This window comes from Enterobacter cloacae complex sp. 394F7 (assembly GCF_057320385.1).
In genome coordinates this window covers 339,858-397,528 of sequence record NZ_JBXWCS010000001.1, presented here as the reverse complement: position 1 = coordinate 397,528, position 57,671 = coordinate 339,858, and the positions used below count along the sequence as shown (strand labels likewise).

The following is a 57,671-nucleotide window of genomic DNA, read 5'->3' as shown; positions in this document are numbered from 1 at the left end:
ACCGGTAATATTCAGCGGTGCGCCAATACGCACCTGCGTATGGAACACACGCTGCGCACAGGCCGCAAGACCTTCAATTTGCGCTGCACCGCCGGTTAATACAATCCCCGCCGCAAGATGATGTTTTACGCCCTGCTGGCGAAGCTGTTCCTGTAATTGCAAAATCTCTTCGTTGACCAGGTTGAGCAGCTCGGTATAGCGCGGCTCAATCACCTCTGCCAACGTCTGGCGCTGCAGGCTACGCGGCGGACGGCCGCCCACGCTTGGCACTTCAACGCTCTCATCTTTGCCAACGATAGACCCCAGCGCACAACCGTGGCGCACTTTAATCGCTTCTGCATCGCTTGGCGGCGTACCAAACGCGTAGGCAATATCGCTGGTAACCACGTTCCCCGCGTAAGGGATCACTTTGGTGTGGCGCAGGGCACCGCCGGTATACACGGCCATATCCATTGTACCACCACCAATATCGACCACACAGACGCCCAGTTCACGTTCATCTTCGGTCAGCACGGAATAGCTTGCCGCCAGACCGGCGAAAATAAGTTGGTCAACTTTCAGGCCACAACGTTCAACGGCTTTTACGATGTTCTTCGCCATATCGTTATGACATGTGATCAGGTGCACTTTTGCCTGCATACGCACGCCAGACAGACCAACCGGGTTCTTGATCCCTTCCTGGTAGTCGATCGCATATTCCTGCGGGATCACGTGCAGCACGCGATGCTCATCGCGCACGCGCACGGACTTCGCCGTATGCACAACGTTTTCAACGTCTTCCTGCGTCACTTCTTCTTCAGAAATGGGCACCATGCCGATTTCGTTCTGGCAGCTGATATGCTTACCAGAGAGGGCCAGATAGACAGAGGAAATCTGGCAATCTGCCATTAATTCAGCCTGATCGATGGCTCGCTGCACGCATTTCACCACCGACTCAAGATCGTTTACCCCACCTTTATCCATACCACGGGACGGGCAACTGCCCACGCCAATGATATTGACCATACCGTCGGGCAGAACTTCCCCTACTAAAGCGGCAACCTTCGCGGTGCCAATCTCCAGTCCAACTACCAGTTTTCTGTCCGTCGCCTTGATCATTGTTGTTCTGCCTGTACCTGTGCCTGATTCTGTTGCTGATTAGGTTCCTCGACCGGAGCCGGTACCCAACCGACTGCTGCGCCTGAGTCATAGCGCAAATCAACGTAGCTTATCCGTTTGCCGTCAGTCTGTGCCTGCTGCTGTAAAACCGGGTAAAGTTCTACAAAACGCGCCAGACGCTTCATCGTGTCGCCGCGGCCAAGGTTGAGCTTAATGCCATTCGTTAAGGTGAGCTGCCACGAACGGCGCGCCGTCATCGCAGCTTCTTTTAACGTAAACCTGTCCTTCGCCAGCACTTGCCCCATCTCGCGAAAACCCTGTAATACTTCGTTTTCGCTGCCTTCAGGACCATACAACATCGGTAAATTTTGCTTGTTGACACGATCGGCCGGGACGCTGAAGGAATTTCCGTCTACGTCAACCATGTGCTGATCATTCCAACGCGCAATGGGCACATATTCAACCAGATGAATCTTCAATTCATCAGGCCATTGCTTTCTTACACTCGCCTGTTTTATCCAGGGCAGACGTTCAATCTGACTCTGAATAATGTTGACATCCTGCGTCATAAAAGTGCCAGGCGACCCCAGTGCCAGAATCGACTGGCGAATATCATCGTTACGCGTGTAGTGGCGTTCACCGGTGACCACCAGCTTCGACAGCGGCAACCGCTGCGCATCTTCCATCCAGCCCAGTACCATCCAGCCGCTGATAAACACGGTGCACAGCACCCCGAGCAGGAAAATAATCCCTGCAAGACGCGTTCCATTACTCCGGCGTAAAGAAGAATATTCTTCCTCGTCATCGCGGTTGCGCGTGTTCAATGCAGCCTGAGACATATCAGCCCGCCTGGTCCAGAATACGTACGACTAACTGCGAGAAGCTCATCCCCGCCTGACGCGCGGCCATCGGCACAAGGCTGTGGCTGGTCATGCCTGGAGAAGTATTCGCTTCCAGCAAATAAAATTGCCCATCGCTGTCGAGCATCACATCAATGCGTCCCCAGCCACTGCAACCAAGAATATGCCAGGCTTTAAGCACCAGGGACTGTAAATCCGCTTCACGTTCTGCTTCAAGACCTGCTGGGCAGAAATATTGCGTCTCGTCAGAGAGATACTTCGCCTCATAATCATAGAAGACGCCAGCAGGTTGGATGCGAATCGACGGTAAAATTTCTTCACCAAGCATTGCCACGGTAAATTCCGGTCCGCTGAGCCATTTTTCAATCAGAACTTCTTCATCGTGTTGAAATGCCAGCGCTAAAGCAGACGATAAATCGTCAGCTTTATCAACTTTGGACATCCCAACGCTCGACCCTTCACGGCTGGGCTTTACAATAATCGGTAAGCCCAGCTCAGCAATGCGTGCATTAACGCTATCCTGAAGGCCCATTTCAAATTCGCGGCGCGTCAACGCAACCCACGGCGCAACCGGCAAACCCGCCCCCTGCCACAGCAGTTTACTGCGCAGTTTATCCATTGAGAGGGCGGAGGCCATCACGCCGCTGCCGGTGTAGGGCATACCGATGAGATCCAGCAACCCTTGCAGGGTACCGTCTTCTCCCCCACGACCGTGCAGAGCAATAAAGACTTTATCGAAGCCCATTGCTTTCAGCTGCGTTACATCGACCTCTTTCGGATCGACCAGATGTGCATTAACGCCAGCCTCACGCAGGCCCGCCAGTACCGCAGCGCCTGAATTCAGGGAAACCTCGCGCTCGGCGGAGGTGCCGCCAGACAGGACAGCAATCTTATCAGCCATGATGCTCATCCTCCTGAGTTTGCGGCTTCAGTTTGATTTCAGCTAAGGTACGGGCGATTTTGCCGATATTTCCCGCGCCCTGAATCAGAATCAAATCGTTACCTGTCAGTACCGGCGCCAGAATTTCGGCGACCTGAGCAGGATCCGAAACCAAAATAGGGTCTACTTTACCGCGTCCGCGAATGGTTCGACACAGAGAACGGCTGTCCGCGCCTGGGATCGGCGTTTCGCCCGCAGAATAAACATCCAGCATCAGCAATGTGTCCACCTGGGACAGCACGCTGGCGAAATCGTCATACAGATCCCGCGTACGCGTAAAACGGTGTGGCTGGAAGATCATCACCAGGTTCTTCTCTGGCCATCCCGCACGTGCGGCCTTAATGGTCGCGTCCACTTCGGTTGGATGGTGGCCATAGTCGTCTACCAGCATGGCAGTACCCGGTTTACCGTTTACCGCATCCAGCGGGAATTCGCCAAGGAAGTCGAAACGACGCCCGGTTCCCTGGAAGCTTTCCAGCGCGCGCAGGATCGCATCGTCATCAATGCCTTCTTCTGTTGCGACGGCCACCGCCGCGGCTGCGTTCAGGGCGTTATGACGGCCTGGTGCGTTCAGCGTCACGTGCAGCAGCTCTTTGTCCTGACGCGCCAGGGTGAAATGCCCCTGCGCACCAATCTGTTTGTACTCTTCCACGCGAACATCCGCGTCTTCGCTGAAGCCATAGGTAGTGATCTGACGACCAACCCGCGGCAACAACTCGCGAATGACCGGATCGTCCACACACATTACCGCGCGTCCATAGAACGGCAGGTTATGCAGGAAGTTGATAAAGGTCTGCTTTAAGTTCTCGAAGTCGCCCTGGTAGGTATCCATGTGGTCAGCTTCGATGTTAGTGACAATCGCCACCATCGGCTGCAGATGCAGGAACGACGCATCGCTCTCATCCGCTTCCGCAATCAGATAACGGCTGTGGCCCAGACGCGCATGCACACCTGCTGCTTTTACCAGACCGCCGTTGACGAACGTCGGGTCGAGACCCGCTTCGGCATAAATACTGGAAACCATCGCCGTGGTCGTGGTTTTACCGTGCGTCCCGGCAATCGCAATCCCGTGACGGAAACGCATCAGTTCTGCCAGCATTTCCGCGCGGCGGATCACCGGAATACGCGCTTCATGCGCGGCCACGATTTCCGGGTTATCAGAGGAGATGGCGCTGGATACCACCACCACACTCGCATCGCGCACGTTTTCAGGGCGATGGTTGAAATAGATAGTCGCCCCAAGCGACGCCAGTTGCTGCGTAACAGGGTTTGGCGCCAGGTCAGACCCGCTGATCTGATAGCCTTCGTTAGCTAACACTTCGGCAATACCGCCCATGCCAGCACCACCGATGCCAACAAAGTGAATGTGCCGGACGCGACGCATCTCGGGCACGATTGAACGCAGTTTTGCCAGTTGTTGTGTATTCATTCTCTAAACGCCATCGACTACTTAAAAAATTCGTGCCGCGCTTCACGCGCTGCGAGGGTTAAGCCTGGGCTGCCAGGCTCACTTCTTTTGCCACCCGTTCCGTTGCATCAGGAATGGCTGTCGCACGTGCGCGTTGCGCCATCTCCATTAATGCTTCTCTGTTCCAGCCCGCCAGGGTGGTGGCGACCGCATCGGCGGTAAATTGTGGCTGCTCAAAAATTTTCGCGGCACCGGCTTTTTCAAGCGGCAGCGCATTCCAGTACTGCTGACGGTCTTTGTGCTGGAACGGCACAAACAGGGCCGGTAAACCTGCAGCAGCAATTTCACTCACCGTTAATGCGCCAGAGCGGCAGACCACGACATCGGCCCAGGCATACGCTGCTGCCATATCGTCGATAAACTCTGTTACTTTGTGCTGCGGCTGGCCTTCTGCCGCATAAGCCTGCTCAACGGTCTGCTGAGCGCCTTTTCCGCTTTGATGCCAGATCGTCACGGCATCACCCAGCTTTGCGGCAACCTGCGGCATCGTCTGGTTCAGGATACGTGCCCCCTGCGATCCACCGACGACCAACACACGGACCGGTCCTTCACGGCCAGCCATGCGGGCATCCGGTAACGGCAGCGCCAGTACGTCCACGCGCACCGGGTTACCCACGACGTCCGCTTTCGGGAACGCACCAGGAAACGCCTGCATCACTTTGGTGGCGATTTTCGCCAGCCATTTATTGGTCAGGCCGGCGATACCATTCTGCTCATGTAATACGACGGGAATGCCCAACGACCACGCGGCAAGTCCCCCCGGACCTGAAACGTAACCGCCCATGCCCAGCACCACATCAGGCTGAAAGCGCTTCATGATGCTGCGCGCCTGACGCCATGCGTTGAAAATGCGCACCGGCGCCAGAAGTTGGGCCTTAATACCTTTGCCACGAAGGCCAGAAATACGAATAAAGTCGATCTCAATACCGTGCTTCGGTACCAGATCGGCTTCCATGCGGTCTGCGGTTCCCAGCCAGCGTACCTGCCAGCCCTGATCCATTAAATGGTGCGCAACCGCCAGCCCCGGGAACACATGTCCACCGGTACCGCCTGCCATCACCATTAACCGCTTCGGTTGATTCATCGTGAACCTCGTGTAAACGCCTGGGCTTTTTCCAGACGCGTTTCATAATCTATACGTAACAACATCATGATGGCCGTCGACATGATCAACAGACTGGAACCACCATAACTGATCAACGGCAACGTCAGGCCCTTGGTCGGCAGCATACCCGCTGCGGCCCCGACGTTAACCAATGCCTGGAAGCTAAACCAGATACCAATTGAACAGGCTAAGAAACCTGAGAAGCGGTGATCGATCTCCAGCGCTTTCCGCCCAATCGACATGGCGCGGAAAGCGACGAAGAATACCATTAATAGCGCTAATACCACACCGATATAACCCAGTTCTTCCGCAATAATGGAGAAGATGAAGTCAGTATGCGCTTCGGGTAAATACTCCAGTTTCTGAACAGAGTTGCCCAGGCCTTGTCCCCAGACTTCACCGCGGCCAAACGCCATGAGTGACTGCGTCAGCTGATAGCCACTGCCAAACGGGTCTTCCCACGGGTTCCAGAACGAGGTCACACGGCGGATACGGTATGGTTCAGCAAGGATCAGCAGGACAACCGCTGAAATACCCATCCCGATAATGGCGATGAACTGCCACAGTTTCGCCCCCGCCAGGAACAGCATCGCCAGCGTCGTCACAAACAGAACCACCACGGTACCGAGGTCAGGCTGTGCCAGCAGTAAGACCGCCAGCACCAGAATCACGCCCATCGGTTTCAGGAAGCCGCGAAGGTTGTTACGCACTTCATCTACTTTGCGCACCAGGTAGTTCGCCAGGTAGCAGAACAGGGACAGTTTGGTAAATTCTGCAGGCTGAATACGCAGCGGACCAAAGGCGATCCAGCGCGATGCCCCGTTTACGGAACTCCCCACCACCAGCACGATCAGCAGCATGATGATCGAGGCGATCAGCATCGCGGTACTGTGTCGCTGCCAGAACGCCATTGGCAGACGTAAGGTTATCAGCGCAAGACAGAACGCCAGGATGATGTACAGACCATCTCGCTTGGCAAACAGGAAAGGATCGTTCGCCAGTCGCTGCCCGACGGGCATTGATGCTGACGTCACCATAATAAAGCCGACCGCCGCCAGCCCCAGGGTGAGCCAGAAGAGCGTGCGATCGTACATGATCAGGCTGTCGTTATCTTTCTGACGAGAGCCCATCACCCAGCCTTTCAGTGCCGCAAACAACCACACCAGGACACCAAATCCTGGGAAGCGCGGCATTTTCAGGCGAGGGAGAGATAAACGCATCAGCCTAACTCCTTCGCCAGGCGGGTAAAGAGATCACCACGCTGTTCGAAATTCTTGAATTGATCGAGGCTGGCGCATGCCGGAGAGAGCAGCACCATATCGCCCGGCTTCACGCGAGGAGCAATCAGGCGCATTGCCTGTTCCATGGTTTCGGTCTGCTCGGCGATCTCAGGACGCAGTTCTGCCAGTTCCCTGCCATCACGACCAAAGCAGTAGAGACGGATGTTATCGCCAGAAAGATACTGCTTCAGGGAGGTGAAATCGGCGGATTTACCGTCGCCACCCAGCAGCAGATGCAGAGTACCTTCCACCTGCAAACCATTCAGCGCGGCCTCTGTACTGCCTACGTTGGTGGCTTTGGAATCATTGATCCAGCGTACGCCGTTATGCTCCAGCGCCAGCTGGAAACGGTGCGCCAGTCCGGTAAAGGTGGTCAGCGCCTGCAGGCTGGAGGAGCGTGGCAAACCGACGGCATCCGCCAGCGCCAGCGCCGCCAGCGCATTGGTGTAGTTATGCTGACCGGAAAGCTTCATCTCCTTCACGTTCAACACCTTCTCACCTTTCACCCGCAGCCAGGTTTCACCCAGCTGACGGTTCAGATGATAATCACCCATGGTGATACCAAAGCTGATGCAGCGGTCATCGGCACCGCGTACCGGCATGGTCAGGGCATCATCGGCGTTAACGACGCAGACTTTGGCATTTTCATATATACGCAGTTTGGCTGCGCGATACTGCTGTAGACCAAATGGATACCTGTCCATATGATCTTCGGTCACGTTCAGGATTGTGGCCGCGGCCGCATGCAGGCTGGAGGTGGTTTCCAGCTGGAAGCTGGAGAGTTCCAGTACGTACAGCTCGCAGCCTTTGTCCAGCAGCATCAGCGCCGGCAAACCAATGTTGCCGCCAACGCCGACATTTTTGCCCGCCGCTTTCGCCATCTCACCCACCAGGGTAGTGACGGTGCTTTTTCCGTTAGAGCCGGTAATGGCGATAACAGGTGCCTGCGCTTCGCGGCAGAACAGCTCGATATCACCGACAATCTCAACGCCCGCATCCGCCGCGGCGCTCAGTGAAGGGTGCGCCAGCGCCATACCGGGGCTGGCCACAATCAGATCGGCTGCCAGCAGCCAGTCATTATTCAGACCACCAAGGTGGCGTTCAACCTGTTCCGGCAGTTTGTCCAGACCCGGCGGAGAAACACGCGTATCCATCACCCGCGGCGTCACGCCGCGCGCAAGGAAAAAGTCCACGCAGGACAGGCCAGTAAGGCCCAACCCGATGATAACGACTTTTTTGCCCTGGTAATCTGCCATGATTAACGTACCTTCAGCGTTGCCAGGCCAATCAGCACCAGCATCAGCGAAATAATCCAGAAGCGCACGATGACGCGCGGCTCTGGCCAGCCTTTCAGTTCATAGTGATGGTGAATCGGTGCCATACGGAAGATGCGCTGGCCGCGCAGCTTAAAGGAACCGACCTGCAGGATCACCGACAGGGTCTCAACCACGAATACCCCACCCATGATGACCAGCAGGAACTCCTGGCGCAGCAGCACGGCAATAATACCCAGCGCGCCGCCCAGAGCCAGTGAACCGACGTCACCCATAAAGACCTGGGCCGGATAGGTGTTGAACCACAGGAAGCCCAGCCCCGCCCCGACAATGGCCGTACAGACGATCACCAGCTCGCCCGCGTGACGCAGATAAGGAATGTGCAGATAGTTGGCAAAGTTCATGTTGCCGGTCGCCCACGCCACCAGCGCGAAACCTGCGGCCACGAAGACCGTTGGCATAATGGCCAGGCCATCCAGACCATCGGTCAGGTTCACCGCGTTACCGGTGCCCACAATCACGAAGTACGCCAGCAGAATGTAGAACAGCCCCAGTTGCGGCATGACGTCTTTAAAGAACGGCACCACCAGCTCGGTAGCGGGAGTGTCTTTTCCGGCCAGATACAGCGCGAAGGCCACGCCCAGCGCAATTACTGACATCCAGAAATATTTCCAGCGGGCGATCAGACCTTTCGTGTCTTTACGTACCACTTTGCGGTAATCATCAACAAACCCAATGATTCCGTAGCCCACCAGCACAGTCAGCACACACCAGACGTACGGGTTGGATGGATAGGCCCACAGCAGCACGGAAACCACGATCGCGGTCAGGATCATAATCCCGCCCATGGTTGGCGTACCGCGCTTGCTGAAGTGCGATTCCGGACCATCGTTACGCACAACCTGGCCGAAAGAGAGTTTTTGCAGACGGGCAATCATGCGCGGGCCCATCCACAACGAGATGAACAGCGCAGTCAGCAGGCTGACGATGGCGCGAAACGTCAGATAGGAAAAGACGTTAAAGCCTGAGTAATATTTGACCAAATGTTCGGCCAGCCAAACTAACATGTCCCGTTCTCCTGTAATGCGTGCACTACCTCTTCCATGGCGGCACTACGTGAACCTTTCACTAACACAGTCACAATTTGTTTTTCAGCAATCAACGTCTTCAGACGTTCAATCAGTGCGGCTTTATCGGCAAAATGTTCGCCAACACCGCTGGCATGGCTAATCGCCTGGCTCAGTTTTCCTGCGCTCAGTACGCAATCCAGCCCGGCCGCTTTCGCGGCTTCACCCACCTGGATATGACAGGCTTCGCTCTCATCGCCCAACTCGGCCATATCGCCAACCACCATCACGCGATAGCCTGGCATTTCGGACAACACCTGTACGGCTGCCGTCATCGAACCGACGTTCGCGTTGTAGGAGTCATCCAGCAGCAGTTTGTTTTCTGCAAGCTGGACTGGGAACAGACGTCCCGGTACGGCTTTTAAATTCGCAAGGCCAGTTTTGATCGCGTCATGTGTTGCGCCGACGGCCATCGACAGCGCCGCGGCAGCAAGCGCATTAGCGATGTTATGGCGACCCGGCAGCGGCAGCAGAACCTCAATGCCTCCCGTTGGGGTATTGAGCGTGAATTCCGTGCCATGCGAAGTCACATGGATCTGGGTCGCGGTAAAATCACTGTCTGCCGCATTAGGCGAGAAGCGCCACGTCTTACGTGAACCGATGATGCTCTGCCAGTTCAACCAGTCGTTATTATCGGCATTCATAATGGCGATACCGTTATCCGGCAGGCCGGTATAGATCTCACCTTTGGCTTTCGCCACGCCTTCAAGTGAACCGAAACCTTCCAGATGCGCGGCGGCCAGGTTGTTCACCAGCGCAGCCTCCGGACGCGTCAGGCTGACCGTCCAGGCAATTTCACCCTGGTGGTTTGCCCCTAATTCAATCACCGCAAAGTCATGCTCTTTGGTGAGGCGAAGCAATGTCATCGGCACGCCGATGTCATTATTTAGATTGCCTGCGGTGTAAAGCGTGTTACCGCACTGACTGAGGATCGCCGCCGTCATCTCTTTTACTGACGTTTTGCCCGAAGACCCCGTCAGAGCAACAACGCGAGCTGGCACCTGCTGACGAACCCATGCTGCCAGCTCACCGAAGGCAAGGCGCGTATCCTTCACCACAATCTGCGGTAAATCGATATCGAGTTTGCGGTTCACCAGCAGCGCACCCGCACCATTCTCTTTCGCCTGTTCAGCAAAATCGTGGGCGTCAAAACGTTCGCCCTTCAGTGCCACAAACAGGCACCCGGCGGTCACTTTGCGGGTATCTGTCGTCACGGCGTCGATGGTCAGATCCTGACCATGCAACGTACCCTGCAAGAGGGTTGCCGCCTTGCCGAGCGTTAAGCTGATCATGCCACCACTCCCAACAGACGCGCTGCCGTTACACGGTCCGAATAGTCCAGACGACGATTGCCAACAATCTGATAATCTTCATGGCCTTTACCCGCCAGGAGCACGACGTCGTTCTCCTGCGCCTGCATGATGGCGTTGGTCACGGCTTCCGCACGGCCTTCCACCACGCGGGCACGTCCTGCGTCCAGCATACCGGCCAGGATATCGTTGATAATGGCGCGCGGCTCTTCAGTACGCGGGTTGTCATCGGTCACAACCGGAATATCCGCGAACTGTTCGGCGATGGCACCCATCAACGGACGCTTGCCCTTGTCGCGATCGCCCCCACAGCCAAACACACACCAGAGCTTACCGGCGCAGTGCAGACGTGCCGCTTCAAGCGCTTTTTCCAGCGCATCCGGCGTGTGGGCATAATCGACAACAACGGTCGGTTTACCTGGTGCACTGAACACTTCCATACGGCCACAGACGGGCTGCAGACGCTCTGCGATGTTGAGCAGTTCGGCCATCGGATAGCCCAACGCCAGCAGCGTTGCCAGCGCCAGCAGGAGGTTGCTGACGTTAAACGCCCCCATCAGGCGGCTTTCAATTTCGCCTTCACCCCAGGAAGAGGTAAAGCGAATCGTCGCGCCACTGTCGTGATAATTAACCTCAACCGCCTTCAGCCAGCGGCCATGGCAGTTCGGATTGATATGGTCTTCCATCGACACCGCAACCGCATCCGGCAGCTTCGCAAGCCAGCGGCGCCCCACTTCGTCATCAGCGTTGATGATGGCCTGTCCATAGTGATGCGTGGAGAAGAGCAGCCATTTCGCGGCCTCGTAATGCTCCATATCACCATGATAATCAAGATGATCGCGACTCAGGTTCGTGAACACGGAGGCAGCAAATTTCAACGCCGCCACACGATGCTGTACCAGACCATGAGAGGAGACTTCCATCGCGGCAAAGGTCGCACCCTGCCCTGCCAGACCGGCAATCACATGTTGTACGTCAACCGCGGAGCCGGTGGTATTTTCCGTCGGGCTCACTTTACCCAGCAGCCCATTCCCCACGGTGCCCATTACGGCGCCGGTTTCTCCCAGCAGTTGCGCCCATTGCGCCATCAATTGGGTGGTCGTCGTTTTACCGTTAGTGCCCGTCACGCCCACCAGACGCAGCTGGTCTGAAGGCTCGTTATAAAAACGTCCCGCCAGTGCGGAGAGTCGCTCATTCAACTGGCTAAGGTAGATAACCGGCACACCGTGCATTTCACGGATTTCACCGTCGGTTGCCTCATCTTTAGCCTCAGCAATAATGGCAGCTACACCTTGCGCAATCGCCTGCGGGATATATCGACGCCCGTCCGCCTGATGACCAACTACAGCCACAAAAAGATCGCCGGAAGCAGCCACACGGCTGTCCAGTACCATCTCCCGTAGCGCTCGCTCAGGTGCGTTTGGCACCCACGGAGCGAGAAGGTCGCGCAAATTACGATCTGCCACCTGTACCCTCGCCTTGATTAATTACAAATTCACTTTTTTCGCCCGTTGCCAGCGCGTCCGGTTCAACGTTCATGGTGCGTAATACGCCGCCCATGATGGCGCCGAACACAGGCGCTGAAACGGCGCCGCCGTAGTATTTACCCGCCTGTGGATCGTTAATGACGACCACCAGCGCAAAACGCGGATTGCTTGCAGGCGCAACGCCTGCGGTATAGGCAATGTATTTGTTGATGTAGCGGCCGTCTGGCCCCACTTTTTTCGCCGTACCAGTTTTAATGGCGATGCGATAGCCTTTGATCGCCGCCTTCACGCCGCCACCGCCAGGTAGCGCCACGCTTTCCATCATATGCACAACGGTACGAACGATAGATTCCGGGAAGATACGCTCGCCCGGAACCGGTGGATCAACTTTGGTAATCGACAGTGGGCGATAGACGCCATAGCTGCCAATCGTTGCGTAGACTCGCGCTAACTGTAACGGGGTTACCATTAGCCCGTAGCCGAAAGAGAAGGTGGCCCTCTCTATGTCAGACCACCGTTGTTTTTGAGGATATAAGCCACTGCGTTCTCCGACCAACCCCAAATTGGTCGCCTTTCCTAGCCCAAAACGTGAGTAAGTCTCTACTAACGCTGAGGACGGCATCGCTAACGCCAGCTTTGAAACACCGACGTTACTCGACTTCTGTAATACCCCGGTCAGGGTCAATTCGCTGTAGCGCGCCACGTCTTTAATCTCGTGGCCGTTGATTCGGTAAGGGATCGTGTTCAGAACCGTGTTCTCATTGACGATGCCGCGTTGCAGCGCCGTCATCACCACCATCGGCTTCACCGTGGAGCCAGGTTCGAACACGTCGGTAATGGCCCGGTTACGCATTGCATCTTTTGCGGTACCGGTAAAGTTGTTCGGGTTGTAGGACGGGCTGTTGGCCATCGCCAGCACTTCGCCAGTGCTGACATCCACCAGCACGGCGCTGCCCGACTCCGCCTTGTTAAAGGCCACGGCATTGTTCAGCTCGCGATACACCAGCGCCTGCAGGCGTTCATCAATGCTCAACGCCAGGTTATGCGCGGCCTGGCTGTCTGTGGAAGAGATATCTTCAATCACGCGACCATAGCGGTCTTTACGCACGATTCGCTCACCCGGCTGACCGGTAAGCCACTTATCGAAGCTTTTTTCAACCCCTTCAATCCCCTGGCTATCGACGTTGGTAAAACCAATGAGGTGAGCGGTTACTTCGCCGGAAGGATAGTAACGGCGAGACTCTTCTCGCAGATGGATACCCGGGAGCTTCAGTTTTCTGATGTAATCGGCCATGTCAGGGTTAACCTGACGCGCCAGATAGATAAAGCGCCCTTTCGGGTTGGCATTAACGCGGGAGGCAAGCTGATCCAGCGGCATTTTCAGGGCGTCAGACAGCGCTTTCCAGCGGTTGTCGAGCGTGATACCACCGGCATCGTGCAGCTCTTTCGGATCGGCCCAGATCGCCTTCACCGGTACGCTCACCGCCAGCGGACGACCGGAACGATCGGTGATCATCCCGCGAGATGTGGAGACTTCCTGTACGCGCAGAGAGCGCATATCGCCCTGGCGCACCAGCATGTCAGGCGCGATGATTTGTAGCCACGCCACACGTCCCAGCAGGAAGCCCAGCGCGAGTAAAATGCAGCCGCAAAGCAACGCAAAACGCCAACTGATAAAGTTGGCCTGTTCTTCCTGACGTTTTGGTTTTAGCGTTTTTGCCGCTGCTCTCATGCGTCGCGTTTTCCCTTATTTTTGTACTACGATATTTTCCTGGGAAGGATCAACATGCTGCAATTGCAGCTTTTCTGTTGCGATCCGCTCGACCCGGCTGTGATCGCCGAGGGCGTTTTCTTCAAGGATCAGGTTTCGCCATTCAATATCCAGCGCATCGCGTTCCAGTACCATCTGCTCGCGTTGCGCAGTCAATAAACGTGTGTGGTGGGCTGTCGTCACCACCGTTACTGCCGTCACAATGATGCAAATGAACAAGCAGAGTGGCAGCTTCCCAAACCGCAAAAGATCGTCGCCGATCACACCAGGCAAGGCATGGCGCTCGTTGCTTCCTAACGAATCCTTAACTTTGCTTAGGGTCTCTGTCACTCTGCCGATCATGCGTTCGTCCTCTCTGCAATACGCAGCACTGAACTACGGGCGCGTGGATTCTCTGCCACCTCTTCTTCGCCCGGCATCAACTTGCCTAATGCTCGCAACTGACGGCCACCCAGCTTCCTGAGTTGTTCTTCCGTCATCGGCAGCCCTGCTGGCACCTGTGGACCGCGGCTTTGTTCACGCATAAAGCGTTTCACAATACGGTCCTCCAGCGAATGGAAGCTGATGATGGACAACCGCCCTCCCGGGGCCAACACGTCGAGCGAGCTTTTTAGCGCCAGCTCTATTTCCTCCAGTTCACTGTTTACCCAGATGCGAACCGCCTGGAAGGTACGGGTCGCGGGGTGTTTGTGTTTATCCTTCACCGGTGTTGCCGCCGCAATCACCTCGGCCAGCTCTTTCGTGCGGGTCATCGGCTCAATACGATTGCGCTCAACAATGGCGCGCGCGATGCGCTTGCCAAAACGTTCTTCGCCAAAGGTTTTAATCACCCAGGCGATATCGGCTTCATCCGCGGTCTGTAACCACTCGGCGGCAGACTGACCGCGCGTGGGATCCATGCGCATGTCCAGCGGGCCGTCACGCATAAAGGAGAAGCCGCGTTCAGCATCATCAAGTTGGGGTGAAGAGACGCCAAGATCGAGAAGAATCCCGTCGATCTTGCCCGTCAGGCCGCGCTCAGCAACGTAATCCGCCAGCGCAGAGAAAGGTCCATGCACGATGGAAAAGCGTGGGTCATCGATGGTTTGCGCAACAGCAATCGCCTGCGGATCGCGATCAATTGCCAGCAGACGTCCTTCCGCTCCAAGCTGGGAGAGGATCAAACGCGAGTGGCCACCGCGACCAAAAGTGCCATCAATGTAGATGCCGTCCGGACGAATATTCAGGCCGTTGACGGCCTCATCCAGCAACACCGTTGTATGTTTATAATTTTCCATCATATTTATAGAGACAAGTCCTGCAGCCGTTCCGACAAGGTAGCGGAATCAGACTGCTCAGCGTCGATATCTTCCTTGACCTGTTGATACCAGGTCGTTTCGTCCCACAGTTCAAACTTGTTGAACTGACCGACCAGCATCACTTCTTTGGTCAGACCGGCATGCTGCCGCAGCACAGGCGCAATCAGTAATCGCCCTGCACTATCCATCTGACACTCACTGGCATGCCCCAATAACAACCGCTGCACGCGGCGTTCCTGTGGGTTCATGCTCGACAGTCGCGACAGCTTTTGCTCAATAATTTCCCATTCAGGTAAAGGATAAAGCAGCAGGCAGGGGGAGTTGATGTCAATGGTGCAAACCAGTTGACCCGAAGCGTTCTCGATCAGCTGGTCGCGGTATCGGGTTGGTACCGATAAACGCCCCTTACTGTCGAGATTGACTAACGTTGCTCCACGTAACATGCCAGTCTCACCCCTCCTCACCACTTTAACCCACAAATTCCCACCTAAAGGAGTTTACGGAGCGAGGGAAAAGCTTGTCAAGCCAGGACTCTCTCTATACGAACCCGAAAGGGCTCTATTTACAGAGATAAACAGTCCTGGTTAATAACTGCACAACTGGCGAGGCAAAATTAACGTTATGAATATTTGTAAGAAAAAAACCGAATATGCACACTAGCGTTAAGGCTCACTCAATATCATCGCATCGAAATATAAAGTGTCAGTTTGCGACGCGGGCAGCATTTTAAGACATATTCACAGGGGATAACAGCGCCACATTCACCACAATGCGCAATGAACGAACCGGCTGGCAGGCAAGCACGCTGGAGCAGGGGAAAAACGTCTGAATATTCATCGACCGGGCAGCTTTGTAACAAAACAATACAAAGACAGGCTTTATAAATCGTATAAATGTTCTTTCAAAGGCATTTTAAAACGCCTGAAAGAATAAAAAAATAGCAGGTTCTGATTCCTAAGGAATCGTCCTAATTTTTCTCCGGGAATTATTTGACAGAATTATCCAGAAAAAAGAGGGGACAGTTTTCGCTGCCCCGTCTCATTTCATTAATGGCGGCTTAAAATTCCGCGACGGTAGAGATTACGTTTGATGCGCGTCAGCCCTGGCTTCGGTTTACGTGGTTCATCAAGGCTCGCGAGAACGATCTCCAGCACGCGCTCCGCCACATCACGATGGCGCTGCGCGACGGCCAGGACCGGACATTGCAGGAAGTCGAGCAGTTCGTTATCACCGAAGGTGGCGATAGCGAGATCGGAAGGCAGCTTACCATCCCGACGCAAAGTGACATCCATCACCCCCTGCAGCAACGCAAATGAAGTGGTGAACAGCGCCTGAGGCATCGGGTGCGTCTCCAGCCATTTCTCGAACAGCTGCGCAGCGGCTTCGCGTTCATAACTGTTGGCATAAAGGTAGTGAACCTCGCGCGGGTCGTCTTTCCACGCCGTTCTGAAGCCTTGCTCACGCAGGAAACTCACAGAGAGCTCAGGCAACGCCCCAAGATAGAGCACGGTTTCAGCCGGGAAGGTTCTCAGCTCCGCGGCCAGCATTTCCGCGTCATCCTGATCGGCACCGACGACACTGGTAAAATGCTCTCTGTCCAGGGCGCGGTCCAGTGCAACGATTGGGAACGGATCGTTCGCCCAGCGTTGATAGAAGGGATGCTCGGGTGGCAAGGAGGTCGAAACGATGATCGCATCAACCTGACGCTGGAGCAGATGCTCAATACAGCGCATTTCGTTATCAGGCTGATCTTCAGAGCAGGCAATCAGGAGCTGATAGCCACGCTGGCGAGCCTGACGTTCAAGATAGTTAGCGATGCGGGTGTAGCTGGTGTTTTCCAGATCGGGGATCACCAGACCAATCGATCGGGTGCGCCCGGCACGTAAGCCCGCTGCGACAGCATTCGGGTGGTAGTTGTGCTCACGAACCACCGCCATGACTTTCTCAACGGTTTTGTCGCTGACACGGTACTGCTTTGCTTTACCGTTAATCACATAGCTGGCCGTAGTTCGTGACACGCCGGCTAGCCGGGCGATTTCATCCAGTTTCACAATTGCCCCTTAAAAAAAGAAAAGAGTCCATGGCCCTGTCAAGGTTATGGTTAAATCTTTTAACATCTAAACGCAGAATAGCTTTCGCGGCAACCGCTTTTATCTGTGTTATCGGCGTATTACGCAAAAAAAAGCCCGGCTTTGGTGACCGGGCTGAAAGAGGCGAACCTTATTACCTGCTAACGCATGATTTTCTCGCCGCGCGAAAGACCGACAACGCCCGACCGCGCAACCTCGACAATTTTTGCCACATCCCTTACGGACGCCAGGAATGCGTCCAGCTTGTCACTCGTTCCCACCAACTGAACCGTATATAAAGAAGGAGTAACGTCAATAATCTGCCCACGGAAGATATCCGCGTTGCGTTTAACCTCTTCACGGCCGTAACCGCTGGCCTGAATTTTCACCAGCATGACCTCACGTTCGACATAGGCCCCCTGCCCCAGTTCGCTCACGCGCAGAACATCGACAAGTTTGTGTAACTGTTTCTCGATCTGCTCAAGCACCTTGGCGTCGCCGACGGTCTGAATCGTCATGCGCGACAGCGTAGGATCCTCGGTAGGGGCAACGGTCAGGCTCTCAATGTTGTAGCCGCGTTGTGCAAAGAGTCCAATAACGCGTGACAGTGCGCCAGACTCGTTTTCCAGTAATACAGATAATATCCGGCGCATATCAGGTTCTCTCCGTTTTACTTAACCACATTTCGTCCATACCACCACCGCGAATATGCATCGGATAAACGTGCTCTGTGCCATCAACAATGACATCCATGAAAACAAGGCGGTTATTTTTGACGTGTTCAAGCGCTTCAGCAAGTTTCGCTTCCAGCTCTGTCGGCTCGGTCACCCGCATCCCGACATGACCATAGGCTTCGGCCAGACGAACAAAATCCGGCAGCGATTTCATGTAGGAGTGAGAATGGCGGCCAGAGTAGATCATATCCTGCCACTGCTTCACCATACCGAGATAACCGTTATTCAGGTTCAGAACCAGAACCGGCAGTTCATATTGCAACGCGGTGGAGAGTTCCTGGATATTCATCTGAATGCTGCCGTCTCCCGTCACGCAAACGACGGTTTCATTCGGCAGCGCAAGCTTCACCCCCAGTGCGGCAGGTAACCCAAAGCCCATTGTCCCCAGACCACCAGAGTTGATCCAGTGACGTGGTTTATCAAACGGATAATAAAGCGCGGCAAACATCTGATGCTGACCTACATCAGAGGTGACATAGGCTTCACCTTTCGTCAGACGCCAGAGGGTTTCGATCACCGCCTGCGGCTTAATGTTTTCGCTTTGGGTATCGTATTTCAGACACTGACGTGCTCGCCACTGCTCGATCTGTTGCCACCAGTCGCGGATCTCATCCAACGGTTGTGAAGGGGTTTCCTGCGATAGCAGATCCAGCATTTGCTCCAGAACCTGTCGCGCATCCCCAACGATCGGCACATCCGCCGGTACCGTTTTCGAAATAGACGTAGGATCGATATCAATATGCAGCACGGTGGCGTTCGGACAGTACTTCGCCAGATTGTTGGTCGTGCGATCGTCAAAGCGCACGCCAACGGCAAAGATCACATCCGAATGATGCATCGTCATGTTGGCTTCATAGGTACCGTGCATCCCCAACATACCCAGAGCCTGGCGGTGCGTTGCCGGGAAGGCGCCCAGTCCCATCAGTGACGAGGCGACAGGAAGATTCAATTTTTCGATCAGCTCACGCAGTTGCGCTTCACAGGCTGAGTTAACCGCGCCGCCGCCGACATAGACCACCGGCTTTTTCGCAGCCAGAAGCGTGTGTAACGCACGTTTGATCTGGCCTTTGTGGCCCTGTGTCGTTGGGTTGTAGGAGCGCATGCTTACCGTTTCCGGCCAGACATACGGCAGCTTGTTTGCCGGGTTAAGAATATCTTTTGGCAGATCGACCACCACAGGACCAGGACGCCCACTGGCTGCCAGCCAGAAGGCTTTTTTCAGTACGCCGGGAATGTCTTCGGTTTGCTTCACCAGGAAACTGTGCTTCACAACGGGGCGTGAAATCCCCACCATGTCACACTCCTGAAATGCATCGTAGCCAATCAGTGACGTTGCGACCTGCCCGGATAGAATGACCAGCGGGATGGAGTCCATATAGGCTGTCGCAATGCCGGTAATTGCATTCGTCGCGCCGGGGCCGGAGGTGACCAATACCACGCCCACTTCACCCGTCGCACGCGCCAGCCCGTCAGCCATGTGCACCGCCGCCTGCTCGTGGCGCACCAAAACATGGTCAATGCCGCCTACCGTATGAAGCGCATCATAAATATCCAGAACTGCGCCTCCAGGGTAGCCGAACACCTGCTTCACGCCCTGATCGATTAACGATCGGACGACCATTTCCGCGCCAGACAACATCTCCATGCTTTGCCTCCAGGCATTTTGTTATAGACGGACTGCAGAATTCATTTCCACACCGTCTTACGATCGTGATGAACCAATCTTATATATTGCAGAGTGATCGTTACCTTAACCGCTCGTTTTGAGGCAGGCAATTAGCAAACAGGACGCGGCAAACGGGGTCAGAAGCACAAAAAGCAGCGTTACAGGGAGGATATGGTTAATTCCACTGTGATTCGTTCGTGAGGTGATAAATCATCGCTGAAAAGCGCAACCTTTCAGGAAATCATCTATTTTTGCGAGGCTGGCAGCAGCCAGAAAAAATAACAACAGCACAAAATACCGTAAAGGAAAAAATACGCAGGATAAACCACACGCGCCGATGTGATTTATCCTGACACGCTTATCGGCGGCAAATGCTAATAAGCAGCTCTTCCATCCACTGATGGCCTTTATCCCGGCCTGCGGCTTCATGCCAGGAAAGATAACAGGTCCGGCTATTGAGTTTGAGTGGCAACGGCAGGATTTGCAGATTTAAGGGTTCCGAAAACTCCTCCGCCAGCCAACGCGGGGCAATAGCGACCAGATGGGTCTGGGAAACCACATTTAAGACGCTGACCATGGCCATTCCCTGATAAGCCACGCTCGCCTGTTTATCCGCAGTGTCATACCACGGCAGACTAAATGAGGCGTATCGGTCGAGGGCAACAACAGCGTGCTGCTCGTTATAAACATCACTTTCGCGCAGCGGCATATTCATTCGTGGATGTTTTTTGCTGGCGACCAGTACCATTTCATCTTTAAACAGCGGCACACAGGAAAATTCCGGACGACGGAACTCTTCGTATCCCAGAACGAATTCTGTTTCCTGATATCGAAGCTGATGTTCTGTGTTCTGATTAAGAGAAGATTTAAATACCAGCTGAATATTGGGCGCAATTTCTTCCACTTTATTGTAGATCACGGACGTCAAATAATTATCTAACGGGCTACATACGCAAAGATGGAAAACACGCTCACTGCTTAAGGGCTCAAAACCCGATCCCGGTAGCTCATTTTGCACCAACTGTAACGCCTGGCGGATAGAGCCAAACAGCTGAAATGCACGCGCCGTGGGTTGAATCCCCCTGCCATAACGAACAAACAATTCGTCATTAAACATCACTTTAAGCCGGGATACCGCATTGCTGACGGCAGGCTGCGACATCCCCAGAGACTGCGCTGCCCGCGTGATATTCTGTTCCTGCATCACCGCGTCAAACACGGTCAACAGATTGAGATCCACGGTGCGTAACTGAGGTTTAACCCCATTATAACCCTGAGGTTGATTAATATTATTTTCTGGCACTCCTGGCTCCACTGTCACGCTAAACTCCCTTTGCCAAATTACAGTAATAATTTCGAAAAATATGATTTACCATGCAGATACTACCAGCGAAAGAGAAATGTTTAAAATTCGGAAAATATAAAGAGCGCATCATCAAAAGGGTGACTTCGCCCAGGTCATTGATGGTGAGATGAAATTCCGCATAAATGATATCAATGACATTATGGTTTGCATGAAACCATAATCAAGACAAATACACAATCGCCCTTCGGTTAATGATAACTTAAGTATTATTAAACTATTCACGTGAGCCATGCCAAACAATTAACAAACTCGCATCATTGCTCACGCTTTATTTACTGCGGTTTTATTTGTAGCACTAATAAATCAATGAAATTAAAAACAATTCTTCTCAGGGCTCATCCATTACAGACGTATGTTGAATTGATACTAATTATATTTAAATCGTTCCGGAGATGAATCTCCAGTCCAAAAATAGACTTTTCAAAAGGCATGAAAGATAAAAACCAGCACAATTAGCTAAATAAAATTCTCTGGAACATCGTGCGATCGGGGTCGTTTTTGTTGTCAGGGGTTGACATCAACCCCCATATCCAGTACCACTAAAAGCATATTGAATTTAACGGAGCACGATTCATGATTCGCACCATTCGTTTCACCGGTCTACTACTACTAAACGCATCCTCTGTGCGCGGTAGACTGGCGGGCGAAATTCAGCGTTGAATCGTCACCAGTAAGACTAAAAACCCGCGCCACTGCGCGGGTTTTTTTATGCTCGTAGCAAGGCGCCCTAAGACTGACAAGGACCTAACCCATGAGCCAGCAAGTCATTATTTTTGATACCACTTTACGTGACGGTGAACAGGCATTACAGGCGAGCCTGAGTGTGAAAGAGAAGCTGCAGATTGCGCTGGCTCTCGAACGTATGGGTGTCGACGTGATGGAGGTGGGTTTCCCGGTCTCTTCTCCGGGTGATTTCGAATCGGTTCAGACCATCGCCCGTACCATCAAAAACAGCCGCGTCTGTGGCCTGGCACGCTGCGTTGAGAAAGATATCGACGTTGCCGCCGAGTCACTGAAAGTGGCTGAAGCATTCCGTATTCATACTTTTATTGCCACCTCCCCCATGCATATTGCCACCAAGTTGCGCAGTACCCTCGACGAGGTGATTGAGCGCGCGGTCTACATGGTCAAACGCGCGCGCAACTACACGGATGATGTTGAATTCTCATGTGAAGACGCAGGCCGCACGCCAATTGAGGATCTGGCACGCGTGGTGGAAGCCGCCATTAATGCCGGGGCCAAAACCATCAACATCCCGGACACCGTCGGCTACACCATGCCGTTTGAGTTCTCCAACATCATTACTGGCTTGTATGATCGTGTGCCAAACATTGATAAGGCAATTATCTCAGTTCATACCCACGACGATTTAGGCCTGGCCGTCGGCAACGCCATCGCCGCTGTTCACGCCGGTGCCCGTCAGGTAGAAGGTGCGATGAACGGTATCGGGGAACGCGCAGGCAACTGTTCCCTGGAAGAAGTGATCATGGCGATCAAAGTGCGCAAAGACATCATGAACGTGCACACCCGAATCAATCACAATGAAATCTGGCGTACCAGCCAGACCGTCAGCCAGATTTGCAACATGCCGATCCCCGCCAACAAGGCAATTGTCGGTACCGGCGCATTCGCGCACTCTTCCGGTATCCACCAGGATGGCGTACTGAAAAACCGCGAAAACTACGAAATCATGACCCCGGAATCGATCGGTCTGAACCAGGTTCAGTTGAATCTGACCTCCCGCTCCGGCCGTGCGGCAGTGAAACATCGTATGGAAGAGATGGGTTACAAGGACAGCGATTACAACATGGATCAGTTGTACGACGCGTTCCTGAAGCTGGCCGACAAAAAAGGTCAGGTGTTCGACTATGACCTGGAAGCACTGGCCTTCATTAATAAACAGCAGGAAGAGCCAGAGCATTTCCGTCTGGATTACTTCAGCGTGCAGTCCGGCTCCAGCGACATCGCCACGGCATCCATCAAGCTGGCCTGCGGGGATGAGATAAAAGCGGAAGCGGCAAACGGCAATGGTCCTGTCGATGCTATCTACCAGGCGATTAACCGCGTCACCGAATACGACGTGGAGCTGGTCAAGTATGACCTGACGGCCAAAGGCCATGGCAAAGATGCGCTCGGTCAGGTGGATATCGTGGTCAATTATAACGGCCGTCGCTTCCACGGCGTGGGTCTGGCGACCGATATCGTCGAATCCTCTGCGAAAGCGATGGTGCATGTCCTGAACAATATCTGGCGCGCCGCTGAAGTCGAAAAAGAGTTGCAACGCAAAGCTCAGAATAAAGAGAACAACAAGGAAACCGTGTAATGTCGAAGAATTACCATATTGCTGTGTTGCCGGGTGACGGTATTGGCCCGGAAGTGATGGCACAGGCGCTGAAAGTACTGGAAGCCGTTCGCTCGCGTTTTGCGATGAAAATTACCACCAGCCACTACGACGTGGGCGGTATTGCTATCGATAATCACGGTACGCCGCTGCCAAAAGCAACGGTAGAGGGTTGCGAGAACGCCGATGCCGTCCTGTTTGGTTCCGTGGGTGGCCCGAAATGGGAACACCTGCCCCCCGCAGAGCAGCCAGAGCGCGGCGCGTTGCTGCCGCTGCGTAAACATTTCAAGCTGTTCAGTAACCTGCGTCCGGCAAAGCTGTATCAGGGTCTGGAAGAGTTCTGCCCGCTGCGCGCGGATATCGCCGCTAACGGCTTCGACATTCTGTGCGTGCGTGAGCTGACCGGCGGGATCTATTTCGGTCAGCCAAAAGGCCGTGAAGGCAGCGGCCAGCATGAAAAAGCGTTCGACACCGAGGTCTATCACCGTTTCGAAATTGAACGTATCGCCCATATCGCTTTTGAGTCAGCACGCAAACGCCGCCATAAAGTCACCTCTATCGACAAAGCGAATGTGCTGCAGTCTTCCATCTTATGGCGTGAGATCGTCAGCGAAGTTGCTAAGCATTATCCTGACGTTGAGCTGTCGCATATGTACATCGACAACGCGACAATGCAGCTGATTAAAGATCCGTCCCAGTTTGACGTACTGCTGTGCTCCAACCTGTTCGGCGATATCCTCTCGGATGAGTGCGCGATGATCACCGGCTCCATGGGCATGCTGCCGTCAGCGAGCCTGAACGAAGAAGGCTTTGGCCTGTACGAGCCTGCTGGCGGCTCCGCGCCGGATATCGCAGGTAAAAACATTGCTAACCCGATTGCGCAGATCCTCTCCCTGGCTCTGCTGCTGCGCTACAGCCTGGATGCAGGCGATGCGGCAACCGCAATTGAAAACGCCATTAATCGCGCGTTAGAAGAAGGCGTCCGTACCGGTGATTTAGCACGCGGCACGGCGGCAGTCAGTACCGATGAAATGGGCGACATCATTGCCCGCTATGTCGCTGAAGGGGTGTAATCATGGCGAAGACGTTATATGAAAAATTGTTTGATGCACACGTTGTCTATGAGGCACCAAACGAAACCCCGCTGCTCTATATCGACAGGCATCTGGTACACGAAGTGACCTCCCCACAGGCATTTGATGGGCTGCGTGCGCACAAACGCCCGGTACGTCAGCCGGGTAAAACCTTCGCGACAATGGATCACAACGTTTCCACCCAGACCAAAGATATCAATGCGTCGGGCGAAATGGCGCGTATCCAGATGCAGGAGTTGATCAAGAACTGTAACGAGTTTGGCGTCGAGCTCTACGATCTGAACCATCCGTATCAGGGTATCGTCCACGTGATGGGGCCTGAGCAGGGGATCACCCTGCCCGGCATGACCATCGTCTGCGGCGACTCCCATACCGCAACGCACGGCGCCTTTGGTGCACTGGCGTTCGGTATTGGCACCTCTGAAGTTGAGCATGTTCTGGCTACGCAGACCCTGAAACAGGGCCGAGCCAAAACCATGAAGATTGAAGTGAAAGGCAAAGCCGCGCCGGGGATCACCGCGAAAGACATCGTGCTGGCCATCATCGGTAAAACGGGCAGTGCCGGCGGCACCGGGCACGTAGTTGAGTTCTGCGGTGACGCTATTCAGGCGCTGAGCATGGAAGGTCGTATGACTCTGTGCAATATGGCCATCGAGATGGGGGCCAAAGCAGGTCTGGTGGCACCGGATGAAACCACCTTCAACTATGTAAAAGGGCGTCTGCACGCGCCAAAAGATCAGGATTACGCTGACGCCGTCGCGTACTGGAAAACCCTGAAAACCGATGATGACGCGGTTTTTGATACCGTTGTTACCCTGCAGGCGGAGGAGATTGCCCCGCAGGTGACCTGGGGAACCAATCCGGGTCAGGTCATTTCCGTGAATGACACTATTCCCGATCCGGCCTCATTTACCGATCCGGTCGAACGCGCCAGTGCCGAAAAAGCGCTGGCGTATATGGGTCTCAAACCCGGTGTGCCGTTGACCGATGTGACCATCGACAAAGTCTTTATTGGCTCCTGCACCAACTCGCGTATCGAAGATTTACGCGCTGCGGCGGAGATCGCCAAAGGCCGTAAAGTGGCACCCGGCGTGCAGGCGCTGGTTGTGCCAGGCTCCGGCCCGGTAAAAGCGCAGGCGGAAGCCGAAGGCCTGGATAAGATCTTTATCGAAGCAGGCTTCGAGTGGCGCTTGCCTGGCTGCTCCATGTGTCTGGCCATGAACAATGACCGCCTGAATCCGGGCGAACGTTGTGCCTCCACCAGTAACCGTAACTTTGAAGGTCGTCAGGGCCGCGGTGGACGCACCCATCTGGTCAGCCCGGCGATGGCCGCCGCTGCGGCAGTTACCGGCCATTTCGCCGATATTCGCAGCCTGAAATAAGGAGACAATCATGGCAGAGAAATTTACCCAACATACAGGCCGGGTTGTCCCTCTGGACGCCGCTAACGTCGATACTGATGCGATCATACCGAAGCAATTTTTGCAGAAGGTCACCCGCACCGGATTTGGTGCTCATCTGTTTAACGACTGGCGTTTTCTGGATGATAAAGGCCAGGTACCTGACCCGGAATTTGTGCTGAATTTCCCGGAATATAAAGGCGCCTCCATTCTGCTGGCACGGGAAAACTTTGGCTGCGGCTCCTCACGTGAGCACGCACCATGGGCGCTGACCGATTACGGTTTTAAAGTGGTGATCGCCCCGAGCTTCGCGGATATCTTCTACGGCAACAGCTTCAACAACCAGCTGCTGCCGGTGACGCTGAGTGACGAGCAAGTGGATGAAATGTTCGCGCTGGTTAAGGCAAATCCGGGCATGTCGTTTGAAGTGGATCTGGAAGCGGAAGTGGTGAAAGCCGGAGATAAAACCTACAGCTTCAGCATCGATGCCTTCCGTCGCCACTGCATGCTGAACGGTCTGGACAGCATTGGCCTGACGCTTCAGCATGAAGACGCCATCTCCGCGTACGAGAAAAAACAGCCTGCGTTTATGGGCTAAAGGCAATGGCCCGCACGATGCGGGCCATTGATAAGGGTGCGTTGAGGCTCAACCACTCTGGAGAGGCGGGGAACTTTCCCCGCCCATACCGCTAACGTTTTGCTTCGTAAGCCAACACTGCTGCCAGCTCTGTTTTCTCCTGTCTGAAATGCAGTTCACACAGTCAATCACGCACCATCCAGGTGAAGATCAACAGCGTTGTACAGATCAGAAACAAACCTAACAGCAGAGTACGTTTTGGCATTCCAGCCTCCTTATTGCTTTTCGGCAATGAAGAGACTAACCTCGCAATGTTGGTTGTGAAGTTTGTCTCCCCATCAGTTTTTTGATGTGGGACTCTCCACTGTTTGCCTCTTGCGAAAGCCTGAGGCAAACAGCCTCAAGCACCCGCCACGCACTCTATGTGTCTTCTTAAACCCTGTCAGAAAATCGTTTCATTTCGTGAAGGCGCCTTCCAGAATCAGACGTCTTTTACGCGCCAGGTCAGCATCAGCGTGACAATCGACGTTAGTGCAATCATCCAGTACACCGACCCATGTCCATAGCTTTGCGACAACGCCCCCTGAATCACCCCCGCCAGAATTACCCCCGTAGAGATACTGTTGGTGAAGAGTGTGGTCGCCGACCCCGCCCGCCCGGGCATTAAATCCTGGAACCAGAGCATCCCTATCCCGGCCACGATCCCGATAAACACAGCATTAAACAGCTGCAGCGCCAGCAACGCCTCTCGTGAATGGAAGAAAATCAGCCCCAGGTAGAAAAGCACTCCGGCCGCTACGGCTATCAGCATCATCCGGCGTTTCCCGAGATGTTTGACGTAGTATCCCGCCAGAATCATCGCCGGAATTTCCAGCCCGGCGGCCGTCCCCATTAAGATCCCCGCGAGCTTATCCGGCAGACCCAGATCGCTGCTGATCCACAGCGGCATATCGATGATATACATGGTGTTGCAGGTCCACATCAGCGTGGAGGCGATAAACAGCATACGGACGTTTTTATCCTGCCAGCCGCTCACCTGAGTAATGGGTTTATCCGCTGTCTGTTCGACACGCGCCACTGACGGCAGCACGAAGGCAATCAGTGCCAGGCTAATGGCAAAAATCCCCGCAGCGATGGAAAACATGGCGGTAAAACCGTAATTCAACGCCAGCATAAAGGCCAGCGGCGGACCAATGACCCATGCAAGAGAGAGCTGCGCACGCATCACCGAGCTAAACATCACCACTTCCCGCGCCGAGTTGTCGGCATATTCCCGGGCCAGCGCGAACAGCTGCGGCATGGCGGTGTTCGCCAGCGAGGCCAGCAGCACGCCGCAGGTGATCAGCGTCAGGTAGTGACGATTAAAGGCAAACAGCAGCGCGTTACCCACAGCCATGGCGCAACAAAAGAGGATCAACTTGCGGCGATCGCCCTGGCTGTCGGATCGTTTCGCCAGCCCCAGGCTCACCAGGATCCCGGCGATGGCGTTCACGGTATAAAACAGGCCGACCCAAAACGGCTGCGCCCCCACCTCCCGGCTGAGAAAAAGACTCAGCGTCGGTGCCTGCAGCGCCCCCGCCACGCCCATCATAAAGGCCACCAGCATAAAAGCGGCATACACGCCGTTCAGGCGTCGCCCCATCGTCATTAACCAGAGCATCTGCAAGTCCTTGTGAAAGCGAATCGAAATTGGGTGAAAGAATAAACGAAAAAAGCCAGCAAAAAACATTTTGCTGGCGGGTGATAAGCACCAATACTCAGTCACACATGATCGAGGCGAGTTAGCGAGAAGAGGTCGGTTTCGTAACGTCCCACTGCATCAGTTCTTCTAACATTTTCAGCCGTTGCTCAGCACACTGACGGGCCAGCCAGGACGTTCCTTTTGTCGCTGAAAAGTACTGCTGATAAAACTGACGTGCGGTAGACCTCTTCATAATGTACCTCCTCACTTCATCGGGAATCATTATTGGCTTAATATAGGGATTAATAAATTGCTGATTTTTTGTCAGGAGTTCCCCTTTTATGCCTTCTGGTCGTCTGCAACAACAATTCATCCGCCTCTGGCAGTGCTGCGAAGGGCAATCGCAGGAGACCACGCTTAACGAACTGGCTGAACTCCTTAACTGCTCCCGACGTCATATGCGCACGCTGCTTAACACCATGCAGCAACAGGGCTGGTTAAACTGGGAAGCCGAAGCGGGACGCGGCAAACGCTCACGCCTGACCTTTCTCTATACCGGGCTGGCCTTGCAGCAACAGCGAGCGGAAGACCTGCTGGAACAGGACAGAATCGATCAGCTGGTGCAACTGGTAGGCGATAAAGCCGCGGTACGTCAGATGCTGGTCTCCCATCTTGGGCGGAGTTTTCGTCAGGGCCGCCACATTCTGCGGGTGCTCTACTATCGCCCGATGAAGAATCTGCTCCCCGGCACGGCCTTGCGCCGCTCAGAAACCCATATGGCGCGACAAATATTCAGCGGCCTGACGCGAATAAATGAGGAAAACGGGGAACTGGAAGCTGATATTGCGCACCACTGGCAGCAACTCTCCCCACGTCACTGGCGCTTCTTCTTACGTCCCGGCATCCACTTTCACCACGGCCGCGAGCTGGAAATGCGCGATGTCATCGCCTCACTGGAACGTGCCCGCAAGCTTCCGCTTTTTTCGCATATTTCGCGCGTTCACTCCCCCACCGCCTGGACGCTGGATATAGAACTGTCTCAGCCGGATAAATGGCTCCCCTGGCTGCTGGGGTATGTCCCATCAATGATTTTGCCAGGAGAGTGGGAATCGCTGCACAATTTTGCCAGCCAGCCCATTGGCACCGGGCCCTATGCCGTGTCGCGTAACACCAATAACCAGCTGAAAATTCGCGCGTTTGATGACTATTTTGGCTACCGGGCGCTGATCGACGAAGTGAACGTCTGGGTATTACCGGATCTCAATGAAGAGCTCAGCGCCGGGCTGACGCTTGAAGGCCCCACAACGGGCGAAAAGGCGGTGGAAAGCCGCCTTGAGGAGGGCTGCTACTACCTGCTGTTTGACAGCCGCACCCACCGCGGGGCCAATCAGGCGGTACGCAAATGGATCAGCCACGTCTTATCTCCCTCCAATCTGATTTACCATGCGGAAGAACAGTATCAGACGTACTGGTTCCCGGCGTACGGGTTGCTTCCTCGCTGGCATCATGCCCGGCCGGCCCACTGTGACAAACCAGCAGGGCTGGAGTCTGTCACCCTGACCTACTACCGCGAGCACGTGGAACACCGTTTTATCGCCAGGATCATGACCAGACTGCTGGCCGCAGAAGGCGTCCGGCTGGACATCAGGGAAGTGGACTATGACGAATGGCACCAGGGGGAACTGACCAGCGATATCTGGCTGAACAGCGCCAACTTCACCCTGCCGCTCGATTTCTCGCTCTTCTCACACCTGTATGAAGTCCCGCTGATCCAGCACTGTATCGATCGGGACTGGCAGCAGGATGCGGCGCAATGGCGTGCGGGCGAGATGAACCTGGCCACCTGGTGTCAGGCGCTGCTGGCCGAACAGGCGATCGTGCCGCTGATCCACCACTGGCTGATGATCCAGGGCCAGCGCAGTATGCGGGGGTTACGGATGAATACGCTGGGCTGGTTTGATTTTAAATCCGCCTGGTTTGCGCCACCGGAGCCATAACACTTTCGTAATATTCGCCAAATCATTACAATACCGCCGTTCTCAACGGGGTGCTGCATCACTGATGTGCGCTGAGATAATACCCGTCGAACCTGATCCGGATAACGCCGGCGAAGGGATTTGAGGCTGTCGCTCAAAATCCTTTGCCACTCAACCTTGAGGTGCAAAGTGTTAAAAAAAGTGCTTCCCCTGCTGGCGCTGTTTGCGCTACCTGCTTTCGCAAAACCCGTCCTGACGGTCTACACCTACGACTCCTTTTCAGCCGACTGGGGCCCAGGCCCGGTCGTCAAAAAAGCCTTTGAAGCCGACTGCAACTGCGAACTGAAATTCGTGGCGCTGGAAGATGGCGTCTCGCTGCTTAACCGTCTGCGTATGGAAGGTAAAAACAGCAAGGCCGACGTGGTACTCGGCCTGGATAACAACCTGCTGGATGCGGCCTCGCAAACGAAACTTTTCGCCAAAAGCGGCGTAGCGACAGATGCGGTTAACGTGCCGGGCGGCTGGAAAAACGACACCTTTGTGCCGTTCGATTACGGATATTTTGCGTTTGTTTATGACAAAAACAAGCTGAAGAACCCGCCGAAAAGCCTGAAGGAGCTGGTGGAAAGCGACCAGAAATGGCGCGTGATTTATGAAGATCCGCGCACCAGCACGCCAGGTCTGGGCCTGCTGCTGTGGATGCAGAAGGTATACGGTGATAAAACGCCGGAAGCGTGGCAGAAGCTGGCCGCCAAAACCGTGACCGTCACCAAAGGCTGGAGCGAAGCCTATGGCCTGTTCCTGAAAGGGGAGAGCGACCTGGTGCTGAGCTACACCACCTCCCCGGCTTATCACATTATCGCCGAGAAGAAAGACAATTACGCCGCCGCTGATTTCGCTGAAGGTCATTATCTGCAGGTGGAAGTGGCTGCCCGCACTGCCGCCAGCAAGCAGCCGGAACTGGCCGAGAAGTTCCTGAAATTCATGGTCTCCCCGGCGTTCCAGAATGCGATCCCAACGGGTAACTGGATGTATCCGGTGACCAACGTGACGCTACCTGCTGGCTTTGAGCAACTGACCAAACCGCAAACCTCGCTGGAGTTTACGCCGCAGCAGGTCGCCGCGCAGCGAGCAGCATGGGTAAGTGAATGGCAACGCGCCGTCAGCCGCTAATTCCCGGTTGGTTATTTCCCGGACTGCTCGCCGCTGTAGTGATGGTGGCGGTCAGTCTGGGTGCTTTTCTGGCATTGTGGTTTAACGCGCCGGAGAGTGATCTGAGCTCTCTCTGGCACGACAGCTATCTCTGGCACGTCATCCGGTTCTCTTTCTGGCAGGCGTTTCTCTCTGCCCTGCTGTCGGTGATCCCGGCCATTTTTCTCGCGCGGGCGCTCTACCGCAGACGCTTCCCCGGCAGGGAGGCGCTGTTGAGACTGTGCGCCATGACGCTGATCCTGCCCGTCCTGGTGGCGGTATTTGGGATCCTGAGCGTGTATGGTCGTCAGGGCTGGCTGGCCGCCCTCTTTAACCTGCTTGGTCTGGAGTGGACCTTCTCCCCTTACGGACTCAAAGGTATTCTGCTGGCGCACATCTTTTTCAACATGCCCATGGCGACCCGGCTTTTTTTACAGGCGCTGGAGGCTATCCCCGGCGAGCAGCGTCAGCTTGCGGCACAGCTGGGTATGCGCGGCTGGTCATTCTTCCGCTTTGTCGAATGGCCGTGGCTGCGCCGTCAAATCCCTCCGGTTGCGGCGCTGATCTTCATGCTCTGTTTTGCCAGTTTCGCCACCGTGCTTTCTCTTGGTGGTGGACCACAGGCGACCACCATCGAACTGGCGATTTACCAGGCGCTGAGTTACGACTACGACCCCGGCCGCGCTGCGCTTCTGGCTCTGGTACAGATGCTGTGCTGTCTTGTGCTGGTCCTGCTGAGTCAGCGTCTGAGCAAAGCCATTCCACCGGGCAGTCATCAGATTACAGGCTGGCGCGATCCTCAGGACAGCCTGCACAGCCGAATCGCGGATGTGATGTTGATCGTACTGGCCCTGCTGCTGCTGCTGCCGCCGCTGATGGCCGTCATCGTCGATGGCATTAACCTTAACCTCGTCTCCGTGTTGCAACAGCCCGTCCTCTGGCAGGCGACCTGGACATCCTTGCGCATCGCACTGGCTGCCGGGCTATTGTGCGTCATGCTGACCATGATGCTGCTGTGGAGCAGTCGCGAACTATATGCGCGCCAGGCGCGCAAAGCCGGACAAGCGCTGGAGCTGACGGGGATGTTAATCCTCGCAATGCCGGGCATCGTCCTGGCAACCGGCTTCTTTTTATTGTTCAACAGTACGGTTGGTCTGCCGGAAAGCGCCGACGGAATTGTGATTTTTACCAACGCCCTGATGGCCATTCCCTATGCGCTGAAGGTGCTGGAAAACCCCATGCGCGACGTCAATAGCCGTTACGCTTTGCTGTGTCAGTCGCTTGGTATACAGGGCTGGCGCCGGTTAAAGGTGGTTGAACTGCGAGCGCTGAAACGCCCGCTTGCTCAGGCGCTGGCCTTCGCTTGTGTGCTCTCCATTGGAGATTTTGGTGTGGTGGCGCTCTTCGGCAATGAAGATTTCCGCACGCTGCCATACTGGTTGTATCAGCAGATCGGCTCCTATCGCAGCCAGGAGGGGGCCGTCACGGCGCTGTTGCTGCTGTTGCTGTGCTTTGCCTTATTTACCGTTATCGAAAAACTTCCGGGGCGCAATGTTAAAACTGACTGATGTCACCTGGCTCTACCAACACCTGCCTATGCGGTTCAGCCTGTCGGTACGCCCGGGTGAGATGATTGCCGTGCTTGGCCCAAGCGGGGCAGGGAAAAGTACCTTACTCAATCTGATTGCCGGTTTTCTGCAACCGGCAAGCGGGTCGATAATGATTGAAAACAACGACCATACCTACACCCCGCCCGCCAGGCGTCCGGTCTCGATGCTGTTCCAGGAAAATAACCTGTTCACCCATCTGACGGTGCGGCAAAACATCGCGCTGGGTATGGATCCGGGGCTGAAACTGAACGACGCACAGCGCCAGAAGCTGGAGCATATTGCCGGGCAGATGGGCATTACCACGTTTATTGACCGACTCCCCGGAGAGCTCTCTGGCGGACAACGTCAGCGCGTGGCGCTGGCTCGCTGTCTGGTTCGCGAGCAGCCGATACTGCTGCTGGATGAGCCCTTCTCTGCACTCGATCCCGCGCTGCGCCAGGAGATGCTCGCCCTGGTACAGGAGGTCTGCCAGCGTCAGCAACTGACGATGCTGATGGTGTCACACAGTATTGAAGATGCCGCACGCATCGCCCCGCGATCGGTGGTGATCGCGGAGGGTCGGATCGTGTGGGAGGGTGAAACCGAAGTGTTGATGAGTGGCAAAGCAAGCGCGTCGCACCTGCTGGGGATCCTTAACGGCTGACCACCTTCAACAGGATCTCACCGTACACCGGCATCAGCGGATGGCGAATCAGCGCGATCAGCGCCACGACGGCAACGCCCAGCGTCAGCGGCGCCAGCCACAGCAAGCGCGAACGAGGCAGATAGCGCGTCAGATGATCGACATTCGCTTTCGCGCTGCGCCATAGCCGCCAGCACAACCATGCAGCGAGCCATAACAGCAGCGCTGTTGCCAGCAATAACCATTTAAAGCCACCGCTCTGCACATCGTCAGGAATATCAATTGCCGCCCCCGCCAGGATCCCCGGCAGGAAGTAGAACGGCGGCCAGAAGACGCAGCCGATAATGTTCGGCAAAACGAATTTTGCGACGGGCAGCTCCAGCATCCCGGCGACCATCGGCACCAGCGGACGCGTTGGCCCGACAAAGCGTCCGACGAGGATCGTAAACATGCTGTGCTGATGCAGTGCATGCTCGGTTTTATCCAGCAACGCTTTGTTCTTCTTCATGAATGACCAGCGGTGCAGCGGTTTCTTGAAACGCCAGCCCAGCCAGAAGGAGATCCAGTCGCCCAGTAAGCAGCCGATCATACCGGCCAGCCATGCCTGCCAGAAATTGACCTCACCGCTGCCAATCAACGCGCCCAACGCCGCCATCATCACCGTACCAGGCAGGATCAGCCCAACCAGCGCCAGCGATTCCAGAAACGCCACCAGCGCAACGGCGATAAGCGAATACATAACCGACTGGGTAATAAAATGTTCCAGCAATGCCTGCATAACTATTCCGGTCAGAAAACGAATCAGGGATTCTGCTTAGCGCCCTGCACCGCGTCAAGACAACAATTGTCTGAATAGTTTACAGGTTGCTTCCGTTGTTCACCTGCTTGTTTATCTTTTTTTACCGTTTATTCACATCCCGCCCGGAATTCACTGGGGCTGGCGCCAGTGCATTTTTTAAATACGCGGGAAAAATAGAGCTGATCTTCAAAGCCCACATTGCGCCCGACGGTGGCAATGGGCATCCGGGTGGTGCTGAGCAGCAGTTTCGCCTGGCTGATGCGCTGATCTTCGCGCCAGCTCAGCACGCTGACACCCAACTGCTGCCGGAACAGATGCGACAGCCGCGACGGCGACAGGCAGACATGCTGGGCCACGCTGGCGATATCAAACTGGCTGTCGGCCAGGTGGTCGCTGATGTACTGGCAGGCATCACGCACACGGTTATCCAGCGGCGGATTAAGCGACGCGTTAATCGCCTCCATCCGGCGCAGTAACACCTGTTCAAGCAAATTAATCGCCAGCAGCTCAGCGTAGCGCCCACCGGCCTGCCCTGCCTCTATGATCTGGGCAAACAGCTCGCGGAACTGGGCCAGATGAGCGTCGTCCGGGCGGTAAAAACCGGTGTGCGCAAAAATGGCTGGCCACGAAAGCCACTCCTGCCAGTAGGCGCGGGGGCGGAAGTAGACCCACTGGTGATACCACTCTTTGGCATCCGGATGACGCCCGTAATGGTGGATCTCGCCAGGTGGAAACAGCAGCATATCGCCGGGACGACAGACGAACTGCTGATCGTTGTTTTTGATTATCCCTTCCCCACGCACGGTCAGGTTCAGAATGTACCCTTTCATCCCAAGCGGACGGTCAACGTAAAAATCGAGATATCCCTCAGCCTCGATAGGGGTCAGCCCCGCCACCAGGTGGGCGTTAAACGAATAACCCGGCAGTAAGGGATCGTTTTGCGTTTCGGCCATAGATTCAGTTCTCCCAACGGTACTGAAGGAAACCAATTGTCCATATCGTTAAAAGCCGTATAAAAATGGCCTGCGACGAGATCCAAAAAGCATCACGTCTCTTTTACGTCCGCCATGTTTCAGCCTTTCCCCCTGATTTCTCCGCCAGAGTGGGCAGATAAGCAGTAACAAAAGTGTCTATAAGTGCGGCAGAAATGTCCACATTGAATATTTGCACGGCGTCACACTTTCCATCTCAACAGCAATTTAGTCCATAAGATTAGCGGATCCTGCCTGACGATTTTCGCCCCCAGTCTCTAATGTTCTCTCATACCTGTTTTCTGATGGAGCAACACCATGGCAATTGCGATTGGCCTCGATTTTGGCAGCGACTCGGTTCGCGCCCTGGCAGTGGACTGTACGTCCGGCCAGGAGATAGCAACCAGCGTTGAGTGGTACCCACGCTGGCAAGAGGGGCGCTACTGCGATGCGCCAAACAACCAGTTCCGTCACCATCCACGCGACTACATCGAGTCGATGGAAGCGGCAATCAAAACCGTGCTGGCAGAACTGACTGACGCCCAGCGTGCAGAGGTGGTTGGGATCGGCGTAGACAGCACCGGTTCTACCCCCGCACCAGTGGATGCGGAAGGCCGGGTGCTGGCGCTGCGTCCTGAGTTCGCCGACAACCCGAACGCCATGTTTGTGCTGTGGAAAGACCATACCGCCGTCGAAGAGGCCGAAGCCATCACCCGGTTGTGCCACCAGCCGGGCAAAACCGACTATTCGCGCTACATCGGCGGAATTTATTCCAGTGAATGGTTCTGGGCCAAGATCCTGCATGTCACCCGCGCTGACGCAGCGGTTGCACAGGCAGCCGCATCGTGGATTGAACTGTGTGACTGGGTTCCTGCCCTGCTCTCGGGTACCACCCGCCCGCAGGATATTCGCCGCGGCCGCTGCAGCGCCGGGCATAAATCCCTATGGCATGAAAGCTGGGGCGGTCTGCCACCGGCAGCCTTCTTCGATGAACTCGATCCGATTATCAACAAGAGCCTGAAGTACCCGCTCTTTACCGACACCTTTACCGCCGATATTCCGGTGGGCACGCTCTGTGAAGAGTGGGCAACACGCCTGGGCCTGCCGCAAAACGTGGCAATCTCCGGCGGTGCGTTTGACTGCCATATGGGCGCGGTGGGCGCTGGCGCCCAACCCAATACGCTGGTGAAAGTGATCGGCACCTCCACCTGCGACATCCTGACGGCGGATAAGGCCAGCGTCGGTGACCGCGCAGTGAAAGGTATCTGCGGACAGGTCGACGGCAGCGTGGTGCCGGACTTTATCGGTCTGGAAGCCGGGCAGTCTGCGTTTGGCGATATTTACGCCTGGTTTGGTCGGGTACTGGGCTGGCCGCTGGACCAGCTGGCGACCGCGCACCCGGAACTGAAAACCCAGATTGCCGAGAGTAAGAAACAGCTGCTGCCCCAGCTCACCGCCGCGTGGGCGAAAAATCCGTCTCTTGAACACCTGCCGGTGGTGCTCGACTGGTTCAACGGCCGCCGTACGCCATTTGCCAACCAGCGTCTTAAAGGCGTTATCACCGATCTCAATCTGGCGACCGATGCCCCGGCCCTGTTTGGCGGCCTGATTGCAGCCACCGCCTTTGGTGCCCGCGCGATTATGGAGTGCTTCACCGAACAGGGCATCGACGTCAATAACGTCATGGCGCTGGGCGGTATCGCCCGTAAAAACCCGGTGATCATGCAGGCCTGCTGCGACGTGCTGAACCGTCCGCTGCAGATTGTCGCGTCCGATCAATGCTGCGCGCTGGGTGCGGCCATTTTCGCCGCCGTTGCCGCGGGCGTACACGCCGATATCCCGACTGCACAGCAGCATATGGCAAGCGCGGTCGAAAATACCCTTCAGCCGCGTGCTCAACAGGCGCAACGCTTTGAACAGCTTTATCAGCGCTACCAGCAATGGGCAAAAAGCGCCGAACTTCACTATCTCCCTGTCGCCGCCCCGTCAAAACACACCGCGGATACGACGGCAACCCTGACCCATTAAGGACACGACGATGACCATTTTTGATAATTATGAAGTGTGGTTTGTGATTGGCAGCCAGCATTTGTACGGACCGCAAGCGTTGCAACAGGTGACGAAACATGCGGAACACGTCGTGAACGCGCTGAATGCTGAGGCCAAACTGCCATGCAAACTGGTGCTGAAGCCGCTGGGCACGACGCCGGATGAGATCACCCATATCTGCCGTGACGCGAACTACGACGATAAATGCGCGGGTCTGGTGGTGTGGCTGCACACCTTCTCACCCGCCAAAATGTGGATCAACGGTCTGTCTATCCTCAACAAACCGCTGCTGCAATTCCATACCCAGTTCAACGCCTCCCTGCCATGGGACAGCATTGATATGGACTTTATGAACCTGAACCAGACCGCGCACGGCGGCCGTGAGTTCGGCTTCATCGGCGCCCGTATGCGTCAGCAGCACGCCGTAGTGACCGGACACTGGCAGGATCAACATGCGCAGAAACGCATCGGCTCCTGGATGCGTCAGGCCGTTTCCAAACAGGATACCCGCCATCTGAAAGTGGTGCGATTTGGCGACAACATGCGTGAAGTGGCAGTCACCGACGGTGATAAAGTTGCCGCGCAGATCAAGTTTGGTTTTTCCGTGAACACCTGGGCCGTGGGTGACCTGGTGCAGGTCGTCAATGAGATCGGCGATGGCGACGTGAGCGCGCTGGTTGACGAATACGAAAGCAGCTACCGCCTCACTGCAGCGGCGCAGGTGAAGGGTGACAAACGCCAGAACGTGCTGGACGCGGCGCGCATTGAACTGGGGATGAAACGCTTCCTGGAACAGGGTGGCTTCCACGCCTTTACCACGACATTTGAAGATCTCCATGGTCTGAAACAACTGCCGGGTCTGGCAGTACAACGTCTGATGCAGCAGGGCTACGGCTTCGCGGGCGAAGGCGACTGGAAAACTGCCGCTCTGCTTCGCATCATGAAAGTGATGTCAACCGGTCTGCAGGGCGGCACCTCCTTTATGGAGGACTACACCTACCACTTCGAAAATGGCAACGACCTGGTACTCGGTTCACACATGCTGGAAGTGTGCCCGTCCATTGCCGTTGAAGAGAAACCGATCCTCGACGTGCAGCACCTCGGCATTGGCGGTAAAGCGGATCCGGCACGTTTGATCTTCAACACCCGTACCGGCCCGGCCATCAACGCCAGCCTGATCGACCTGGGCGATCGTTTCCGCCTGCTGGTGAACTGTGTGGATGCGGTTGAAACGCCACACGCGCTGCCAAAACTGCCGGTCGCCAACGCCCTGTGGAAAGCGCAGCCCGATCTGCCAACCGCCTCCGAAGCCTGGATCGTCGCCGGTGGCGCGCACCATACCGTCTTCAGTCACGCCCTGGATCTCAACGATATGCGTCAGTTCACTGAACTGCACGACATCGAACTGACCGTGATCGATAACGATACCCGCCTGCCCGCGTTTAAAGACGCGCTGCGCTGGAATGAAGTCTATTACGGTTCGAAACGTTAAGTACGACGTGCCCGGTGGCACTGCGTTTACCGGGCCTACGATTGTGTAGGCCAGATAAGCGAAGCGCCATCCGGCGGGAGACAACAATGCTAGAAGATCTCAAACGCCAGGTACTCGAAGCCAACCTGGCGCTGCCTAAACATAATCTGGTGACCCTGACCTGGGGCAACGTCAGCGCCGTTGACCGCGAAAAAGGGGTGTTCGTCATCAAGCCTTCCGGCGTGGATTATACGGTGATGACCGCTGACGATATGGTTGTGGTCAGCATTGCAACCGGTGAAGTGGTGGAAGGGAAGAAAAAACCCTCCTCCGATACCCCCACCCATCGCCTGCTGTATCAGGCATTTCCGACCATCGGCGGCATTGTGCATACCCACTCGCGTCATGCGACTATCTGGGCGCAGGCAGGCCAGTCCATTCCGGCTACCGGTACCACGCACGCAGACTACTTTTACGGCACCATCCCGTGCACCCGCCTGATGACCGATGCGGAAATCAACGGTGAGTACGAGTGGGAAACCGGCAATGTGATTGTCGAAACCTTTGAAAAACAGGGAATCGACGCAGCACAGATGCCTGGGGTGCTGGTGCATTCTCACGGCCCGTTTGCGTGGGGCAAAAATGCGGAGGATGCAGTGCATAACGCGATTGTGCTGGAAGAGGTGGCCTATATGGGCATCTTCTGTCGTCAACTGGCACCAGAGTTGCCGGATATGCAACAGACGCTGCTGGACAAACACTACCTGCGCAAGCACGGTGCAAAAGCCTATTACGGGCAATAAACTGTATATAAACCCAGCATAAAACCGCTAACCAGGCTATAATCAGGCCTGGTTTTGTTTTATGGGATAACGGCGTGACGCAGGCGCAAGAAGGTTTTTTACTGACCCGACACTGGCGGGATACGCCTCAGGGAACAGAGGTGGAGTTCTGGCTGGCGACGGACAACGGCCCGCTGCGCGTTACCCTGCCGCCACAGGAGTCCGTGGCATTTATTCCTGAAGCCCACGTCGACAAAGCAAAGCAGCTACTGCGCGGTGAAAACAACTGGCGCATCACGCCACTTGAGCTGAAAGATTTCCATCGCCAGCCGGTTTACGGTCTCTATTGTCGCGCCCATCGCCAGCTGATGCGCTATGAAAAACTGCTGCGCGAGGCGGGCGTCACCCTGTACGAGGCCGATATTCGTCCCCCGGAACGTTTCTTGATGGAGCGGTTTATTACCGCCCCTGTCTGGGTTGATGGCACGGCGCACAACGGTGGGCTGATTAATGCCCGTCTGAAGCCCAACCCACATTACCGTCCGCCGCTGAAATGGGTCTCACTGGATATCGAAACCACCCGTCACGGTGAACTGTACTGTATTGGTCTTGAAGGCTGCGGCGACCGGGTTGTCTATATGCTCGGGCCACCGAATGGTGATGCCTCCGCGCTGGACTTCCGGCTGGAGTACGTCAACAGCCGGCCGCAGCTGCTGGAGAAACTGAACCAGTGGTTTGCCGATCGCGATCCCGATGTCCTGATCGGCTGGAACGTGGTGCAGTTCGACCTGCGGGTACTGCAAAAACACGCCGAGCGTTACCGCATCCCGCTCATGCTTGGGCGGGGTCATAGCGAACTGGAATGGCGCGAGCACGGTTTCAAAAACGGCGTCTTCTTCGCACAGGCCAACGGTCGCCTGATTATCGACGGCATCGAGGCGCTGAAATCCGCATTCTGGAATTTCTCTTCCTTCTCGCTGGAGGCAGTGGCGCAGGAGCTGCTGGGGGAAGGGAAATCCATTGATAACCCGTGGGACCGAATGGATGAGATCGACCGCCGCTTCAACGAAGACAAACCGGCACTTGCCACCTATAACCTGAAAGATTGTGAGCTGGTTACGCAGATTTTCCACAAAACCGAGATCATGCCTTTTCTGCTGGAACGCGCCACAGTGAACGGTCTTGCCGCTGATCGGCACGGCGGTTCCGTGGCGGCATTCAGCCATCTGTACTTTCCCCGCATGCACCGGGCAGGCTACGTCGCACCAAACCTGGGGGACGTGCCGCCGCAGGCAAGCCCTGGCGGCTACGTGATGGATTCCCGGCCGGGACTGTATGACTCCGTGCTGGTACTGGACTACAAAAGCCTCTACCCCTCGATTATCCGCACCTTTCTGATTGATCCGGTGGGGCTGGTAGAGGGGATGGCGCAACCGGACGATATGCACAGCACCGACGGGTTTCTGGGGGCGCGTTTCTCACGGGAGAAACACTGCCTGCCGGAGATCGTGGGACAGATCTGGCACGGGCGTGACGAGGCCAAGCGCCACGGCAACAAGCCGCTTTCTCAGGCGCTGAAAATTATCATGAATGCCTTTTACGGTGTGCTGGGCACCAGCGCCTGTCGCTTCTTCGACCCGCGTCTCGCCTCGTCTATCACCATGCGCGGGCATGAGATCATGCGCCAGACAAAGGCGCTGATCGAATCCCAGGGCTATGAAGTGATCTATGGCGATACCGACTCCACCTTCGTCTGGTTGAAGGGCGCGCACGCCGAAGAGGAAGCCGCGCGAATTGGCAAACAGCTGGTCGCCTTCGTGAACGACTGGTGGCAAGCGCATTTGCAAAAAGAGCGGTTAACCAGTGCGTTAGAGCTGGAGTATGAAACCCATTTCAGCCGCTTTTTAATGCCCACTATCCGTGGAACCGATCAGGGCAGCAAGAAACGCTACGCCGGACTGATTCAGGAAGGTGAAAAGCAACGCATGGTGTTTAAAGGGCTGGAGACGGTGCGCACAGACTGGACTCCGCTGGCTCAGCAGTTCCAGCAAACGCTCTATTTGCGGATCTTTCGTAATGAGCCTTATCAGGACTACGTCCGCGAGACGATAGCCAGCCTGATGGCCGGCGAGCTCGACAACCAGCTGGTGTATCGCAAACGCCTGCGCCGCCCGCTGGCCGAGTATCAGCGTAACGTTCCGCCGCACGTCCGCGCCGCGCGTCTGGCGGATGAAGAGAACGTCCGTCGGGGGCGCGCCCCGCAGTATCAGAACCGGGGCACCATCAAGTATGTCTGGACGACAAACGGGCCAGAGCCCGTGGATTATCAACACTCTGCGCTGGACTACGACCACTACCTGACGCGCCAGCTTCAGCCCGTCGCGGATGGAATTTTGCCGTTCATTGACGACGATTTTGCTACACTAGTGACAGGGCAGCTTGGCCTATTTTGACACGTGACGAAATCGCTGCCATCCAGTACCATAGCGCCCTTTCCACTCCCGGACCCATTTTTCGATGACCGTCTTTTTTGACGGTGGTTGAACTATTGCCTGCAATTAAAGATTAGAGCCGAACACATATGCCTTTTACACTTGGTCAACGCTGGATCAGCGATACAGAAAGCGAACTTGGATTGGGAACCGTGGTTGCAGTCGATGCACGCATGGTCACCCTCCTTTTCCCTGCTACCGGTGAAAACCGCCTGTACGCTCGCAATGACTCCCCTGTTACCCGCGTGATGTTCAATCCAGGTGACACCGTGACCAGCCACGACGGCTGGCAGCTAAAGGTTGAAGACGTAAAAGAAGAGAATGGTCTGCTCGCCTACATTGGGACTCGCCTCGACACTGACGAGAGCAATGTCATCCTGCGTGAAGTGCTGCTCGACAGCAAACTGGTTTTCAGCAAGCCGCAGGATCGCCTGTTTGCCGGGCAAATCGACCGTATGGATCGCTTCTCCCTGCGCTATCGCGCACGTAAATTCCAGAGTGAACAGTACCGCATGCCGTGGAGCGGCCTGCGTGGTCAACGCACCAGCCTGATCCCTCATCAGCTGAATATCGCCCATGACGTTGGCCGTCGTCATGCGCCTCGCGTACTGCTGGCAGACGAAGTGGGCCTCGGTAAAACCATTGAAGCCGGTATGATCCTGCATCAACAGCTGCTCTCTGGCGCCGCCGAGCGCGTGCTGATCGTGGTACCGGAAACGCTGCAACATCAGTGGCTGGTTGAGATGCTGCGCCGCTTTAACCTCCGTTTCTCGCTGTTTGACGACGAGCGCTACGCCGAAGCCCAGCATGACGCGGACAACCCGTTTGAAACCGAACAGCTGGTCATCTGCTCCCTGGACTTCGTGCGCCGCAGCAAGCAGCGTCTTGAGCATCTGTGCGACGCAGAGTGGGATCTGCTGGTGGTCGACGAAGCGCACCACCTGGTCTGGAGCGAAGAGGCACCGAGCCGTGAATACATGGCGATTGAACAGCTTGCCGAGCGCGTGCCGGGCGTCCTGCTGCTGACCGCAACGCCGGAGCAGCTGGGGCTGGAGAGCCACTTCGCCCGTCTGCGCCTGCTCGATCCAAACCGCTTCCATGACTTTGAGCAGTTTGTCGAAGAACAGAATAATTACCGCCCGGTTGCCGATGCTGTCGCCATGCTGCTGGCGGGCAAACGCCTCTCGAATGACGAACTCAACACCCTGAGCGATCTGATTGGCGAACAGGATATTGAGCCGCTGCTGCAGGCAGCCAACAGTGACAGCGACAACGCGGGTTCCGCGCGTAAAGAGCTGATCGATATGCTGATGGACCGCCACGGCACCAGCCGCGTGCTGTTCCGTAACACCCGTAACGGCGTGAAGGGCTTCCCGAAACGCGAACTGCATACCATCAAGCTGCCGCTGCCGACGCAGTATCAGACGGCAATAAAAGTCTCCGGCATTATGGGGGCGCGCAAAAGCCAGGAAGAACGTGCGCGCGACATGCTCTACCCGGAGCAGATTTATCAGGAATTTGAAGGCGATACCGGAACCTGGTGGAACTTCGACCCGCGTGTTGAATGGCTGATGGGTTACTTAACGGCTCATCGTTCACAGAAAGTGCTGGTGATCTGCGCCAAGGCGGCCACCGCGCTGCAGCTGGAGCAGGTTCTGCGCGAGCGCGAAGGTATTCGAGCCGCCGTGTTCCATGAGGGCATGTCCATTGTCGAGCGTGACCGCGCCGCGGCCTGGTTCAGTGAAGAAGACAGCGGCGCACAGGTTCTGTTGTGCTCTGAAATCGGTTCTGAAGGGCGTAACTTCCAGTTCGCCAGCAACCTGGTGATGTTCGATCTGCCGTTCAACCCCGACCTGCTGGAACAGCGTATCGGCCGTCTGGACCGTATCGGTCAGGCGCATGATATTCAGATCCACGTCCCTTACCTGGAAAAAACCGCTCAGTCGGTGCTGGTACGCTGGTTCCACGAAGGTCTGGACGCGTTCGAACATACCTGTCCGACGGGACGCACCATTTACGATCAGGTGCATACGGATCTGATCGATTACCTGGCAGCGCCGGAAAATACGGACGGTTTTGATGAGCTGATCAAATCCTGTCGTGAAAAGCATGAGGCCCTGAAAGCGCAGCTGGAGCAGGGACGTGACCGCCTGCTGGAAATCCACTCCAACGGTGGCGAGAAAGCGCAGGCGCTTGCCGAAAGCATTGAAGAGCAGGATGACGACACCAGCCTGATCAGCTTCGCCATGAACCTGTTCGACATCGTCGGGATTAACCAGGACGATCGCGGCGAGAACATGATCGTGCTGACCCCATCCGATCATATGCTGGTTCCGGATTTCCCGGGCCTGCCGGAGGATGGTTGCACCATCACCTTTGAGCGTGACGTGGCGCTGTCTCGCGAAGACGCGCAGTTCATCACCTGGGAACACCCGTTGATCCGCAACGGCCTCGACCTGATCCTTTCCGGCGACACGGGTAGCAGCACGATTTCCTTGTTGAAAAACAAAGCATTACCCGTTGGTACGCTGCTGGTTGAGCTGATCTATGTTGTGGAAGCGCAAGCGCCGAAACAGCTGCAGCTCACCCGCTTCCTGCCGCCAACGCCAGTGCGTCTGCTGCTGGATAAAAACGGCACCAACCTGGCTGCACAGGTTGAATTCGAGAGTTTCAACCGCCAGCTGAGCGCAGTAAACCGCCACACGGGCAGCAAACTGGTCAACGCCGTACAACAGGACGTGCACGCCATTCTGCAGTTGGGTGAAACGCAGATCGAAAAAGCGGCCAGGACGCTGATTGATGCCGCACGCGAGGAAGCCGATGAGAAACTGTCTGCAGAGCTGTCTCGTCTGGAAGCGTTAAAAGCGGTGAACCCAAACATCCGTGATGACGAACTGACCGCGATTGAGAGCAACCGTCAGCAGGTGCTGGAAAGCCTGAATCAGGCAAGCTGGCGTCTGGATGCCCTGCGTCTTATCGTTGTGACGCATCAGTAACCGGAGCACAAGATGGTGATGGAGCCTTACAATCCGCCGCAAGACCCGTGGCTGGTTATCCTTTATCAGGATGAGCACATTATGGTGGTCAACAAGCCAAGCGGCCTGTTGTCCGTGCCGGGGCGTCTGGATGAGCACAAAGACAGCGTGATGACACGTATTCAGCGTGATTATCCCCAGGCGGAGTCCGTTCATCGCCTGGACATGGCAACCAGCGGCGTGATTGTGGTGGCGCTGAACAAAGCGGCTGAACGTGAACTCAAACGCCAGTTCCGCGAGCGTGAGCCGAAAAAGCAGTATGTCGCACGCGTCTGGGGCCATCCCGCGCAGGCGGAAGGGCTGGTGGATCTGCCGCTGATTTGCGACTGGCCAAATCGACCAAAGCAGAAGGTATGCTATGAGACGGGCAAGGCCGCGCAAACCGAGTATGAAGTGCTGGAGTACGCGCCGGATAACACCGCGCGCGTGCTGCTTAAGCCCATTACCGGGCGTTCACATCAGCTGCGTGTGCATATGCTCGCGCTGGGGCACCCGATTCTGGGAGACCGTTTTTACGCCCCCCCGGAGGCGCTGGCTTCAGCGCCGCGTTTGCAGCTTCATGCCCAGACGCTCACCATCACCCACCCGGCGTTTGGCAACGCAATGACGTTTAAAGCCCCGGTGGACTTCTAAAAAAAAATGGCCCGACTGTGTCGGGCCATTTTTTTATTTGAAATTTTTCTGCTCTTTTATCAGCTCGTACGCTTTCTGGATTTCCTGCGCTTTTTGCTTCGCCATCTCCATCATCTCTGGCGGTAAGCCCTTCGCGACCAGTTTATCCGGGTGATGTTCACTCATCAGCTTACGATAGGCACGCTTGATGGTTGTCGCATCATCCGAAGGTTTCACGCCAAGCACGTTACAGGCGTCTTCCAGCGTCGGGCCTCGCTGCGCCTGCTGCCAGCCGCCGCCAGAGGATTGATGCTGTTGATAGCCACCGCCAAAGTGTGCGCCGCCCTGCATCATGCGCAGGAACTGGTCGAACTGCATGCGGGAGATCCCCAGCTCTTCGGCAATCACGTATAACACATCGCGTTCATTAGGATGAAGAGACCCGTCGGCAAACGCCGCCTGAATCTGGATCTCCAGAAACATCCGAATTAAATCAAAACGGCCGAAACAGATACTGCGGAACTGACGCATTTTTTCGCGCAGCGGATAGTTATCCGATTTACCGATGCGAAACGCATTTTGCGCCGCCACACGAGATTCCCCGTGCAGATTCATGCGGTCCATAAATACGCTGGCAATCTGAATATCGGCTTCCGTCACCCGCCCTTTTGATTTGGTTAAGTGCCCCATCACCTCAAAGGTGGTGGAGAAAAAGAGGGACTGACGCTCGCGCTGGTTGGCGAACCACGCCATTTTGCGGCTGCGTGCCTTATCGAACATATGGCCAATAATCAGGCCAAGTACGATGCCCCAAAACCCGGCACCCATGATGATGGCGAACGCAACGCCGATAATTTTACCCCAATACTGCATATACTCCCCGGATAGTCATGTCCCTTGTCGACGCAACGCCATCATTACAGTGGTCGAGCCACGGTCAATTGAGGGACATCGCCTATAATTTGCATTATCATACTCGTCATTCGATAGCGAGCCTAACACTCTGGCACGCAAACGGGCAGGATTAACGCTGGTACTGCGCTGATGAGTAAGATAGTCTCTGAGCGTTTGTAAGCCGTAGCCACTGATGACGGAACACTAAAATATAACGTATGAAAAAACGTATCCCCACCCTCCTGGCCACAATGATTGGCACCGCCCTGTACAGTCAACAGGGGCTGGCGGCCGATCTTGCCTCGCAGTGTATGCTTGGCGTCCCAAGTTATAATCGCCCACTGGTGAGTGGCGATACCAATAGCTTGCCGGTAACCATTACTGCCGACAGTTCTAAAGGAACTTATCCTGACAATGCCACTTTTACGGGCAGTGTGGATATTAATCAGGGCAATAGCCGCCTGCAGGCAGATGAAGTGCAGTTGCACCAGAAGCAGCCGGAAGGTGCGGCCGAACCGGTACGAACGGTGGATGCGCTGGGTAATGTGCACTATGACGACAATCAGGTCATCCTGAAAGGTCCGAAAGCATGGTCAAACCTGAACACCAAAGATACGAACGTCTGGGAAGGTGATTACCAGATGGTAGGTCGTCAGGGGCGTGGTAAAGCAGATCTGATGAAACAGCGCGGTGAAAACCGCTATACGATTCTGGAAAACGGTTCCTTCACCTCCTGTCTGCCGGGTTCGAATACCTGGAGCGTGGTCGGAAGTGAGGTAATTCACGACCGTGAAGAACAGGTCGCAGAAATCTGGAACGCCCGGTTTAAACTCGGCCCGGTGCCGGTTTTCTATAGCCCGTACCTGCAACTTCCCGTGGGCGACAAACGTCGTTCAGGCTTCCTGATCCCAAATGCCAAATACAGCACCTCGAACTATTTTGAGTTCTATCTGCCGTATTACTGGAACATCGCGCCCAACATGGACGCCACGATCACGCCGCACTATATCCATAAGCGCGGCAACGTCATGTGGGAAAACGAGTTCCGCTATCTGACCCAGGCGGGTACCGGTTTGATGGAACTGGATTATCTGCCATCAGATAAGGTCTTCCAGGATGAGCACCCAACAGAAGGTGATAAACACCGTTGGATGTACTACTGGCGCCACGCTGGTGTCATGGACCAGGTCTGGCGTTTTAACGTCGACTACACCAAAGTCAGCGATCCTTACTATTTCAACGACTTCGATTCCAAGTACGGTTCCAGTACCGATGGCTACGCCACGCAGAAATTTAGCGTTGGCTATGCCATCGAGAACTTCAACGCCACGGTGTCGACGAAGCAGTTCCAGGTCTTTAGCAGTCAGAATACAAGCACATACGGTGCAGAACCGCAGCTGGATGTGAACTGGTATCAGAACGATGTTGGTCCATTCGATACCCGCGTCTACGCGCAGGCAGTGCATTTCGTCAATACCAACTCGGACATGCCGGAAGCCACGCGTGTACATTTAGAACCGACGATCAATTTACCGCTGTCGAACAACTGGTCGAGTCTCAATACCGAAGCCAAGCTGATGGCGACCCATTACCAGCAGAAAAATGTGGACTGGTATAACAACCGTTATGGCACCGACCTTGACGAATCCGTGAACCGCGTTCTTCCGCAATTCAAAATGGACGGTAAGTTGATCTTCGAGCGCGATATGGGTCTGCTGGCGGATGGGTATACGCAGACGCTTGAGCCACGTATGCAGTATTTGTACGTGCCTTATCGCGATCAGAGCAAAATCCAGAACTATGACTCCTCTTTCCTGCAGTCTGATTACAGCGGCCTGTTCCGTGACCGTACCTACGGCGGTCTCGACCGTATTGCTTCCGCAAACCAGTTAACGACCGGCGTCACAACGCGCGTTTATGATGAATCTGCCGTTGAACGTTTTAACGTTTCTGTTGGTCAAATCTACTATTTCACCGAGTCTCGTACCGGTGATGACAATATCAACTGGGAGAAAGACAACAAAACAGGTTCGCTGGTGTGGGCGGGCGATACCTACTGGCGCATGACCGATCGCTGGGGCTTACGCGGGGGTCTGCAGTACGACACGCGTCTCGACAATATTGCGACCAGCAGTGCAGCCGTCGAGTACCGTCGCGATGAAGATCGTATGGTGCAGTTGACCTATCGTTACGCCAGCCCGGAATATATTCAGGTAACTCTGCCGAACTATGCCACCCGAGAACAGTACAAAGACGGGATTTCGCAGGTGGGTGGTGCAGCCAGTTGGCCAATCGCTGACCGCTGGTCAATTGTGGGCGCTTACTACTTTGACACTAACGCCAACAAGCCTGCTGACCAGATGGTTGGTCTGCAATATAACTCCTGCTGTTACGCGCTGCGTGTCGGCTACGAACGCAAGCTTAACGGCTGGGATACTCAAAACAATCAGAGCAAATACGATAACGTGATTGGCTTTAATGTCGAATTGCGCGGCCTGAGCTCCAACTACGGCCTGGGCACGCAGCAGATGCTGCGCTCGAACATTCTGCCGTACCGCAGTTCCTTGTAATGTGCTTGTTTTGCAACGTAATCCGCTTTGCGGTTAATTGAAATGGAAAAAGTATGAAGAACTGGAAAACGCTGCTGCTCGGTGTCGCTATGGTTGCGAATACCAGCTTCGCGGCCCCCCAGGTTGTTGATAAGGTCGCCGCTGTGGTTAACAACGGTGTCGTGCTCGAAAGTGACGTTGACGGTTTGATGAAATCTGTGAAGCTCAATTCGGGCCAGGCGGGTCAGCAACTTCCGGATGACGCAACGCTGCGCCATCAGATCCTGGAACGTCTGATCATGGATCAGATTGTCCTGCAAATGGGTCAGAAAATGGGCGTGAAGATCACTGACGAGCAGCTCGATCAGGCGATCGCTAACATCGCTAAGCAGAACAATATGACCCTGGATCAGATGCGTAGTCGTCTGGCCTATGATGGCATCAGCTATTCAACCTACCGTAATCAGATCCGTAAAGAGATGCTGATCTCAGAAGTGCGTAACAATGAAGTTCGTCGCCGCGTCACCATCCTGCCGCAGGAAGTCGACGCGCTGGCAAAACAGGTGGGCAACCAGAACGATGCCAGCACCGAGCTGAACCTGAGCCACATTCTGATCCCGCTGCCTGAGAACCCAACGTCTGACCAGGCCGCAGAAGCGGAAAGCCAGGCGCGCGCTATCGTTGAGCAGGCACGTAACGGCAGTGACTTTGGCAAGCTGGCCATTACCTACTCTGCCGACCAACAGGCGCTGAAAGGCGGCCAGATGGGCTGGGGACGTATTCAGGAACTGCCATCCATCTTTGCCCAGGCGCTGAGCACGGCGAAGAAAGGCGACATCGTGGGTCCAATCCGTTCAGGTGTTGGCTTCCACATCCTGAAAGTCAACGACCTGCGAGGTCAGAGCCAGAACATCTCCGTCACCGAAGTTCATGCTCGCCACATTCTGCTGAAACCGTCACCGATCATGACGGACGATCAGGCGCGTGCGAAGCTGCAACAGATTGCTGCGGACATTAAGAGCGGAAAAACGTCGTTTGCGAATGCCGCAAAAGAGTTCTCTCAGGATCCTGGCTCTGCTAACCAGGGCGGCGACCTGGGCTGGGCGGCGGCGGATATCTACGATCCGGCATTCCGCGATGCGCTGATGAAGCTGAACAAAGGCCAGATGAGTGCACCGGTACACTCCTCCTTTGGCTGGCATCTGATCGAACTGCTGGATACCCGCAACGTTGATAAAACCGACGCAGCGCAGAAAGACAGAGCCTATCGTATGCTGTTCAACCGTAAGTTCTCTGAAGAAGCGGCAACCTGGATGCAGGAACAACGCGCCAGCGCTTACGTGAAAGTTCTGAGCAACTAATGAAACAGCATCGTGTTGTGATCACCCCCGGCGAACCCGCCGGGATTGGGCCTGACCTCGTGGTCCAGCTTGCCCAACGTAGCTGGCCGGTGGAACTGGTCGTCTGTGCTGATGCAACACTGTTACAAGACCGGGCTTCACTGCTCGGTCTGCCTTTAACGCTTATCCCCTACGTTGAAGGCCAGCAGCCTGCACCGCAGCAAGCCGGAACGCTCACGCTTCTTCCCGTCCCTCTTCGTACTCCTGTTATTCCGGGTCAGCTCAGCACTGAAAACGGCCACTATGTTGTCGAAACCCTGGCGCGCGCCTGCGATGGTTGCATAAAGGGTGAATTTGCTGCCCTGATTACGGGCCCCGTGCATAAAGGGGTGATTAACGAAGCCGGTATTCCGTTCACCGGACATACCGAGTTTTTTGAAGAGCGATCGCACACCCCGAAAGTGGTGATGATGCTGGCGACGGAAGCGATGCGGGTGGCTCTGGTAACAACCCATCTGCCGATTAAGGCCATTCCTGACGCCATCACCCCTGAACTGCTGCGGGAGATCATCGGGATACTGCATCACGATCTGCAGACCAAATTCGGCATTAAACAGCCGCACGTTCTGGTCTGTGGCCTGAACCCACACGCCGGGGAAGGCGGGCATATGGGGACTGAAGAGATCGACACCATCATTCCGGTGCTGAATGAAATGCGGGCGAAAGGGATGAACCTGAGCGGGCCATTGCCTGCCGATACCCTTTTCCAGCCCAAATACCTGGATAATGCCGATGCCGTGCTCGCGATGTACCACGATCAGGGCCTGCCCGTGCTAAAATACCAGGGCTTTGGCCGCGGTGTGAATATCACCCTCGGTTTACCTTTTATTCGAACGTCCGTTGACCACGGTACTGCGCTGGATCTGGCAGGCCAGGGAAAAGCGGATGTCGGCAGTTTTATTACGGCGCTTAATCTCGCCATCAAAATGATTGTTAATACTCAATGACTAATCGAGTCCATCAGGGCCACTTAGCCCGTAAACGCTTCGGGCAAAACTTCCTCAACGATCAGTTCGTGATCGACAGTATTGTTTCGGCCATTAATCCGCAAAAAGGCCAGGCGATGGTTGAAATCGGCCCCGGTCTGGCAGCACTGACTGAACCCGTCGGCGAACGTCTGGACGAACTGACCGTTATCGAACTCGACCGCGATCTCGCTGCTCGTCTGCAAACGCACCCGTTCCTTGGGCCGAAGCTGACGATTTATCAGCAAGATGCCATGACCATGAATTTTGGCGAGCTGTCGGAAAAAATGGGTCAGCCGCTGCGCGTATTCGGTAACTTGCCCTATAACATCTCCACGCCGCTGATGTTCCATCTCTTTAGCTATACTGATGCCATTGCCGACATGCACTTCATGTTGCAAAAAGAGGTGGTAAACCGTCTGGTTGCAGGGCCGAACAGTAAAGCGTATGGTCGTTTAAGCGTGATGGCACAATATTTCTGCAATGTGATCCCGGTACTCGAAGTGCCGCCGTCTGCCTTCACGCCGCCGCCAAAAGTCGACTCTGCGGTTGTGCGCCTTGTGCCGCATAAAACGATGCCATACCCGGTCAAAGACCTGCGCGTACTGAGCCGCATCACCACAGAAGCCTTTAACCAGCGCCGTAAAACGATCCGTAATAGCCTCGGCAATCTGTTCACCGTTGACGTGCTGGCCGAGCTGGGCATTGACCCGGCAATGCGAGCAGAAAACATCTCTGTTGAGCAGTACTGTAAACTGGCTAATTACATTAGCGAAAATGCGCCGCCGAAGGAGAGTTAAGCCATGATTGATTCGCCCCGCGTCTGTGTCCAGGTACAAAGCGTTTACGTTGAGTCGCAGTCCTCACCCGATGAAGAACGTTTTGTTTTCGCCTACACCGTGACCATTCGCAACCTGGGGCGGATGCCTGTGCAACTGCTCGGGCGTTACTGGCTTATCACTAACGGCAATGGCCGTGAAATCGAAGTTCAGGGTGAAGGTGTGGTTGGTGAACAGCCCCACATCGCCCCTGGCGAAGAGTATCAGTACACCAGCGGTGCAGTAATTGAAACACCGCTGGGTACCATGCAAGGCCATTATGAAATGGTCGACGTCGATGGCAATGTGTTCCGCGTTGCTATTCCTGTGTTCCGTCTCGCCGTTACAACACTCATTCATTAATCTAATGTCTACATATCTGATTGGCGACGTTCACGGTTGCTACGATGAACTGATCGCATTATTAAAACAGGTCGACTTTACGCCAGGACGGGATATTCTCTGGCTGACGGGCGATTTAGTGGCGCGTGGGCCAGGCTCCCTGGAGGTTTTACGCTTCGTAAAATCGCTGGGCGACAGCGTTCGCATGGTGCTGGGCAACCATGATTTGCATCTGCTCGCCGTCTTTGCCGGCATCAGCCGCAATAAGCCGAAAGATCGCCTCACCCCGCTGCTGGAGGCGCCAGACGCCGACGAACTGATCAACTGGCTGCGTCGTCAGCCCCTGTTGCAGATCGATGAAGAGAAAAAACTGGTCATGGCACACGCCGGGATCACCCCACAGTGGGATCTTGAGACGGCCAAAACCTGCGCGCGTGACGTAGAAGCCGTGCTGGCGAGCGATTCCTACCCCTTCTTCCTTGATGCCATGTACGGTGACATGCCAAATCACTGGAGTGAAGATCTGAGCGGCCTGGCGCGCCTGCGTTTTATCACGAACGCGTTCACACGGATGCGTTTCTGCTTCCCGAACGGGCAACTGGATATGTACTCAAAAGAGACGCCGGAGAGCGCACCTGCACCGCTTAAACCGTGGTTTGCGATTCCCGGGCCGGTCACCAGTGAGTACAGCGTGGTGTTTGGCCACTGGGCCGCGCTAGAAGGGAAAGGCACGCCAGACGGGATCTACGGTCTTGATACCGGTTGTTGCTGGGGCGGGGATTTAACCTGCTTACGCTGGGAAGATAAAACGTACTTCGTGCAGCCGTCCAACCGACAGCTGGACCTGGGGGAAGGCGAGGCAGTCGCCTCCTGAGAGTGAATTCCCTCTCCCGGCCGGGAGAGGGTCTATCAACTAGCGGCGTTCCAGAATCTCGAAGCAGTAGCTGTGTGAGTTCTGCGCATCCGCGTCGTGAAATTCGCTGAATACCGATTCCCACTCGTCCGGATCGTAGTCCGGGAAATGGGTATCGCCTTCCACTTCCGCATCAATATGCGTCAGATAGAGCTTTTGCGCTTTTGGCAGGAACTGCTCATACACACGCCCACCACCAATCACCATGATCTCTTCGGCGTTACCGCACGCGGCAATCGCCTCGTCCACGGATTTCACCCATTCGACGCGATCGTCAGTGCCTGGCTGGCTACTGATCACGATATTCTTACGGCCCGGCAATGGGCGACCAATCGACTCCCAGGTCAGGCGGCCCATCACTACCGGCTTGTTTAACGTCGTACGTTTAAACCATGCGAGATCGGCAGGCAGGTTCCACGGCATGGCATTTTCCATACCGATAACACGGTCCACCGCCAGCGCTGCAATCAGACTGATCATTGAAAATTTCCCGGATGCAAAAAATTGCCGCCACTATACGGAAAGCTTAATCTTTCGTCGACTGGCGGCATGGTAAAGAGCGAGAAATTTTTTAATATTGCTGGCAACTCCACTTCACGCGGAAGGTTTACTCTCCGGTTCGTCCGCCGGATCGCCGGTATGCTTGCCCTCCTCCGTTCCCTGCCAGCCATGACGCTGCACCAGCGACAGATGGTTACGATCCTCGTTAATGATCTCTGTCAGCATCGCACTGGTACGTTTAAACACCGCCGCACGCTCTGTGGCCGTACTGCCCGCCATCGCCACCATCTCTTCCACCATATCGGTATTGAAGCGGCGGAATAGGTCCGCACGCTCGCGCGCTTCATACGCGCCCAGGCCCAGACTTTCCAGCGCCATGCGGCCAGACTTAAGTGCCCCTTCGAAGGTTTCACGCTCGGGTGCGTCCACCCCCGCCTGTCGCAGCTGGATATAGTGATCCACATCGCGCGCGCGGGAGATAATGGTCAGGTTCGGGAAATGCTCCTTCACCAGCTCAACCAGCTGCATACTGGTCTGGGGATCGTCAATCGCGTTGATGAGGACTTCCGCTTTCGCTGCCCCGGCTGATTCCAGCAGATCGACACGTGTTGCATCGCCGTAGAAGACTTTCATATCGAACTTACGCAGGGTATCCACATGGTCCGGATCGTGATCGAGGATAACCATTTTTACCCCGCTTGAAAGCAGTAAACGACCGGTGATCTGCCCAAAGCGACCGAATCCGGCGATGATGACCCGCGGCTGCTCCTCGTCGATCTCATCGGCCTCACGTTCCTGTTCGCTGCCGGTTTTTTCCAGACGCGTCAGCAGCACCAGCAGGATCGGCGTTGCCGCCATCGACAGCGCGACCGCCAGCGTCAGCGCTTTCGCCCACTCGGGATCGAGCACATTGGCCATTTGCGCCGCGCCGAAAACCACAAACGCGAATTCGCTTCCCTGTCCAAGCAGCACGGCGAACCAAAGACGCTGTCTGCCAGGCACGTTCAGCGGACGGGCGATCAGCCACAGCATCACCATTTTGATGATCAGGAAACCGACCAGCAGGATGAGGATCCGCAGTGGATGCGTGACCAGCGTGCCAAAGTCGATAGACATCCCGACCCCGATGAAAAACAGCCCCAGCAGCAGTCCTTTAAATGGCTCGATATCACTTTCAAGCGCGTGTCGATACTCTGAGCTGGCCAGCAGAACGCCCGCGAGGAAGGCTCCCATCGCCATCGACAGCCCGGCTTCCTCCAGCAGCAGACCAAAACCAAACACCAGGAACAGCGCCACGGCACTGAACACTTCCCGCAACCCCGAGCGGGCAACGAATCGAAGCAGCGGCCGTGTTACATACCGGCCAAGCAGGACAACCAGTGCCAGCGCACCGACCACTTTCAACGCAGAGAGGGCAAAAGCGCCGAGCGTGGTGGAGGCCCCACTTGCGGCCAGCAGCGGGATCATCGCCACCAGCGGAATCGCCGCGATATCCTGAAACAGCAGCACCGAAAACGCACTGCGCCCCATCTGAGAAACGGTCAGGTTTCGCTCGTTCATTGCCTGCATGGCAATCGCCGTCGAAGAGAGTGCCAGCGTCATGCCAATAAGCTCTGCCACTTTCCAGTCCATTCCCAGCAGAATACAGAAGCCGCCCAACAGCAGACCACAGGCCGCCATTTGTAGCGCCCCGCCGCCAAACACTGAGGCGCGCAGCTTCCACAACCTCTGCGGGTCAAGTTCCAGACCAATGACAAACAGCATCAGCACGACACCAATTTCGGCGAAATGCAGGATCGCCTCCGCGTCGGTGACCAGGCGGAATCCCCAGGGTCCGATAACACACCCGGCGATCAGGTAGCCCAGCACGGAGCCCAGCCCCAGGCGAACCGCCACGGGCACAATCAGCGCCGCCGCGCCAAGGTAAATCAGCGCCTGTATCAGCGTATGGCTATCCATTGTGCGTCTCCTGCCACTCAAGTAAGCGTTGTTTATAATGACGAGCCTGCGCCTGCAACGTCTCATCGTCACAAACAAATGTGCAGTGCATAGCAAATGGAGGAAGCCAGGTAAGACCACAGTAGAGTGCTGTCGCCTGAAGCGGTTGTGCCAGCACCTCAAAACCCGGGAAAGAGCCAATATCGAAGTGGCTTTCTCCTCCACCGGTGGTAACAGCCCACATCAGGCTTTTTCCCTTCAGCGCATGCCCGTTGTGACCATACGCCCAGCCGTGGGAAAAGACTTTGTCGATCCACAATTTGAGGAGCGGAGGTATGCTGTACCACTGCATCGGGTGTTGCCAGATGATCAGATCGGCGCGAGTGAGCGCCTCCTGTTCAGCGGCGATGTCGATGTTAAAATCAGGATAAAGTTGATAGAGGGAACGTATCTCTACGTTGTCGAGTGTCCTTACCTGTTCAAGCATGCGCTTATTCGCATGGGAGTGATGCGGATAGGGATGCGCATAAATTATCAGAATCATGAATCGGCCTGTTTTGACTGTCTTCTCTCTTGTAGATGTGAGTGTAGACAGTTAACCCGCCCGCTGAAAGTGTTCAGTGACGCGTCGGGAGCAAAACGCAAGTACTGCTACTCTTGAGTGCCAGTTCGCAGGGGTTTTCCAGTACTTATTTGAACACCTGCAAATATATTCCCCTCACAAATAATTGACACTGCATTATTTATAACCGTGTCATATTTAGATTTATTAAATTTGCATTTTAATAAATCGAAGTATACATAACACATTGAAAACATAATAATTTCAACCCACTCCTCTCAACGCTTTTCTTTAAAACCTGAAAGAGAATATTTTTCTTCACTTCGAATTTCCTTTTAAATGGATGTGAATATGAAAGTAAAACGTCTGGAATTAAACAGGACCACCCAGTTACTGGGGAGATTATTTCCCGCCCTGCTTGTTTTTACACCAATAATCAGTTCTGCAGGCACCATCGACCAGTCAACCTCTGCCCCGCAAGACTTCTCCGCCGATACCGAATACGTCATCAATAAAGATATTACTGTGTCATCGTCTGGCGATTTAGCCGCTGTTTCCGCCTCAGGATTTAAAGTCAGTTCAATAACAAACAATGGGAATATTTCCGGCACTTCGAATGGACTTGATATAAACACTAGCGCGCAACCACTCGATATTAATAATAATGCTGGCGCTACCATTTCCTCCGCAACAAAGAACGCTGTAAACATAGTCACGATGCAGGGTAGTTTAACCAACAAAGGAAACATAACCGGCTTTGAAAAGGGTATTTTTGTTAATGAAGATTCCTCTGCAATTAGCATATCAAATACTGAAACAGGCATCATTAAAGGCAATACAGGTCTGGCTACTGACGCCGGAATTGTGATTGATAATAATGGCTCGATTATCGGCACAAGCGAAGATGGTATCAAACTCAGCGGTGGTGGAACCAAAATCATCAATACCGGCACCATTCAAGGTGATCAGAATGGTATCAACGTAACGGATACCGCGAAGGCTGACATCATTAACAATGGCTCAATTGGCGGTGGCAAGACAGCTATAATGTTCGCCAGTAACAAAAATAATACCCTCACCCTCAACACAGGTTCAAACCTGTCTGGCGATGTCATTTCCACGCTTTCAACCGGTAACACCCTGACCCTGGTAGGCACTGGGACAGAAGACAGCAATTTTATCGGGCTGAACGAAGGCGATGGTTTCGCCTCTGTCAAAATGAACGGTGAAGAC

The 57,671-nt window shown here is 55.1% G+C and carries 50 protein-coding genes and 1 riboswitch (2 of these 51 cut by a window edge); of the genes, 22 read left to right on the top strand and 28 right to left on the bottom strand.

Annotation, left to right across the window (positions count from 1 at the left end):
* From ftsA to leuO, 18 genes are all read right to left on the bottom strand, one after another.
* Nucleotides 1–1,098, bottom strand: partial view of a cell division protein FtsA gene (ftsA, locus tag AC2FAK_RS01955; RefSeq protein ID WP_006173845.1) — the 5' portion only. Its footprint begins 159 nt before the window's first position; 1,098 of the gene's 1,257 nt are visible here — the first part of the coding sequence; it begins with the start codon at nt 1,096–1,098; the stop codon falls past the left edge of the window.
* On the bottom strand, nt 1,095–1,937 hold the full coding sequence (gene ftsQ, locus AC2FAK_RS01950; RefSeq protein ID WP_095455353.1) for a cell division protein FtsQ: 843 nt from the start codon (nt 1,935–1,937) through the stop codon (nt 1,095–1,097). Before ftsQ ends, ftsA begins: the two co-directional genes overlap by 4 nt.
* A 1-nt stretch (nt 1,938) precedes the next feature.
* Nucleotides 1,939–2,859 (bottom strand): D-alanine--D-alanine ligase, encoded by a 921-nt coding sequence (locus AC2FAK_RS01945; RefSeq protein WP_095455354.1) that lies wholly within the window; start codon nt 2,857–2,859, stop codon nt 1,939–1,941.
* Nucleotides 2,852–4,327 carry a UDP-N-acetylmuramate--L-alanine ligase gene (murC, locus tag AC2FAK_RS01940; protein WP_013095575.1) on the bottom strand — a complete coding sequence of 492 codons (1,476 nt, stop codon included), beginning with the start codon at nt 4,325–4,327 and terminating at the stop codon, nt 2,852–2,854. The genes AC2FAK_RS01945 and murC overlap by 8 nt, the downstream gene beginning before the upstream one ends.
* A gap of 58 nt (nt 4,328–4,385) precedes the next feature.
* Nucleotides 4,386–5,450: an undecaprenyldiphospho-muramoylpentapeptide beta-N-acetylglucosaminyltransferase gene (gene murG, locus AC2FAK_RS01935; protein WP_046889331.1), complete on the bottom strand. Its 1,065-nt coding sequence runs from the start codon at nt 5,448–5,450 to the stop codon at nt 4,386–4,388.
* Nucleotides 5,447–6,691: a cell division protein FtsW gene (gene ftsW / locus AC2FAK_RS01930; protein ID WP_013095573.1), complete on the bottom strand. Its 1,245-nt coding sequence runs from the start codon at nt 6,689–6,691 to the stop codon at nt 5,447–5,449. Before ftsW ends, murG begins: the two co-directional genes overlap by 4 nt.
* On the bottom strand, nt 6,691–8,007 hold the full coding sequence (murD, locus tag AC2FAK_RS01925) for a UDP-N-acetylmuramoyl-L-alanine--D-glutamate ligase (RefSeq protein ID WP_095455355.1): 1,317 nt from the start codon (nt 8,005–8,007) through the stop codon (nt 6,691–6,693). The genes ftsW and murD overlap by 1 nt, the downstream gene beginning before the upstream one ends.
* Before the next feature lie 2 nt (nt 8,008–8,009).
* Entirely contained in the window at nt 8,010–9,092 is a 1,083-nt protein-coding gene (gene mraY, locus AC2FAK_RS01920) for a phospho-N-acetylmuramoyl-pentapeptide-transferase (protein WP_008501985.1), read from the bottom strand.
* The gene (gene murF, locus AC2FAK_RS01915) at nt 9,086–10,444 is read right to left on the bottom strand and encodes a UDP-N-acetylmuramoyl-tripeptide--D-alanyl-D-alanine ligase (RefSeq protein ID WP_047352030.1); all 1,359 of its coding nucleotides are present in this window, start codon (nt 10,442–10,444) and stop codon (nt 9,086–9,088) included. Before murF ends, mraY begins: the two co-directional genes overlap by 7 nt.
* The gene (gene murE / locus AC2FAK_RS01910; protein ID WP_095455356.1) at nt 10,441–11,928 is read right to left on the bottom strand and encodes a UDP-N-acetylmuramoyl-L-alanyl-D-glutamate--2,6-diaminopimelate ligase; all 1,488 of its coding nucleotides are present in this window, start codon (nt 11,926–11,928) and stop codon (nt 10,441–10,443) included. Before murE ends, murF begins: the two co-directional genes overlap by 4 nt.
* Nucleotides 11,915–13,681, bottom strand: coding sequence for a peptidoglycan glycosyltransferase FtsI (locus tag AC2FAK_RS01905; protein WP_023620014.1), 1,767 nt, complete (start codon nt 13,679–13,681; stop codon nt 11,915–11,917). The genes murE and AC2FAK_RS01905 overlap by 14 nt, the downstream gene beginning before the upstream one ends.
* Before the next feature lie 15 nt (nt 13,682–13,696).
* Nucleotides 13,697–14,062 carry a cell division protein FtsL gene (gene ftsL, locus AC2FAK_RS01900; RefSeq protein ID WP_008501989.1) on the bottom strand — a complete coding sequence of 122 codons (366 nt, stop codon included), beginning with the start codon at nt 14,060–14,062 and terminating at the stop codon, nt 13,697–13,699.
* Nucleotides 14,059–15,000 carry a 16S rRNA (cytosine(1402)-N(4))-methyltransferase RsmH gene (gene rsmH, locus AC2FAK_RS01895; RefSeq protein WP_013095568.1) on the bottom strand — a complete coding sequence of 314 codons (942 nt, stop codon included), beginning with the start codon at nt 14,998–15,000 and terminating at the stop codon, nt 14,059–14,061. Before rsmH ends, ftsL begins: the two co-directional genes overlap by 4 nt.
* A 2-nt stretch (nt 15,001–15,002) precedes the next feature.
* Nucleotides 15,003–15,461 (bottom strand): division/cell wall cluster transcriptional repressor MraZ, encoded by a 459-nt coding sequence (mraZ, locus tag AC2FAK_RS01890; RefSeq protein ID WP_095455357.1) that lies wholly within the window; start codon nt 15,459–15,461, stop codon nt 15,003–15,005.
* A 603-nt stretch (nt 15,462–16,064) separates the two neighbouring features.
* The gene (gene cra, locus AC2FAK_RS01885; protein ID WP_013095565.1) at nt 16,065–17,069 is read right to left on the bottom strand and encodes a catabolite repressor/activator; all 1,005 of its coding nucleotides are present in this window, start codon (nt 17,067–17,069) and stop codon (nt 16,065–16,067) included.
* Between the two features lie 179 nt (nt 17,070–17,248).
* Nucleotides 17,249–17,740, bottom strand: coding sequence for an acetolactate synthase small subunit (gene ilvN, locus AC2FAK_RS01880; protein WP_008501994.1), 492 nt, complete (start codon nt 17,738–17,740; stop codon nt 17,249–17,251).
* 1 nt (nt 17,741) lies between these two features.
* Nucleotides 17,742–19,466 (bottom strand): acetolactate synthase 3 large subunit, encoded by a 1,725-nt coding sequence (gene ilvI / locus AC2FAK_RS01875; RefSeq protein WP_095455358.1) that lies wholly within the window; start codon nt 19,464–19,466, stop codon nt 17,742–17,744.
* A gap of 379 nt (nt 19,467–19,845) precedes the next feature.
* Nucleotides 19,846–20,790: a transcriptional regulator LeuO gene (gene leuO, locus AC2FAK_RS01870; RefSeq protein WP_013095563.1), complete on the bottom strand. Its 945-nt coding sequence runs from the start codon at nt 20,788–20,790 to the stop codon at nt 19,846–19,848.
* 636 nt (nt 20,791–21,426) lie between these two features.
* Here leuO and leuL point away from each other — a divergent pair.
* The 5 genes from leuL (at nt 21,427) to leuD (ending at nt 26,286) form a co-directional block, all read left to right on the top strand.
* Nucleotides 21,427–21,513, top strand: a complete 87-nt coding sequence (leuL, locus tag AC2FAK_RS01865) for a leu operon leader peptide (protein WP_071830037.1) — start codon at nt 21,427–21,429, stop codon at nt 21,511–21,513.
* Between the two features lie 91 nt (nt 21,514–21,604).
* Nucleotides 21,605–23,176 carry a 2-isopropylmalate synthase gene (leuA, locus tag AC2FAK_RS01860; protein ID WP_013095562.1) on the top strand — a complete coding sequence of 524 codons (1,572 nt, stop codon included), beginning with the start codon at nt 21,605–21,607 and terminating at the stop codon, nt 23,174–23,176.
* Nucleotides 23,176–24,267, top strand: a complete 1,092-nt coding sequence (leuB, locus tag AC2FAK_RS01855) for a 3-isopropylmalate dehydrogenase (RefSeq protein WP_013095561.1) — start codon at nt 23,176–23,178, stop codon at nt 24,265–24,267. The genes leuA and leuB overlap by 1 nt, the downstream gene beginning before the upstream one ends.
* A gap of 2 nt (nt 24,268–24,269) precedes the next feature.
* The gene (leuC, locus tag AC2FAK_RS01850; RefSeq protein ID WP_045292743.1) at nt 24,270–25,670 is read left to right on the top strand and encodes a 3-isopropylmalate dehydratase large subunit; all 1,401 of its coding nucleotides are present in this window, start codon (nt 24,270–24,272) and stop codon (nt 25,668–25,670) included.
* A gap of 10 nt (nt 25,671–25,680) precedes the next feature.
* Nucleotides 25,681–26,286, top strand: a complete 606-nt coding sequence (gene leuD, locus AC2FAK_RS01845) for a 3-isopropylmalate dehydratase small subunit (protein WP_023620018.1) — start codon at nt 25,681–25,683, stop codon at nt 26,284–26,286.
* A 91-nt stretch (nt 26,287–26,377) separates the two neighbouring features.
* On the opposite strand, the gene AC2FAK_RS01840 is transcribed toward leuD, so the two are convergent.
* From AC2FAK_RS01840 to sgrT, 3 genes are all read right to left on the bottom strand, one after another.
* On the bottom strand, nt 26,378–26,449 hold the full coding sequence (locus AC2FAK_RS01840; protein WP_375714100.1) for a Hok/Gef family protein: 72 nt from the start codon (nt 26,447–26,449) through the stop codon (nt 26,378–26,380).
* 297 nt (nt 26,450–26,746) lie between these two features.
* The gene (locus AC2FAK_RS01835) at nt 26,747–27,925 is read right to left on the bottom strand and encodes a sugar efflux transporter (protein ID WP_013095558.1); all 1,179 of its coding nucleotides are present in this window, start codon (nt 27,923–27,925) and stop codon (nt 26,747–26,749) included.
* Nucleotides 27,926–28,046: 121 nt separating this feature from the next.
* On the bottom strand, nt 28,047–28,199 hold the full coding sequence (gene sgrT / locus AC2FAK_RS01830) for a glucose uptake inhibitor SgrT (protein ID WP_013095557.1): 153 nt from the start codon (nt 28,197–28,199) through the stop codon (nt 28,047–28,049).
* An 88-nt stretch (nt 28,200–28,287) separates the two neighbouring features.
* Between sgrT and sgrR the strand changes: the two genes are divergently transcribed.
* The 4 genes from sgrR to thiQ all read left to right on the top strand — a co-directional run bounded on the left by sgrR (nt 28,288) and on the right by thiQ (nt 33,366).
* Nucleotides 28,288–29,943, top strand: a complete 1,656-nt coding sequence (sgrR, locus tag AC2FAK_RS01825; RefSeq protein WP_038981191.1) for an HTH-type transcriptional regulator SgrR — start codon at nt 28,288–28,290, stop codon at nt 29,941–29,943.
* A 36-nt stretch (nt 29,944–29,979) separates the two neighbouring features.
* Nucleotides 29,980–30,080, top strand: a riboswitch (TPP riboswitch).
* Nucleotides 30,081–30,111: 31 nt separating this feature from the next.
* Entirely contained in the window at nt 30,112–31,095 is a 984-nt protein-coding gene (thiB, locus tag AC2FAK_RS01820) for a thiamine ABC transporter substrate binding subunit (RefSeq protein ID WP_020688488.1), read from the top strand.
* Nucleotides 31,071–32,681 carry a thiamine/thiamine pyrophosphate ABC transporter permease ThiP gene (gene thiP / locus AC2FAK_RS01815; protein WP_095455359.1) on the top strand — a complete coding sequence of 537 codons (1,611 nt, stop codon included), beginning with the start codon at nt 31,071–31,073 and terminating at the stop codon, nt 32,679–32,681. Before thiB ends, thiP begins: the two co-directional genes overlap by 25 nt.
* On the top strand, nt 32,665–33,366 hold the full coding sequence (gene thiQ, locus AC2FAK_RS01810; RefSeq protein WP_095455360.1) for a thiamine ABC transporter ATP-binding protein ThiQ: 702 nt from the start codon (nt 32,665–32,667) through the stop codon (nt 33,364–33,366). The genes thiP and thiQ overlap by 17 nt, the downstream gene beginning before the upstream one ends.
* On the opposite strand, the gene AC2FAK_RS01805 is transcribed toward thiQ, so the two are convergent.
* Together AC2FAK_RS01805 and araC are read right to left on the bottom strand one after the other, a co-directional pair.
* Nucleotides 33,356–34,123, bottom strand: coding sequence for a DedA family protein (locus tag AC2FAK_RS01805; protein ID WP_095455361.1), 768 nt, complete (start codon nt 34,121–34,123; stop codon nt 33,356–33,358). The two genes, thiQ and AC2FAK_RS01805, sit on opposite strands and share 11 nt — an antisense overlap.
* Nucleotides 34,124–34,251: 128 nt before the next feature.
* A complete protein-coding gene (gene araC / locus AC2FAK_RS01800) occupies nt 34,252–35,097 on the bottom strand; it encodes an arabinose operon transcriptional regulator AraC (RefSeq protein WP_013095551.1) in 846 nt (281 codons plus the stop codon).
* Nucleotides 35,098–35,433: 336 nt separating this feature from the next.
* Between araC and araB the strand changes: the two genes are divergently transcribed.
* The 6 genes from araB to rluA all read left to right on the top strand — a co-directional run bounded on the left by araB (nt 35,434) and on the right by rluA (nt 45,577).
* Nucleotides 35,434–37,143: a ribulokinase gene (gene araB / locus AC2FAK_RS01795; protein WP_023620027.1), complete on the top strand. Its 1,710-nt coding sequence runs from the start codon at nt 35,434–35,436 to the stop codon at nt 37,141–37,143.
* 10 nt (nt 37,144–37,153) lie between these two features.
* Nucleotides 37,154–38,656 (top strand): L-arabinose isomerase, encoded by a 1,503-nt coding sequence (araA, locus tag AC2FAK_RS01790; protein ID WP_095455362.1) that lies wholly within the window; start codon nt 37,154–37,156, stop codon nt 38,654–38,656.
* 86 nt (nt 38,657–38,742) lie between these two features.
* Nucleotides 38,743–39,438, top strand: coding sequence for an L-ribulose-5-phosphate 4-epimerase (gene araD / locus AC2FAK_RS01785; RefSeq protein WP_038418669.1), 696 nt, complete (start codon nt 38,743–38,745; stop codon nt 39,436–39,438).
* Between the two features lie 74 nt (nt 39,439–39,512).
* Nucleotides 39,513–41,870, top strand: coding sequence for a DNA polymerase II (gene polB / locus AC2FAK_RS01780; protein WP_062934873.1), 2,358 nt, complete (start codon nt 39,513–39,515; stop codon nt 41,868–41,870).
* Nucleotides 41,871–41,998: 128 nt separating this feature from the next.
* Nucleotides 41,999–44,905 carry an RNA polymerase-associated protein RapA gene (gene rapA / locus AC2FAK_RS01775; protein ID WP_095455363.1) on the top strand — a complete coding sequence of 969 codons (2,907 nt, stop codon included), beginning with the start codon at nt 41,999–42,001 and terminating at the stop codon, nt 44,903–44,905.
* Between the two features lie 12 nt (nt 44,906–44,917).
* Nucleotides 44,918–45,577, top strand: coding sequence for a bifunctional tRNA pseudouridine(32) synthase/23S rRNA pseudouridine(746) synthase RluA (gene rluA / locus AC2FAK_RS01770; RefSeq protein ID WP_020688480.1), 660 nt, complete (start codon nt 44,918–44,920; stop codon nt 45,575–45,577).
* Between the two features lie 33 nt (nt 45,578–45,610).
* On the opposite strand, the gene djlA is transcribed toward rluA, so the two are convergent.
* Nucleotides 45,611–46,429 (bottom strand): co-chaperone DjlA, encoded by an 819-nt coding sequence (gene djlA, locus AC2FAK_RS01765; RefSeq protein WP_013095544.1) that lies wholly within the window; start codon nt 46,427–46,429, stop codon nt 45,611–45,613.
* Between the two features lie 239 nt (nt 46,430–46,668).
* Here djlA and lptD point away from each other — a divergent pair, with 239 nt between their 5' ends.
* The 6 genes from lptD to apaH are packed head-to-tail and all read left to right on the top strand — an operon-like array spanning nt 46,669 to nt 53,398.
* Nucleotides 46,669–49,020, top strand: a complete 2,352-nt coding sequence (lptD, locus tag AC2FAK_RS01760) for an LPS assembly protein LptD (protein WP_058681521.1) — start codon at nt 46,669–46,671, stop codon at nt 49,018–49,020.
* A 53-nt stretch (nt 49,021–49,073) separates the two neighbouring features.
* Nucleotides 49,074–50,360, top strand: coding sequence for a peptidylprolyl isomerase SurA (gene surA, locus AC2FAK_RS01755; protein ID WP_013095542.1), 1,287 nt, complete (start codon nt 49,074–49,076; stop codon nt 50,358–50,360).
* Nucleotides 50,360–51,346 carry a 4-hydroxythreonine-4-phosphate dehydrogenase PdxA gene (gene pdxA, locus AC2FAK_RS01750; RefSeq protein ID WP_020688478.1) on the top strand — a complete coding sequence of 329 codons (987 nt, stop codon included), beginning with the start codon at nt 50,360–50,362 and terminating at the stop codon, nt 51,344–51,346. The genes surA and pdxA overlap by 1 nt, the downstream gene beginning before the upstream one ends.
* The gene (rsmA, locus tag AC2FAK_RS01745; RefSeq protein WP_013095540.1) at nt 51,343–52,164 is read left to right on the top strand and encodes a 16S rRNA (adenine(1518)-N(6)/adenine(1519)-N(6))-dimethyltransferase RsmA; all 822 of its coding nucleotides are present in this window, start codon (nt 51,343–51,345) and stop codon (nt 52,162–52,164) included. The genes pdxA and rsmA overlap by 4 nt, the downstream gene beginning before the upstream one ends.
* Before the next feature lie 3 nt (nt 52,165–52,167).
* Entirely contained in the window at nt 52,168–52,545 is a 378-nt protein-coding gene (gene apaG, locus AC2FAK_RS01740) for a Co2+/Mg2+ efflux protein ApaG (RefSeq protein WP_013095539.1), read from the top strand.
* Between the two features lie 4 nt (nt 52,546–52,549).
* Nucleotides 52,550–53,398, top strand: a complete 849-nt coding sequence (gene apaH / locus AC2FAK_RS01735; RefSeq protein ID WP_020688477.1) for a bis(5'-nucleosyl)-tetraphosphatase (symmetrical) ApaH — start codon at nt 52,550–52,552, stop codon at nt 53,396–53,398.
* A gap of 39 nt (nt 53,399–53,437) precedes the next feature.
* On the opposite strand, the gene folA is transcribed toward apaH, so the two are convergent.
* From folA to AC2FAK_RS01715, 4 genes are all read right to left on the bottom strand, one after another.
* Nucleotides 53,438–53,917: a type 3 dihydrofolate reductase gene (gene folA, locus AC2FAK_RS01730; protein WP_008502023.1), complete on the bottom strand. Its 480-nt coding sequence runs from the start codon at nt 53,915–53,917 to the stop codon at nt 53,438–53,440.
* Between the two features lie 114 nt (nt 53,918–54,031).
* The gene (kefC, locus tag AC2FAK_RS01725) at nt 54,032–55,897 is read right to left on the bottom strand and encodes a glutathione-regulated potassium-efflux system protein KefC (protein ID WP_095455364.1); all 1,866 of its coding nucleotides are present in this window, start codon (nt 55,895–55,897) and stop codon (nt 54,032–54,034) included.
* Nucleotides 55,890–56,420 carry a glutathione-regulated potassium-efflux system oxidoreductase KefF gene (gene kefF / locus AC2FAK_RS01720; RefSeq protein WP_048972731.1) on the bottom strand — a complete coding sequence of 177 codons (531 nt, stop codon included), beginning with the start codon at nt 56,418–56,420 and terminating at the stop codon, nt 55,890–55,892. The genes kefC and kefF overlap by 8 nt, the downstream gene beginning before the upstream one ends.
* A 353-nt stretch (nt 56,421–56,773) precedes the next feature.
* The gene (locus AC2FAK_RS01715; protein WP_170942758.1) at nt 56,774–57,265 is read right to left on the bottom strand and encodes a hypothetical protein; all 492 of its coding nucleotides are present in this window, start codon (nt 57,263–57,265) and stop codon (nt 56,774–56,776) included.
* Between AC2FAK_RS01715 and AC2FAK_RS01710 the strand changes: the two genes are divergently transcribed.
* Nucleotides 57,156–57,671, top strand: partial view of an autotransporter family protein gene (locus AC2FAK_RS01710; protein ID WP_170942760.1) — the 5' end (the start) only. 2,028 nt of this gene lie beyond the right edge of the window; the window shows 516 of its 2,544 coding nt (coding positions 1–516); the start codon lies at nt 57,156–57,158; the stop codon falls past the right edge of the window. The two genes, AC2FAK_RS01715 and AC2FAK_RS01710, sit on opposite strands and share 110 nt — an antisense overlap.

Excerpts from the sequence above, each read along its gene's own strand:
- ftsQ (WP_095455353.1), bottom strand. The coding sequence starts at position 1,937 with ATGTCTCAGGCTGCATTGAACACGCGCAACCGCGATGACGAGGAAGAA.
- AC2FAK_RS01945 (WP_095455354.1), bottom strand. The coding sequence starts at position 2,859 with ATGGCTGATAAGATTGCTGTCCTGTCTGGCGGCACCTCCGCCGAGCGC.
- murC (WP_013095575.1), bottom strand. The coding sequence starts at position 4,327 with ATGAATACACAACAACTGGCAAAACTGCGTTCAATCGTGCCCGAGATG.
- murG (WP_046889331.1), bottom strand. The coding sequence starts at position 5,450 with ATGAATCAACCGAAGCGGTTAATGGTGATGGCAGGCGGTACCGGTGGA.
- ftsW (WP_013095573.1), bottom strand. The coding sequence starts at position 6,691 with ATGCGTTTATCTCTCCCTCGCCTGAAAATGCCGCGCTTCCCAGGATTT.
- murD (WP_095455355.1), bottom strand. The coding sequence starts at position 8,007 with ATGGCAGATTACCAGGGCAAAAAAGTCGTTATCATCGGGTTGGGCCTT.
- mraY (WP_008501985.1), bottom strand. The coding sequence starts at position 9,092 with ATGTTAGTTTGGCTGGCCGAACATTTGGTCAAATATTACTCAGGCTTT.
- murF (WP_047352030.1), bottom strand. The coding sequence starts at position 10,444 with ATGATCAGCTTAACGCTCGGCAAGGCGGCAACCCTCTTGCAGGGTACG.
- AC2FAK_RS01905 (WP_023620014.1), bottom strand. The coding sequence starts at position 13,681 with ATGAGAGCAGCGGCAAAAACGCTAAAACCAAAACGTCAGGAAGAACAG.
- ftsL (WP_008501989.1), bottom strand. The coding sequence starts at position 14,062 with ATGATCGGCAGAGTGACAGAGACCCTAAGCAAAGTTAAGGATTCGTTA.
- rsmH (WP_013095568.1), bottom strand. The coding sequence starts at position 15,000 with ATGATGGAAAATTATAAACATACAACGGTGTTGCTGGATGAGGCCGTC.
- mraZ (WP_095455357.1), bottom strand. The coding sequence starts at position 15,461 with ATGTTACGTGGAGCAACGTTAGTCAATCTCGACAGTAAGGGGCGTTTA.
- ilvN (WP_008501994.1), bottom strand. The coding sequence starts at position 17,740 with ATGCGCCGGATATTATCTGTATTACTGGAAAACGAGTCTGGCGCACTG.
- ilvI (WP_095455358.1), bottom strand. The coding sequence starts at position 19,466 with ATGGAGATGTTGTCTGGCGCGGAAATGGTCGTCCGATCGTTAATCGAT.
- leuL (WP_071830037.1), top strand. The coding sequence starts at position 21,427 with ATGATTCGCACCATTCGTTTCACCGGTCTACTACTACTAAACGCATCC.
- leuA (WP_013095562.1), top strand. The coding sequence starts at position 21,605 with ATGAGCCAGCAAGTCATTATTTTTGATACCACTTTACGTGACGGTGAA.
- leuB (WP_013095561.1), top strand. The coding sequence starts at position 23,176 with ATGTCGAAGAATTACCATATTGCTGTGTTGCCGGGTGACGGTATTGGC.
- leuC (WP_045292743.1), top strand. The coding sequence starts at position 24,270 with ATGGCGAAGACGTTATATGAAAAATTGTTTGATGCACACGTTGTCTAT.
- leuD (WP_023620018.1), top strand. The coding sequence starts at position 25,681 with ATGGCAGAGAAATTTACCCAACATACAGGCCGGGTTGTCCCTCTGGAC.
- AC2FAK_RS01835 (WP_013095558.1), bottom strand. The coding sequence starts at position 27,925 with ATGCTCTGGTTAATGACGATGGGGCGACGCCTGAACGGCGTGTATGCC.
- sgrT (WP_013095557.1), bottom strand. The coding sequence starts at position 28,199 with ATGAAGAGGTCTACCGCACGTCAGTTTTATCAGCAGTACTTTTCAGCG.
- sgrR (WP_038981191.1), top strand. The coding sequence starts at position 28,288 with ATGCCTTCTGGTCGTCTGCAACAACAATTCATCCGCCTCTGGCAGTGC.
- thiP (WP_095455359.1), top strand. The coding sequence starts at position 31,071 with ATGGCAACGCGCCGTCAGCCGCTAATTCCCGGTTGGTTATTTCCCGGA.
- thiQ (WP_095455360.1), top strand. The coding sequence starts at position 32,665 with ATGTTAAAACTGACTGATGTCACCTGGCTCTACCAACACCTGCCTATG.
- AC2FAK_RS01805 (WP_095455361.1), bottom strand. The coding sequence starts at position 34,123 with ATGCAGGCATTGCTGGAACATTTTATTACCCAGTCGGTTATGTATTCG.
- araC (WP_013095551.1), bottom strand. The coding sequence starts at position 35,097 with ATGGCCGAAACGCAAAACGATCCCTTACTGCCGGGTTATTCGTTTAAC.
- araB (WP_023620027.1), top strand. The coding sequence starts at position 35,434 with ATGGCAATTGCGATTGGCCTCGATTTTGGCAGCGACTCGGTTCGCGCC.
- araA (WP_095455362.1), top strand. The coding sequence starts at position 37,154 with ATGACCATTTTTGATAATTATGAAGTGTGGTTTGTGATTGGCAGCCAG.
- araD (WP_038418669.1), top strand. The coding sequence starts at position 38,743 with ATGCTAGAAGATCTCAAACGCCAGGTACTCGAAGCCAACCTGGCGCTG.
- rapA (WP_095455363.1), top strand. The coding sequence starts at position 41,999 with ATGCCTTTTACACTTGGTCAACGCTGGATCAGCGATACAGAAAGCGAA.
- rluA (WP_020688480.1), top strand. The coding sequence starts at position 44,918 with ATGGTGATGGAGCCTTACAATCCGCCGCAAGACCCGTGGCTGGTTATC.
- djlA (WP_013095544.1), bottom strand. The coding sequence starts at position 46,429 with ATGCAGTATTGGGGTAAAATTATCGGCGTTGCGTTCGCCATCATCATG.
- lptD (WP_058681521.1), top strand. The coding sequence starts at position 46,669 with ATGAAAAAACGTATCCCCACCCTCCTGGCCACAATGATTGGCACCGCC.
- surA (WP_013095542.1), top strand. The coding sequence starts at position 49,074 with ATGAAGAACTGGAAAACGCTGCTGCTCGGTGTCGCTATGGTTGCGAAT.
- pdxA (WP_020688478.1), top strand. The coding sequence starts at position 50,360 with ATGAAACAGCATCGTGTTGTGATCACCCCCGGCGAACCCGCCGGGATT.
- rsmA (WP_013095540.1), top strand. The coding sequence starts at position 51,343 with ATGACTAATCGAGTCCATCAGGGCCACTTAGCCCGTAAACGCTTCGGG.
- apaG (WP_013095539.1), top strand. The coding sequence starts at position 52,168 with ATGATTGATTCGCCCCGCGTCTGTGTCCAGGTACAAAGCGTTTACGTT.
- apaH (WP_020688477.1), top strand. The coding sequence starts at position 52,550 with ATGTCTACATATCTGATTGGCGACGTTCACGGTTGCTACGATGAACTG.
- folA (WP_008502023.1), bottom strand. The coding sequence starts at position 53,917 with ATGATCAGTCTGATTGCAGCGCTGGCGGTGGACCGTGTTATCGGTATG.
- kefC (WP_095455364.1), bottom strand. The coding sequence starts at position 55,897 with ATGGATAGCCATACGCTGATACAGGCGCTGATTTACCTTGGCGCGGCG.
- kefF (WP_048972731.1), bottom strand. The coding sequence starts at position 56,420 with ATGATTCTGATAATTTATGCGCATCCCTATCCGCATCACTCCCATGCG.
- AC2FAK_RS01715 (WP_170942758.1), bottom strand. The coding sequence starts at position 57,265 with ATGATGCCTGTTTCAGTATTTGATATGCTAATTGCAGAGGAATCTTCA.